The 56,791-nt window shown below is 57.0% G+C and carries 49 protein-coding genes, 2 tRNA genes and 2 pseudogenes (1 of these 53 cut by a window edge); 29 read left to right on the plus strand and 24 right to left on the minus strand.

Translation table 11 applies throughout. From position 1 onward, the window contains the following. Positions 1-441: 441 nt before the first annotated feature. From A7D21_RS35900 to A7D21_RS24790, 4 genes are all read left to right on the plus strand, one after another. On the plus strand, positions 442-606 hold the full coding sequence (locus A7D21_RS35900; RefSeq protein WP_169876195.1) for a hypothetical protein: 165 nt from the start codon (positions 442-444) through the stop codon (positions 604-606). An 89-nt stretch (positions 607-695) separates the two neighbouring features. Beyond that, positions 696-1,376, plus strand: coding sequence for a CsgG/HfaB family protein (locus A7D21_RS24780; protein WP_053253756.1), 681 nt, complete (start codon positions 696-698; stop codon positions 1,374-1,376). 29 nt (positions 1,377-1,405) lie between these two features. Then, on the plus strand, positions 1,406-1,768 hold the full coding sequence (locus A7D21_RS24785) for a DUF4810 domain-containing protein (protein ID WP_053253757.1): 363 nt from the start codon (positions 1,406-1,408) through the stop codon (positions 1,766-1,768). Beyond that, a complete protein-coding gene (locus A7D21_RS24790; protein WP_069552901.1) occupies positions 1,765-2,415 on the plus strand; it encodes a DUF799 domain-containing protein in 651 nt (216 codons plus the stop codon). The genes A7D21_RS24785 and A7D21_RS24790 overlap by 4 nt, the downstream gene beginning before the upstream one ends. Before the next feature lie 81 nt (positions 2,416-2,496). On the opposite strand, the gene A7D21_RS24795 is transcribed toward A7D21_RS24790, so the two are convergent. The 4 genes from A7D21_RS24795 to A7D21_RS24810 form a co-directional block, all read right to left on the minus strand. Continuing rightward, positions 2,497-4,362: a M10 family metallopeptidase C-terminal domain-containing protein gene (locus A7D21_RS24795; RefSeq protein ID WP_254847139.1), complete on the minus strand. Its 1,866-nt coding sequence runs from the start codon at positions 4,360-4,362 to the stop codon at positions 2,497-2,499. Positions 4,363-4,782: 420 nt separating this feature from the next. Further along, a complete protein-coding gene (locus A7D21_RS24800) occupies positions 4,783-6,990 on the minus strand; it encodes a M10 family metallopeptidase C-terminal domain-containing protein (protein ID WP_069552902.1) in 2,208 nt (735 codons plus the stop codon). Between the two features lie 92 nt (positions 6,991-7,082). Next, a complete protein-coding gene (locus tag A7D21_RS24805; protein WP_083272232.1) occupies positions 7,083-8,453 on the minus strand; it encodes a M10 family metallopeptidase C-terminal domain-containing protein in 1,371 nt (456 codons plus the stop codon). Positions 8,454-8,549: 96 nt separating this feature from the next. Continuing rightward, positions 8,550-10,493, minus strand: a complete 1,944-nt coding sequence (locus A7D21_RS24810) for a M10 family metallopeptidase C-terminal domain-containing protein (RefSeq protein ID WP_256556279.1) — start codon at positions 10,491-10,493, stop codon at positions 8,550-8,552. Between the two features lie 539 nt (positions 10,494-11,032). Here A7D21_RS24810 and A7D21_RS24815 point away from each other — a divergent pair. The 3 genes from A7D21_RS24815 to A7D21_RS24825 all read left to right on the plus strand — a co-directional run bounded on the left by A7D21_RS24815 (position 11,033) and on the right by A7D21_RS24825 (position 13,930). Then, the gene (locus A7D21_RS24815; RefSeq protein ID WP_069552904.1) at positions 11,033-12,667 is read left to right on the plus strand and encodes a VWA domain-containing protein; all 1,635 of its coding nucleotides are present in this window, start codon (positions 11,033-11,035) and stop codon (positions 12,665-12,667) included. Positions 12,668-12,755: 88 nt separating this feature from the next. Further along, positions 12,756-13,328: an RNA polymerase sigma factor gene (locus A7D21_RS24820; RefSeq protein ID WP_053253763.1), complete on the plus strand. Its 573-nt coding sequence runs from the start codon at positions 12,756-12,758 to the stop codon at positions 13,326-13,328. After that, on the plus strand, positions 13,325-13,930 hold the full coding sequence (locus tag A7D21_RS24825) for a hypothetical protein (protein WP_069552905.1): 606 nt from the start codon (positions 13,325-13,327) through the stop codon (positions 13,928-13,930). The genes A7D21_RS24820 and A7D21_RS24825 overlap by 4 nt, the downstream gene beginning before the upstream one ends. 206 nt (positions 13,931-14,136) lie before the next feature. Here A7D21_RS24825 and A7D21_RS36685 read toward each other — a convergent pair whose 3' ends face one another. Beyond that, positions 14,137-14,484 carry a KTSC domain-containing protein gene (locus tag A7D21_RS36685; protein ID WP_368483944.1) on the minus strand — a complete coding sequence of 116 codons (348 nt, stop codon included), beginning with the start codon at positions 14,482-14,484 and terminating at the stop codon, positions 14,137-14,139. Between the two features lie 1,413 nt (positions 14,485-15,897). Between A7D21_RS36685 and A7D21_RS34660 the strand changes: the two genes are divergently transcribed. From A7D21_RS34660 to A7D21_RS24845, 4 genes are all read left to right on the plus strand, one after another. Continuing rightward, complete coding sequence (locus A7D21_RS34660; RefSeq protein ID WP_218188700.1) at positions 15,898-17,103, plus strand: reverse transcriptase family protein; 1,206 nt, start codon at positions 15,898-15,900, stop codon at positions 17,101-17,103. Positions 17,104-17,128: 25 nt separating this feature from the next. Further along, on the plus strand, positions 17,129-17,854 hold the full coding sequence (locus tag A7D21_RS24835; RefSeq protein ID WP_141718262.1) for a retron Ec48 family effector membrane protein: 726 nt from the start codon (positions 17,129-17,131) through the stop codon (positions 17,852-17,854). A gap of 305 nt (positions 17,855-18,159) precedes the next feature. Beyond that, on the plus strand, positions 18,160-18,945 hold the full coding sequence (locus A7D21_RS24840) for a hypothetical protein (protein ID WP_069552907.1): 786 nt from the start codon (positions 18,160-18,162) through the stop codon (positions 18,943-18,945). Continuing rightward, positions 18,938-22,249: a DEAD/DEAH box helicase gene (locus A7D21_RS24845; protein WP_069552908.1), complete on the plus strand. Its 3,312-nt coding sequence runs from the start codon at positions 18,938-18,940 to the stop codon at positions 22,247-22,249. Before A7D21_RS24840 ends, A7D21_RS24845 begins: the two co-directional genes overlap by 8 nt. 383 nt (positions 22,250-22,632) lie before the next feature. On the opposite strand, the gene A7D21_RS24850 is transcribed toward A7D21_RS24845, so the two are convergent. The 5 genes and pseudogenes from A7D21_RS24850 to A7D21_RS24870 all read right to left on the minus strand — a co-directional run bounded on the left by A7D21_RS24850 (position 22,633) and on the right by A7D21_RS24870 (position 25,356). After that, the gene (locus tag A7D21_RS24850) at positions 22,633-22,842 is read right to left on the minus strand and encodes a hypothetical protein (RefSeq protein WP_069552909.1); all 210 of its coding nucleotides are present in this window, start codon (positions 22,840-22,842) and stop codon (positions 22,633-22,635) included. Positions 22,843-22,904: 62 nt separating this feature from the next. After that, positions 22,905-23,747, minus strand: a complete 843-nt coding sequence (locus tag A7D21_RS24855; RefSeq protein ID WP_069552910.1) for a chromosome segregation protein SMC — start codon at positions 23,745-23,747, stop codon at positions 22,905-22,907. 98 nt (positions 23,748-23,845) lie between these two features. After that, a pseudogene (locus A7D21_RS24860) lies at positions 23,846-24,654 on the minus strand (DNA/RNA helicase, superfamily II protein); the annotation flags it as partial. 207 nt (positions 24,655-24,861) lie between these two features. Further along, a tRNA-Arg gene (locus tag A7D21_RS24865) sits at positions 24,862-24,938 on the minus strand. Positions 24,939-25,098: 160 nt separating this feature from the next. Continuing rightward, a complete protein-coding gene (locus tag A7D21_RS24870) occupies positions 25,099-25,356 on the minus strand; it encodes a helix-turn-helix domain-containing protein (RefSeq protein ID WP_371859231.1) in 258 nt (85 codons plus the stop codon). A gap of 254 nt (positions 25,357-25,610) precedes the next feature. Here A7D21_RS24870 and A7D21_RS24875 point away from each other — a divergent pair, with 254 nt between their 5' ends. Further along, positions 25,611-26,090, plus strand: a complete 480-nt coding sequence (locus A7D21_RS24875; protein WP_069552911.1) for a hypothetical protein — start codon at positions 25,611-25,613, stop codon at positions 26,088-26,090. A 248-nt stretch (positions 26,091-26,338) separates the two neighbouring features. Here A7D21_RS24875 and A7D21_RS34670 read toward each other — a convergent pair whose 3' ends face one another. The 7 genes and pseudogenes from A7D21_RS34670 to A7D21_RS24910 all read right to left on the minus strand — a co-directional run bounded on the left by A7D21_RS34670 (position 26,339) and on the right by A7D21_RS24910 (position 32,341). After that, positions 26,339-27,223 carry a hypothetical protein gene (locus A7D21_RS34670; RefSeq protein ID WP_083272234.1) on the minus strand — a complete coding sequence of 295 codons (885 nt, stop codon included), beginning with the start codon at positions 27,221-27,223 and terminating at the stop codon, positions 26,339-26,341. A 116-nt stretch (positions 27,224-27,339) separates the two neighbouring features. Next, the gene (locus tag A7D21_RS24885) at positions 27,340-27,993 is read right to left on the minus strand and encodes a helix-turn-helix domain-containing protein (protein WP_069552912.1); all 654 of its coding nucleotides are present in this window, start codon (positions 27,991-27,993) and stop codon (positions 27,340-27,342) included. Positions 27,994-28,112: 119 nt separating this feature from the next. Beyond that, positions 28,113-28,730, minus strand: a pseudogene (locus A7D21_RS24890) (recombinase family protein); the annotation flags it as partial. A gap of 286 nt (positions 28,731-29,016) precedes the next feature. Further along, on the minus strand, positions 29,017-29,412 hold the full coding sequence (locus A7D21_RS24895; RefSeq protein ID WP_069552913.1) for a DUF6173 family protein: 396 nt from the start codon (positions 29,410-29,412) through the stop codon (positions 29,017-29,019). A gap of 151 nt (positions 29,413-29,563) precedes the next feature. Continuing rightward, complete coding sequence (locus tag A7D21_RS24900; protein ID WP_069552914.1) at positions 29,564-30,259, minus strand: hypothetical protein; 696 nt, start codon at positions 30,257-30,259, stop codon at positions 29,564-29,566. An 80-nt stretch (positions 30,260-30,339) separates the two neighbouring features. Continuing rightward, positions 30,340-32,157 carry a site-specific integrase gene (locus A7D21_RS24905; protein WP_069552915.1) on the minus strand — a complete coding sequence of 606 codons (1,818 nt, stop codon included), beginning with the start codon at positions 32,155-32,157 and terminating at the stop codon, positions 30,340-30,342. Between the two features lie 109 nt (positions 32,158-32,266). Then, a tRNA-Arg gene (locus A7D21_RS24910) sits at positions 32,267-32,341 on the minus strand. 373 nt (positions 32,342-32,714) lie between these two features. Here A7D21_RS24910 and gabD point away from each other — a divergent pair. From gabD to A7D21_RS24925, 3 genes are all read left to right on the plus strand, one after another. Beyond that, the gene (gabD, locus tag A7D21_RS24915; RefSeq protein ID WP_017136690.1) at positions 32,715-34,157 is read left to right on the plus strand and encodes an NADP-dependent succinate-semialdehyde dehydrogenase; all 1,443 of its coding nucleotides are present in this window, start codon (positions 32,715-32,717) and stop codon (positions 34,155-34,157) included. A 181-nt stretch (positions 34,158-34,338) separates the two neighbouring features. Next, entirely contained in the window at positions 34,339-35,616 is a 1,278-nt protein-coding gene (gene gabT / locus A7D21_RS24920; RefSeq protein ID WP_069552916.1) for a 4-aminobutyrate--2-oxoglutarate transaminase, read from the plus strand. A gap of 139 nt (positions 35,617-35,755) precedes the next feature. Continuing rightward, positions 35,756-36,964, plus strand: a complete 1,209-nt coding sequence (locus tag A7D21_RS24925) for an HDOD domain-containing protein (protein ID WP_069552917.1) — start codon at positions 35,756-35,758, stop codon at positions 36,962-36,964. Positions 36,965-36,997: 33 nt separating this feature from the next. Here the strand turns inward: A7D21_RS24925 and A7D21_RS24930 are convergent, their stop codons facing one another. After that, complete coding sequence (locus A7D21_RS24930) at positions 36,998-37,999, minus strand: sensor domain-containing diguanylate cyclase (RefSeq protein ID WP_069552918.1); 1,002 nt, start codon at positions 37,997-37,999, stop codon at positions 36,998-37,000. 187 nt (positions 38,000-38,186) lie between these two features. Further along, a complete protein-coding gene (desA, locus tag A7D21_RS24935) occupies positions 38,187-39,371 on the minus strand; it encodes a delta-9 fatty acid desaturase DesA (RefSeq protein WP_064450144.1) in 1,185 nt (394 codons plus the stop codon). A 166-nt stretch (positions 39,372-39,537) separates the two neighbouring features. Here desA and dibA point away from each other — a divergent pair, with 166 nt between their 5' ends. From dibA to A7D21_RS24965, 6 genes are all read left to right on the plus strand, one after another. Further along, on the plus strand, positions 39,538-41,451 hold the full coding sequence (gene dibA, locus A7D21_RS24940) for a phosphodiesterase DibA (RefSeq protein WP_069552919.1): 1,914 nt from the start codon (positions 39,538-39,540) through the stop codon (positions 41,449-41,451). Positions 41,452-41,752: 301 nt separating this feature from the next. Further along, a complete protein-coding gene (oscA, locus tag A7D21_RS24945) occupies positions 41,753-41,935 on the plus strand; it encodes a sulfur starvation response protein OscA (protein WP_003170956.1) in 183 nt (60 codons plus the stop codon). Positions 41,936-42,000: 65 nt separating this feature from the next. Next, entirely contained in the window at positions 42,001-43,011 is a 1,011-nt protein-coding gene (locus A7D21_RS24950) for a sulfate ABC transporter substrate-binding protein (RefSeq protein ID WP_053253771.1), read from the plus strand. Between the two features lie 198 nt (positions 43,012-43,209). Next, entirely contained in the window at positions 43,210-44,028 is an 819-nt protein-coding gene (cysT, locus tag A7D21_RS24955; RefSeq protein ID WP_053253772.1) for a sulfate ABC transporter permease subunit CysT, read from the plus strand. Positions 44,029-44,041: 13 nt separating this feature from the next. Continuing rightward, a complete protein-coding gene (gene cysW / locus A7D21_RS24960) occupies positions 44,042-44,914 on the plus strand; it encodes a sulfate ABC transporter permease subunit CysW (RefSeq protein ID WP_053253773.1) in 873 nt (290 codons plus the stop codon). Between the two features lie 3 nt (positions 44,915-44,917). Beyond that, complete coding sequence (locus A7D21_RS24965; protein ID WP_053253774.1) at positions 44,918-45,898, plus strand: sulfate/molybdate ABC transporter ATP-binding protein; 981 nt, start codon at positions 44,918-44,920, stop codon at positions 45,896-45,898. 108 nt (positions 45,899-46,006) lie between these two features. Here A7D21_RS24965 and A7D21_RS24970 read toward each other — a convergent pair whose 3' ends face one another. Then, positions 46,007-46,534, minus strand: a complete 528-nt coding sequence (locus A7D21_RS24970; RefSeq protein ID WP_069552920.1) for a DUF962 domain-containing protein — start codon at positions 46,532-46,534, stop codon at positions 46,007-46,009. Between the two features lie 83 nt (positions 46,535-46,617). On the opposite strand from A7D21_RS24970, the gene A7D21_RS24975 reads away from it, so the two are divergent. Both A7D21_RS24975 and A7D21_RS24980 read left to right on the plus strand, forming a co-directional pair. Next, a complete protein-coding gene (locus A7D21_RS24975) occupies positions 46,618-47,313 on the plus strand; it encodes a Crp/Fnr family transcriptional regulator (protein ID WP_053253776.1) in 696 nt (231 codons plus the stop codon). 29 nt (positions 47,314-47,342) lie between these two features. Then, positions 47,343-47,708, plus strand: coding sequence for a response regulator (locus tag A7D21_RS24980; RefSeq protein WP_053253777.1), 366 nt, complete (start codon positions 47,343-47,345; stop codon positions 47,706-47,708). A 444-nt stretch (positions 47,709-48,152) separates the two neighbouring features. Here A7D21_RS24980 and A7D21_RS24985 read toward each other — a convergent pair whose 3' ends face one another. Further along, entirely contained in the window at positions 48,153-49,157 is a 1,005-nt protein-coding gene (locus A7D21_RS24985; protein WP_069552921.1) for an AraC family transcriptional regulator, read from the minus strand. 101 nt (positions 49,158-49,258) lie between these two features. Here A7D21_RS24985 and A7D21_RS24990 point away from each other — a divergent pair, with 101 nt between their 5' ends. Next, positions 49,259-50,353: a fatty acid desaturase gene (locus A7D21_RS24990; protein ID WP_073637940.1), complete on the plus strand. Its 1,095-nt coding sequence runs from the start codon at positions 49,259-49,261 to the stop codon at positions 50,351-50,353. Here the strand turns inward: A7D21_RS24990 and A7D21_RS24995 are convergent. The 3 genes from A7D21_RS24995 to A7D21_RS25005 form a co-directional block, all read right to left on the minus strand. Then, positions 50,244-51,179 carry a LysR family transcriptional regulator gene (locus A7D21_RS24995; protein ID WP_069552922.1) on the minus strand — a complete coding sequence of 312 codons (936 nt, stop codon included), beginning with the start codon at positions 51,177-51,179 and terminating at the stop codon, positions 50,244-50,246. The two genes, A7D21_RS24990 and A7D21_RS24995, sit on opposite strands and share 110 nt — an antisense overlap. 96 nt (positions 51,180-51,275) lie before the next feature. Continuing rightward, a complete protein-coding gene (locus A7D21_RS25000; protein ID WP_069552923.1) occupies positions 51,276-52,445 on the minus strand; it encodes a CynX/NimT family MFS transporter in 1,170 nt (389 codons plus the stop codon). Beyond that, on the minus strand, positions 52,432-52,893 hold the full coding sequence (locus A7D21_RS25005; RefSeq protein WP_069552924.1) for a nucleoside deaminase: 462 nt from the start codon (positions 52,891-52,893) through the stop codon (positions 52,432-52,434). The genes A7D21_RS25000 and A7D21_RS25005 overlap by 14 nt, the downstream gene beginning before the upstream one ends. A 107-nt stretch (positions 52,894-53,000) precedes the next feature. Here A7D21_RS25005 and A7D21_RS25010 point away from each other — a divergent pair, with 107 nt between their 5' ends. The 5 genes from A7D21_RS25010 to A7D21_RS25030 all read left to right on the plus strand — a co-directional run. Continuing rightward, on the plus strand, positions 53,001-53,852 hold the full coding sequence (locus A7D21_RS25010) for a LysR family transcriptional regulator (RefSeq protein WP_069552925.1): 852 nt from the start codon (positions 53,001-53,003) through the stop codon (positions 53,850-53,852). Positions 53,853-54,133: 281 nt separating this feature from the next. After that, entirely contained in the window at positions 54,134-54,934 is an 801-nt protein-coding gene (locus A7D21_RS25015) for an energy transducer TonB (protein ID WP_069552926.1), read from the plus strand. Positions 54,935-54,985: 51 nt separating this feature from the next. Then, positions 54,986-55,708: a MotA/TolQ/ExbB proton channel family protein gene (locus A7D21_RS25020; RefSeq protein WP_141718263.1), complete on the plus strand. Its 723-nt coding sequence runs from the start codon at positions 54,986-54,988 to the stop codon at positions 55,706-55,708. Position 55,709: 1 nt separating this feature from the next. Then, positions 55,710-56,111, plus strand: a complete 402-nt coding sequence (locus A7D21_RS25025; protein ID WP_053253786.1) for a biopolymer transporter ExbD — start codon at positions 55,710-55,712, stop codon at positions 56,109-56,111. 247 nt (positions 56,112-56,358) lie between these two features. Next, positions 56,359-56,791, plus strand: the 5' portion of a protein-coding gene (locus A7D21_RS25030; RefSeq protein ID WP_053253787.1) for an alpha/beta hydrolase. The gene runs 149 nt beyond the window's last position; 433 of the gene's 582 nt are visible here — the first part of the coding sequence; it begins with the start codon at positions 56,359-56,361; its stop codon lies off the right edge, out of view.

Consider the following 56,791-nt stretch of genomic DNA (forward strand, 5'->3'; position numbering starts at 1 on the left):
CCTTCGCGAGCAAGCCCGCTCCCACATTTGGATCTGCGTCTGTCAGATGGCCGTACTCTGCCCGCTACATCAGCCAGTACCACAAGAACAGCCAACACCACCAAACCCCTGTGGGAGCGGGCTTGCCCGCGATAGCGGTAGACCAGTCGATACCTCACGTGACTGACCCACCGCCTTCGCGAGCAAGCCCGCTCCCACTTTTGTATCTGTGTCTGTCAGATTGGCCGCACTCCACTGTGCTCGGCCGCGGGGGGCTGCAGGTTGTTCGGCCCGTTGGCCACCGCAAAATGTTGGTGCGCCTGGCTAGAACCGCCGACGAGGCGGGCGTTGCCGTTGGGCGGTGAACGCCCACTTGGCAGCAAAACCGCTTGAGTACACCGGGCAACCCCGTAAAATGTCGCGGCATTAGCAACATGGCATTTTTCAAGGACGAATCAAGCAATGCGCATTTCTGCTTTTCTCCCAGTCACCTGCCTGATGGCGGGCTGCACTCTCCAGCCGGACCGCTCTGCGCCGGTCATCCTTGCCAAAACACCTACCTGCTGGCCCGACACGTTCGATGTTGCGGCGCTGGGCAAGATCGCGCATTTTTTCAGCAAATTCTGATCGCTGCCACAGCGTAGATGACGTACACAACAGTCCCTCCCGCTGGTTCACCTGCTGCAACCACGGACCTCTCACCCTAGGAGCACCCTGTGAAAACACTGTCCAAAATCCTGCTGTCGGGCGTTGCCGCCGCAGCGCTGCTGACCGTGGCCGGTTGCGCCACGGAGAGCAATCGCGCGATGCCGGTGGAACAAGTCGCCAGCGCCAGCGTGGCCTATTCCGGCGTACGTGTACCGATTGCCGTAGGCAAGTTCGATAACCGTTCCAGTTACATGCGCGGCATCTTCTCCGATGGCGTTGATCGCCTCGGTGGCCAGGCCAAGACCATCCTGATCACCCACTTGCAGCAGACCAACCGCTTCAGCGTGCTGGACCGCGACAACATGGGCGAAATCTCCCAGGAAGCCGCGATCAAAGGCACCGTGCAGAAGCTGAAGGGCGCTGACTATGTAGTGACCGGCGACGTGACCGAGTTCGGCCGCAAAGAGACCGGCGACCGCCAGCTGTTCGGCATTCTCGGCCGTGGCAAAACCCAGGTGGCTTACGCCAAGGTCGCGCTCAATATCGTCAACATCAGCACGTCCGAAGTGGTGTATTCCACTCAGGGCGCCGGTGAGTACGCCCTGTCCAACCGTGAAATCGTGGGCTTCGGCGGCACCGCCAGCTATGACTCCACCCTCAATGGCAAGGTCCTCGACCTGGCCATGCGCGAAGCAATCAACCGCCTCGTCGACGGCATCAATGCCGGCGCCTGGAACCCGCGCAACTGATCAGCAGCACCTCAAGGAGCAGTACAAGGATGAGCAAGGCAGTTAAGTTGGCGCTGATGCTGACAGCAATCGCAACGGTCGCCGGGTGCCAGACGGCGCCCCAACCCCTGTATCAATGGGAAAGCTACCAGGCAGAGGTTTACGAGTACTTCAAGGGTGAGCCCAAGGAAGCACAGGTGGAAGCACTGGAGCGCGATCTGCAAAAGATCAACGCCAGTGGCCGCAAGGCGCCGCCGGGTTACCACGCGCACCTGGGCATGCTGTACCTGAGCATGGGCAAGGATGACCAGATGGTGCAGGAGTTTCGCACCGAGAAGGCACTGTTCCCCGAGTCGGCTTCGTACATGGACTTTCTGCTGAAAAACGCCAAAACCGGAGTCGCTGCCAAATGAGCCTGTTAAAACTCACCGGCGCCTTGCTCGCCCTGGCGTTGCTCGGCGGCTGCGCGGCGCCCAAGACCATTGATTACACGGCGTATAAACAGGCCCGGCCGAAGTCGATCCTGGTACTGCCGCCGATCAATGAATCGCCGGAAGTGCAGGCGTCCTATAGCCTGGTTTCGCAGGTCACCTACCCGTTGGCCGAAGCGGGCTACTACGTGCTGCCGATTGCCCTGGTGGACGAAACCTTCCGCCAGAACGGCCTGACCACCGCCAACGATATCCAGGGCGTGGCACCGGCCAAGCTGCATGACATCTTTGGTGCGGATGCGGCGCTGTACATCACCGTCAGCGAGTACGGCACCAAGTACATGCTGATCTCCAGCGACACCTCCGTGACCGCCTCGGCCAAGCTGGTAGACCTGCGCACCGGCACCACCTTGTGGACCGGTTCGGCACGTGCTTCCAGCGAGGAAGGCAACAACAACAGCGGCGGCCTGGTGGGCATGCTGATCTCGGCGGCGGTCAAGCAGGTGATCAACAGCTCTACCGATGCCGCGCACCCGATTGCCGGTATCGCCAGTGTGCGTTTGCTGTCGGCCGGGCAGCGTACGGGGATTTTGTACGGTCCGCGTAACCCGAAATACGGTACGGACTGAGTTAACGGTTCAACCGGGTAGAAGGCTCTGCTGGCCCTCGGGTCAGCACAGCTTTCGCGGTGGGCTTCTCACGTTTTGTTATCAGTTCACCAGAATGTCTTTCGGCTTGATCACATGCGTACTTTTCACCAGGAAGTCCGTTGTACGGTTGCCGGTTAAGTCGATTGCGACGAAGTAGCGGTTGCTGTGTGGGTTAAAGCTCACGATGGTCTCCCCGACCTTGCCGGTAAATTGTTTGACGGAGGTGAGGCGCTTATTCGCTTCTTTCTCGATTGCACGCAGGTCAATCAGGTCGGCGCCACTGTTGAAGTTCGTCAGTAACCGGGCGTTGGCAACACCTGAGTCGCGGGCGCTGTGGAAGACAACACGCGGTTTTATCGCAGTGGGTGTCACAGGCCGCGCACCACGTGCAGGCAGCTCGTGTTTGTACAACGGGGTGATGTCTGTGGGCTTGACCCGCCCATGGGTCTTGATCAATAGGTCCGCTCTACCATTGCCGTTCAGGTCGATGGCCACCGAACCCATGCCGCTTCTTTCATCGTAGGTGAGCAGCGCCTCACCGGCTTTGCCGCTCCAGGCATTGACGACCGACACGGAAGACAGGCCGGCACTCCTCAACGCACCCGTTACATCGATCTTGTCGGTGCCGCTGGTGAAATCCATGATTTCATCCGGGTTTTGCGGCGTGGAGTCACTGGCGTGGTGGTACACAAAACTGTCGGCGCCCCTGCCACCGCGTAAACGATCAGCGCTGGCCCCGCCAGTAAGCCGGTTATCTTCATCGTTACCGATCAGCGCATCAGCACCTGAACCGCCAATGGCGTTTTCGATAGTGCAACCCCGGGCGATCGAGACGTTACCTTGCCCGTTACCCACGTCGGAGAACGACCCCGCCCTGAGGTTGATAACCTGGTTGGTGTGGTAACCCGAGGCGTCAAGCGTGTCGTTACCGGCACCGTCCCATATGCAAAAAGCAGCGCTATCGCGGTTGCTGTTCAGTGAGTAGTAATCCCGCCCGGTATTGGAGTTAAACCCGTAAATGTTGTTTTCCCGGCGGGTTTTATAATTGGCACCGTACTTGTGTTGGATCGCACTGATGTCATCCATCATGGGGGCCATCAGGTCATATCTGACACGTTTGCCACTGGTTTGAGCGTCGTAATAGCTCATGATGGTATGGGCCTTGGAGTCTTGGGCATAGATTCGTTTCGTATCGTCTGGCTTACCGTCGTAGTCACCCGGGTGCCTCAGGCCGAGGGCGTGTCCAACTTCATGGGTTATGTGGGGCCGTGCCACATAATTTTGGTTGTAGCGGGTATCCCCGCCTTGGCTGCCCATGAAGCGGCTGTAAGGGAAGGCGCCGTCGGCAACGCTGACGGCGTCGGATATTTTGAAGGTCAACTGCCCTTCCGCCGAGCCGCCGTTTTCAGTGAACGTTAGATTGGCCACGTCGCCCCAGGACTCGATGGAGCGCCGGGCTTCCTGTTTTTGATGTGCGTTGAATCCAATACCCTGCTCGTATTTGAAGTAATAGCTAATCTCGGTTTTATTGTTTTGGTTCAAGTCCTGCCATGTGGTTGTCTTCCGTGTGAGCTGCTCAATGGCCTGTTGCTTATCAAAGGACAGCCTGTTGGCTTTGCCCAGGTGCGGGTCGTCCGCGCGCAGGGTTGCGTCGTACTGGCTGCCATTGGTGTTCCCTGCGCTCGCAGCCGAGCTATCCCATTGACGACCGGCCTGAACAGTTTGTCGGGCGTGCGGGCGCACGAAACGGTGCTGGGTTGAAGGTTGGACAAACGGCCGGGAATCGGAAAGGCGAGAGGAACGCTCGGCCGGTTGGGCAGCAAGCGAATTGAGCGGATAGGAAAGTTTTCCAGGGTGTATTTTCAAAGTAATAACTCTTGCCGGATAGTTGTGTTTTCCCTTCTCGGTGACGCCCGCAGTTTCCATTTGCGTTGGATGAAGTTATCAACGGCGATTTGGATTTCCAATGTTCAGATATGTGTCTAAGTAAGTGTCTGTGCTGATCTTGAAAAGATGTTATGTGCAGTGTGTTTTCATTTCGAAATGTTAACTAGGGTTTTTATTCCAGCGATTGCTGGCTGAACAACAAACAGTATTTTTTTGCGTGGGCTGTATCGGATTTACCCAAGAAAGTTGAGCCTGAATCCTTGCTTCTAAAATGCTGTGTCTGATCGTGTACGTGAACTATTCCTTCACGAGGTTCAGACTTTATCCGGCCTCCTACCCTGATGTGCACAAGCCTGCCGAAGCGGCCCCGCTGCCGAACTGAACAGCGACGTTGTAACGGGCACCGGGCAAGCTGCCGCCGCGCTTCGCGGCGGATGCGGCTCACCCGAATACCTGCCATCACAGGCGCCGCTGTTTGCGGTGCTGCTGGATCAGCTCAGCGCGTGTCGCGGCGCCTCTTGAGGCGTGGCTATTGCCCACTTGGCCGATGATTGAACCGTAGTGCAGCGCGATGATTTCGCCGCTGTCGGCGGATATCAGCGGAGAACCGGACGTGCCCGGTATTTTGTAGGCGTCATGATAGAAGGTGCTTTGGGGACCGCTGTCGGTGCTGAGCCCCAACAGGGTGGTGGGCTTGCCGTCGGCGTTCAGGAAAGAAATACCCTGACCTTGTTGGCCGTGGTTGGGCATAAAGATTTTTTGTCCGGCTTGGGCCTGTGGGTTATCGGCCAGTTTGAGCGGCGGGAACTGCTTGGCCAGCGTGCTGATCTGCGCCTGGGGCAAGTCGACCCGCAATTCGGCGTAATCCAGGTGCGCGTCGCTGTTGATCGCGCGGCTGTCCAGCGGCACCTTGCGTTCAACGCGCATGCGGCCGCTTGGATCTTCGGTGTACCCCAGCCACAGTTCCAGCTTGCTGCCTTTGGCGAGTGCGTCATGCACGTGTTTGTTGGTCAATACGCTGGCGCCTGAGTCGATCAGCGAGCCGGTGCCCAACGTCGTGTAGTGAACCCGCTCGTAGCCCCATGAGTCGCGCACCACGGTCACCTCGCGGATGCTGCCCACCGCCTTGGCAGAGGCATACATGGGGGAGTTCTTGAGCGACTCACTGGACCAGTTCTGCAGGGAAAACGGTGCGCGCTGCGGGGCGTTGATTTTGACTGCGGGCCAAGAGACCGTGGGCAATGATGAGGTGGCTGGCGGTGCGGGTGGCAGCAGCCGGTGGGCCGTTGAACCATTGACGATCACATCGCTGGCCTTGATTGCACGGCTGCTCCTGATGAACAGGTCGGCGTTGCCGTTGCCGTTCAAGTCGATGGCCAGGCTGCTTTCCCGGGTGCTGGGGTTGTAGCCCAACACCGCTTCGCCCGCCCGGCCGCTAAACCGTGCCACAAAGCGCAGACTCTCCACACGCGCCTCACGCAATGCCCCGGATACATCGATTTTGTCCTGCCCACTGCTGAAGTCACTGAACAGGTCGGAGCGATCCCGGGTCGAGTCGCTGGCCTTGTCGTAGATAAACGTATCGGCCCCGGCCCCGCCGGTCAGCACGTCAGCGCCTGCGCCACCTTTGAGGCGATTGTTCGCAGCGTTACCCGTCAGCAGGTCATCCCCCGAGCCGCCGATCGCATTTTCGATGGTTACGCCATTGGCAATGGAGACGTTGCCTCGCATGCCGCCGACATCAGAAAAGTGTTGGGCCTTGAGGTTGATGCGCTGGTTTTGGTGGAAACCGGAGAAGTCCAGGGTGTCATGACCGCCGCCGTCCCATATGCAGAATACGGGGGCATCCGTTGAAGATCGCAGGCTGAACGCTTGGCGCCCGGCGTTGGCGTTGAAGCCGTAGGTGGTGTCGGTGTTGCGGGTGGTGTAATTGGCGCCATACAGTTTTTGCACGGCGGTGATGTCGTCCATCATTGGGGTGCAGGGGTAGTACGTGCGCTGTTGCTTGGCGAAGTCATGGCCGAGATTGCCTTCCCACCAGTAGCTCATGATGCTGTAGGCCCGGGTGTCTTCGGCATACCCTGCATCGGTGGCGTAGCTGGCACCGGCGCCATTGTAATGACCGGGATGCAGCAGGCCCAGGGTATGCCCGATTTCATGGTTCATGAGCCATTGCTCGAAATGGTCTTGGCTCAGTGCTCTTTCCTTGCCATCGGAAGCGATCCAGACCTGCGTGCCGTCCCTGTAGATGCCTGGGTAGGAGCCTGCTCCGGCAAACCGGAGGTGGGGGTCGTTGCCTAATAACATCTTCCCTTCGGCGTAGGGGGCGTTTTGCCTGAAGGTGACATTGGCCACATCTGACCAGAGCTGCATTGCGCGCCTTGCGTCACTTTTCTGGCCGGCGGTAAATTCATTGGCGCCCTTGGGCGAATTGAACGTTGCGATGGACGGGGTGAAAAACTGGTAGGAAATGTGCGTAGTGCCGTCACGGTTTATGTTCTTCCAGCGGTAGCCCAATCGGGTGATTTGTTCTGCGGCCTGATCGGTATTGTAGGATTTTTTTGGGTTGCTCAGGCTTGTAGGCGTGCTGGCCGCTTGGCTGTTCGGCGCGGCGGCCTGGGCATTCGAAAAAGCAGGCGTGATAGGGGACGGGTTGGTTCTGAGCATGGATTTTTACCTTCTGTCAGTCGTTAACGCTATCGACGAAGTCAGGCACTGCTTCAGGCGCGAACGCTCAAGCAGCGCCTTCACTTGAACGGTTATCGGGGGGTAATAAGGCCGGTAATATCGTGAGGCCTGATCAACCGGGTGCTCTTGACCAAAAAGTCCGTCTGGCCATTTCCGGTCAGGTCAATGGCCACAAAATAGCGCTGGCTGTACGGGTTGAACCTCACTACGGTGTCGCCCGCGCGCCCTGTGTAGGCGCGCACCAGTCGCTGCTGAGTAAGGGTTGCTTTGCTCAAGCCCGTGAGGTCGATCTTGTCTCTGCCACTGACAAAGTCGGTGATCAGGTCGGCGCTGGCCACAGTCGAGTCGCTCGCCTTGTCGTAGACAAAAACGTCAGCGCCGCCGCCGCCTCTCAGGGTGTCAGCGCCGCCACCGCCCGTTAGCCGGTTGTTCGCGTTGTTGCCGATTAACGTGTCGTTATGGGTGCCACCAATGGCATTTTCCAGGGTCACGCCTTTGGCGATGGAGACATTGCCTTTCATTCCGCCAACATCAGAGAACGCTTCGGCGTTCAAGTTGAGGGTTTGCTGCTTGTCAAAGCCGGAACAGTCCAGCGTATCGATGCCGCCGCCGTCCCATATGCAAAAGACTGGCGCGTCGCGTGATGACGTGAGGCTGTAATAGTCGCGATCGGTATTGGAGTTGAAGCCGTAAACGGTGTTGCCGCTACGGGTCTTGTGGTTCGAGCCGTAGAGCGCCTGCACAGCTGCAATGCCATGCAGCATCGGCGCCGTCGGGTAGTGGGTCCATTCACCGTTTTTCGAGAAGTTTTGACCGCTGCGGATCTCGGGGTTGTAACTCATCAGGCTGTAGGCTTGAGTGTCCTGCAGATAATGGCGCGCGGCGGGTTGTTGGCTGTAGTCCCCTGGGTGATCCAGGCCCAGCGTATGACCAATTTCATGTGCCATGACCTGCCGGTCGTAGCGGTCCGTGCTGGGTTGCGCATGCCCTTTGTCCAGCCATGCCTCGCCACCTTTTTTGACGTCCCGGGGATAGGGCAGGGACGCATAGGACTCGCCGTCACCTGCGTAAAGCCCCAGGGTCAGTCGGCCTTCGGTACTGGCGCTGTTTTCCGAAAAGGTGATACGGGCGACGTCGGCCCAGGCTTGCATGGACATACGCGCCAGTTTCTTTTGATGCTCACTTAATTCACTGGCGCCCTTGGGGACATGGCTGACCGCGTGCGGGTTGTCGGGAGTGAAAAACTCATAGGCAATATCCACTACGCCGTCGCGGTTGCGGTCTTGCCATTTAAACCCTCGTTCATGACTGGTACGCAGCAGTTGCCGGGCAGCTTGATCAGTGGTGTAGGACGCCAATGCGGGGGCCTTTACGACATCAGGGGGTTGATTGGCGTATATGACTGGACGTACCGGGTAAGACGATTGACTAACTGGCAACATCTACTTGAATCCTTTTTATAGGCACAGTGAAGCGTGAACGTTAAGGCTCATGGGTGAATGGGGTTCTTCAGGCGTTAATGTCTTTAACGCAGGGGTTTACCTGGCCCGTGAAAACGCGTTGGCCCGAGCGTTGGGGCGTTTAGGTACACCGATGACGTCTTCAGGTTTTATGCGTTGAGTGCTCTTGATCAGAAAGTCTGTTCGGCGATTACCCGTCAAGTCCACGCCCACGAAGTAGCGACCGCTGTACGCGTTAAACTTCACGAGGGTGTCACCAATGCGGCCGGTGTAGCGCTCGACCAGTTGAAGGTGGACGCCGGTGTTGTTAATCAAACCGGTGAGATCAATCTTGTCTTGGCCACTGACAAAATCCTGGAGCAGATCCGCATTGTGATAGGTCGAGTCGCTGGCCTTTTCGTAAGTGTATGTACTCGAACGATGGTGCCTGGGGGGCGTCAATGTGGCGCGATTACTCGGCGTGTCCGCCTGAGTATCAAGGGTTACGGCACCTGCGGACTGAACAATATCCCCTGGTTTGACTTGCCCGTGGGTTCGGATCAACAGGTCGGCTTTGCCGTCGCCCGTCAGGTCGATCGCCACGCTACCTTTGTTGCCGCTGGCGTCATGGATGAGTACCGCATCCCCCGCTTTGCCGGTCATTTCGCTGACAAAGGCCAGGCTGGCGACATTGGCGTGCTTCATGGCCCTGGACACATCGATTTTGTCGGTGCCGCTGATGAAGTCCATGAGCACATCCGGGTTATCCGGCGTGGAGTCACTGGCCCTGTTGTAAACGAAGGTGTCTGCGCCGCCGCCACCCCGCAGCCGGTCACCGCCTGCGCCGCCGGTGAGCCGATTGTCAGCCTCGTTACCGATCAGAGCGTCGTTGCCTGAACCGCCGATGGCATTTTCCAGGGTGACACCCCGGGCGATGGACACGTTGCCCTTGAGCCCGCCGACATCCGAGAACGAGCCGGCCTTGAGGTTGATGGTCTGGTTGGAACCGTAGCCAGAGACGTCCAGAGTGTCGATGCCGCCGCCGTCCCATACGCAGAACACCGCATTATCGCGGTTGGAGTTGAGGGTGTAGTAGTCCCGCTGGCTGTTGGAATTGAACCCGTAGGTGGTGTTCTCCTGGCGGATTTGACGATTGACGCCATACAGTTTTTGAATAGCGGAAATGTCATCCATCATCGGCGCCACAGGGGTGTTGCCGCCGTGGGTTTTGCCACTTTTATCCGCCCAGAAATAGCTCATGACGGTGTGGGCTTTCGAATCCTGTGCGTGGTTCCACTGGCTTGTGTGCAGGCTGCCATTGTAATTGCCGCCATGTGACAGGCCGAGGGCGTGACCTGTTTCATGCAGCAAGGTTTGACGCGTGACCCGGTTGGGGTTGTACCAGGTCGAGCCTCCATAGGGGTGGTTGCTGGGGTAATAGCCGCTGGCAACCGACTCGGTGTTCGATATGCCAAACGACATTTTCCCCTCTCTGCGAGGCCCGTTTTCTTCGAAGGCGAGATTGGACACGTCGCTCCACGCCTGCATGGCAAGCCGCGCCTGTGCTTTTTGCCGTTCATCGAACTGTCCGAAACCTGTGTTGAACGAGTAGGCAACAGAGGTTCTGCCGTCTCCATTCAGGTCATCCCACTTGGCGCCTTCCCGCGTGAGGTTGTCGCTTGCCTGGCGCGCATCGAAAGAGCGTTTATTCAAGCTGGCCACATAGGGGTCATCGGGCCGCAATGTTGGGTCTTTTCCGTCCCAGTTACGCGTGGTGAGGGGCTCGGATGGCGTGGGGGCGGTGGTAGTGATTGGATTAATGGGTGGGCGTGTAGGTGGCTGAATAACCGGACGTACGAAGGGAGGCTGAATAATCGGATGTATAAAAATACGCACGAACGGATGCTGTAAGAACGGTTGCAGAAACGGACGAAAGATCGAGTAGTTGAACGTCTGCTGAGCAACGGGCTTTAGGATCGGCGGCAAGAAATGTTCAGTCGGGTTCGGCTGTTGGAATAAAGAAGCCCTGAAGTCGAGTCTCATAGGAGTAACCCATGGTTTTTGTTGTGGGATGGATTCCTTTTCTGTTTGGGAAGTGCATGTCCGTGTGCTGTAAGTACCTTCGCATCCTATAAATAAATAGCCAACGGGTTATTTGTTTCTCGAATGTATCGGTGGGTCGTTGCAACATGATTTGCAACAGCAGGGTTGTTTGTTTTTAGTTTAAGGCTTGCGTGTGGTGTGCACGATTTTTAACGTGCTATTCGAATAGTTGAAAGTACAGTTTTCAGTCGTGTTTATTTTGTTTCTTTTAGACATACAGGAACACTTACAGTCTGAAGGCTTTTGTTAAAGCCTTTATAAGCATGCGCGGGGGGGCAGGGTGTTCAAGCGTTGTTGTTGCCAGGATTTCCCACAGGCAGGTAAGGGGTTGTGGACTCAACATTGTTAAATGCCTGACCGCTTTTTATACGCGGAGCCGACACGCGGGTTCCGCGAGAAAATATCGATCATTAACCCGAACCTGGCGTACCTCACGTCTGAAGCTATGAACGGACTATTCACTGTTGAGGTTCAGCGCCATGTCACAGGCTCCTTTATTGCTGCGTCCCATCGGCTGCAGCCTTGTCGTTACCGTGTTGGCGACGCTCGTCGGCTGCGGGCTGTCATCGTCTCGAGAGGCCGCCAAGCCTGTCGCCGAAACGCCTCCATCTCCAAGCCCTGAGGGTGCGTTGGCCAAGCGCGCTGCGGCCCCTGTATTGATGGCCTCGCAAAAGGTCATGCACGAGTCGGTGGCGTTGGCCTATCGGGACGCGCCTCGAGAGCAGTACCAGAACCTGCCCGACAACCCGGTCTACAGCGTGGCAAGCAACCCGGTGTCGACCTTCAGTGCAGACGTCGACACCGGCAGTTACGCCAACGTGAGGCGTTTCCTCAACCAAGGCCGCCTGCCGCCTGACGGTGCTGTGCGGCTGGAGGAAATGGTCAACTACTTCCCCTACACCTATGCACTGCCCACCGACGGCTCACCTTTTGGCGTAACCACTGAAGTCGCCGCGACGCCGTGGAACCCGCACACCCGATTGTTGCGCATCGGCATCAAGGCGTCTGATCGCGCGGTGGCGGATCTGGCGCCGGCCAACCTGGTGTTTCTGGTGGATGTCTCCGGCTCCATGGACCGCCGCGAAGGGTTGCCACTGGTGAAAAGCACGCTGAAACTGCTGGTGGATCAGTTGCGTGATCAAGACCGTGTGTCGCTGGTGGTTTATGCCGGTGAATCCCGTGTGGTCCTCGAGCCGACCTCCGGCCGCGAAAAAACCACGATCCGCAACGCCATCGACCAACTTGCCGCAGGCGGCTCGACGGCGGGCGCATCCGGCATCGAACTGGCCTACCAGATGGCCCGCGCAGGTTTTATCGACAAGGGCATCAACCGCATCCTGCTGGCCACCGATGGTGACTTCAATGTGGGCATCAGCGACTTCGACAGCCTTAAGCAAATGGCCGTCGACCAACGCAAAAGTGGTATATCCCTGACCACTTTGGGCTTCGGTGTGGATAACTACAACGAGCACCTGATGGAGCAATTGGCTGACGCGGGCGATGGCAACTACGCCTACATCGACAACCTGCGTGAAGCGCGCAAGGTGCTGGTGGACCAACTCAGCTCGACCCTGGCGGTGGTGGCGCGGGATGTGAAACTGCAGGTGGAATTCAATCCGTCGCAGGTCAGTGAGTACCGGCTGCTCGGCTACGAAAACCGTGCCTTGAAGCGTGAGGATTTTAACAACGACAAGGTCGACGCCGGTGAGATCGGCGCAGGGCATACGCTGACCGCGTTGTACGAAATTGTGCCGAAGGGCGAGAAGGGTTGGTTGGAGCCCTTGCGTTACGCCACGGCCCCTGCGGTCGAAAACACCTCCGCTGAGCTGGCGATGTTGCGGGTGCGCTACACACCGGCGGCGGGCGGTGCCAGCCAGTTGATTGAGCGGCCCATCGGCAACCAAACCCGCCAGGCCAGCGACGATTTGCGCTTCGCCGCCGCTGTGGCGGCCTTCGCCCAACAGCTCAAGGGGGATAGCCGCTACACTGGCAGCATGCGTTTGCAGGACACCGCCGCACTGGCCCGCTCGGCGCGCGGGGATGACCCGTTCGGGCTGCGCAACGAGTTCGTGCAACTGGTGACATTGGCGCAGAGCCTCAAACACGGATCGTAGGCCCCGCGAAGCACCAAGGTGGGAGCTGGCTTGACCGGCTCCCACCATTGAACGGTTTTAACGTCTCCAAAGGAGTTCGCCACTTAACATGGTCGTTCCAGATGATTCACCCAGCGACGAATCGCTGCTGGCCCGTTACCGAGCCGGTGACACTGCCGCGTTCGAGGCCTTGTACGCGCGGCATCGCCAAGGCCTGTACCGGTTTCTTGTATCACTGAGCAACAAGGCCGAACTGGCTGAAGAGGTTTACCAGGAAACCTGGCTCAGCCTGATTCGTAGCAGCAGCCAGCCACAGGGGCGGGCGAGTTTTCGCACGTGGCTGTTTCAGATCGCCCGCAACCGCCTGATTGATCACTGGCGCAAGCACGGCATCCACAACCCTTTGCATGACAGCTACGACGAGCAACTGCACGCCCAGGCCGACGACAGCGCCGGCCCTGAGCAGCAATTGAGCCTGAGCCGCGACCAGGCGCGCCTCGACGCAGCAGTGCAAGACTTGCCCGAAGACCAGCGCGAAGTCTTCCTGCTGCGCCTGCACGGCGACCTCGAAGTGCCGCAAATCGCCGCGCTCACCGGCGCCCCGCTGGAAACCGTAAAAAGCCGCCTGCGTTACGCCCAGCAGAAACTGCGCCGCCTGCTGGCCGAGGAGATACCCGCATGACCGACTCCCGACACCCCGATGATGCCGACGACGTGTTGCTGCAACACTTTCGTCAACACACCACCGGCGAACCGCCTGCGTCCCTCGACGCCTTCATCCTCACCGCCGCCCGCCGCGAAGCCCCGGCGCCGCCGCCGCCGAGCCTGTGGCAACGCTGGCTGCACGCCTGCCAACGCCCGCGCTGGCAAATGGCATTTGCCACCGTCGCCGGTGTGGCCCTGATGATCGGCGTAGTGATGCGCTCGCCCGTGCCACACCAGGAAGTGGCCACAACAACGTTCTCCGCGCCCCAACCAGAAGCTGCACGCCTGGCGCCGCAAGCCTTCTCGGCACCCGCACCCGCACCCGCGCCTATGGCCCGCATGGCCGCCGCCCCGCCGGTTCAGGCTGAAGTCGCCAGCTCGATGGCGGATGCACCAGCAGTGAAACTGAGCAAACGCGCACCGGTGGCGTTGCCGTCGTTGGAGGAGGGCTTGCAGGAAATTGTGAACCTGCGCCTGGCCGGAGCAACCAAAGCGGCGGATGAGAAGTTGCTGGCGCTGCATGAACGCTTCCCCGAGGAAGACCTGCCGGCGCGGTTGGAGGCGTTGCAGAAGCGTTAAATCGCCGCCCACAAAAAAGCCCCAGGTCTTTCGGCCTGGGGCGTTTTTGTGTGTGTCTGGTGCCCCGGCGTCGTTTGAACTGGGCGGTAAGATGCCCGGTTTATAAGGGTTCTTGTGGTGGTGTCTCGGTTAGGCATACACAGGGGCATACACGCCCCCTCGTGCTGGGTGTGCATCTGGCATGAAATACGTCCGTATGCCCAGGTCTAGCACTGGTACCGGTCCTTGATCATCCTATCGAAATAAGTACCTTTCGAGCCGGCCCCCATTAGGCCCTGATGGATGTTAGGTGGGACGCGGCAGTAGTCGTAAGTACGCCCTTGCTTGAACGTGATTTTCATCCTGCCTGTAGCTGGGTCATAGCCGACAGCTGTGATCGCCGTCGAGTTGACACGAACCATATCCATAGCGCTTTCCCTACCCCTGATTGATAACGTTCTCTGTTCTGATACTAGTCGGTGTTTCGTTCGGCGGTGCCATTGCGTCCGTCCAAAAGGTGGGCGGTGCTGAAAAGCTGCTGGGGACCCTGAGGTTTTTCTTCCAGCACGGGGCATGAAACCCGCGGGATCGAGTTAGTGGGAGGTGCCGGAAGTTACTGAAATTTCAATCGTTGAAATTGAAAGGATCTTGAAGAAAAAGGGCCATCGTTACAGCTTCGGTAAAGGTGGCTGTATCTGTTGCTGATAGTGAACACCTGCATGGCGTCAACCATGGTGATGGGTGTCAACCACGTCAACCTGTCAACCAACTTAAAAAATCCATCCGCTAACACGAACGCGCGGGTTCTATGCCCCGTATCTATCCGAAATGCGCTGGGTCCCCAGCGGCTTTTCGATTCATAGGGCAAATGCACTGGTGAACAGCAGTTCACCCGGTTCACCTGTTCACTAAGCTGGGCACCTTTCCGCTGACACGATCACGCGGGTTTCCTACCCCGTACCTTCAAGAATGCGTCAGGGGCCCCACTATCGAACCAAAGCCAAGAGCATGATCGACCTCACATCGCTGGAGGAGCAATACTAATGGGGCTAGGGGGATGTCCTAATAAAACCGTGTTACGGGTGTTACGCATGTTACGGTTCTATATAAGTATATGATTTTAAATGATTTATTTGGTGTTACATAGCTGTGACTGGTTTGCCGATATACGTGTTACATGGCAAATAGGTGTTACATCAATGAATGCTCTGGAGGAGCGGTTTGTGATGATTAAGGCGGGAGTAATCGGCCTAGGGCTTTCGCTTATTAGGGCCGCTACCGGCCATGTCCGGGAATTCGTGGCAGGCATGAATGGCTTCGGTTGCAGATCCCTGCCCTGAGTAATGGCGAGCGTATCTGAGTCGCACCCAATCCGCCTCAGAACCACAGCTATCGCATGTCATGTCGCACATAACTGAGCATCTGCGACAGACTGACATGACACCGCAAAGCTTTACCTTGCTGTGCTAGCGAATCGTCGCCTAAATCTTAGGAATAAATCGACAAGTCAGCGTGAGCGACGAACAGCTCTAGGCCACCAGTGGCTGCCGACACGACCGCTAGCGTCTTTCTAAAAGCGATGCATAGAACTCCTAATTGCGAACGAAAACCGACTGCGGCGAAGGGTAGAAACTGCTGAGCTGGTAATCCATTTCAGTAGGTGGCCTTTCGAAATCACAAATCTGTTGCTTACCCAAGAAAATGGTGTATTTTCAAATTGCATGGGCGTATCGCCTATTTGCCGCAATCGAGACATAACATCCGCTGGTTAGCTCAGTAATGAGCGTTCAATGCGAAAGTATTGAACTGATGAGGAGAGGGCCCCGGCAGTCTCCGACCCCCGCGTCCCGCTGGAGTGCTTCACGGTGGGCCTACCATGAGAAAGATGGTGGTTTTCAGCGGATGGTTTCGATGAACGCAACATCTTTCTCTTTACCCTATGTTATGGGTTGGTATGGCTCACATTTATATCCAATGGATTGGCTATCGTGCTTGCAAACCCACTAAAAATCTCAAAAAACTCTGTTAGTAGTCGCGAAAACTTATGCAAACTCCTGCGCGTAACGGATGAGTTTCTTGCTTCTGTTATGACATTGAGTCAAGAGGATCGATATACCAAAAAAGAGCATGTTAAAAAAGCAGGTGGGATAAGTCGTCCTATTTACAATCCTCACAGATTCTTAAGAAAGCTCCAAAAAAGAATAAATATTGCAATTTTCTCAAATCACTACGTAATTCGTTGGCCGCACTTCATATACGGTTCAGTACCAAACCAGAAAAATAATGATGCGTATGATAGTAAGGATTATGTTTCTTGCGCAGGAAGGCACTGCGGTGCAAAAAGCCTTTTAAAAGTGGATGTGTCGAGTTTTTTTGATAATATTCATCAGGATATAGTTTTCTCTATATTTAGTAATTTTCTTAAGTATGATGAAGAAGTGTCTAGAATTCTTACCCATTTGTGTTGCCACAACTCACATCTTGTCCAGGGCGGCTTAACATCAAGTTACATCGCATCTTTGTGCTTGTATGATGTTGAAGGCGATGTTGTCGAGCGGCTCAATAGGAAGGGGTTTATATATACTAGGTTGGTAGACGATATAACTGTGTCGTCAAAATCGCTAAACACCGATTTTACGTATGCGCTCAAAATTATTAGCGATATGTTGACCGCTAAAGACCTACCTATAAACGAGAGTAAGACTAGAGTATTCAGGACCTCAACGGAACCATTAACCGTTCATGGATTGAGAGTTAGTTTCAATACTCCGCGACTTCCTGCTGATGAGGTGGGCAGGATTAGAGCAGCCGTTCGCAACTTAGAGTCCCTCGCAGACCAGCCAGGTTATCGAACTACCCACGGCTACAGGCATGATTATAATCGCTGCATGGGCAGGGTAAATAAGCTCCTTCGAGTCGGCCATAATCAACACAAACCGCTTCTTGCACGACTGAATTCTATTAAGCCTTTACCTTCAAGGCGCGATGTGAATCGGGCTAAAGATATGGTTGCACGCTTGGAAAAAGACTTTGATGCGAAAAGGCATACGCACTGGTACAAGTCTAGATTTCATCGGGTTATGGAACGGTTGATAGTTTTAAATCGTGTATATGACATAACATCCAAGCAGTTAAGGTCAAAGTTGAAAAGGTTGAGGCCGGAAAGTGAGGATATAATTGATAAGCATGTATAGGTTTGTAGTGTCATACAGTAGAAAGATGAGAGGTGCTTTTTTAGGTCAGCATCCATATTTTAAATACTTAATTATTTTGCTCGCTTCGATCGGAATGATAGGATTTTGTATTTTTTTGACGGTTTTCGTTACGATTTTTTTTGCTGGTCAGCTTTACTCATTACCACTTTGTTTTTCTAATAAGTGCTTTATAAGTCTGTATGAGAACTATAGCTCGGCCTTTGCAGTTGCTAAGTCGACACTGGATCTTATTGTCCTCATTGCAACGGTCGGTGCAATTTTTGTTGCGTTGCTCAGTTACTTGTCTACATTAAAGTCTTCATATTTCACAAATCACATATCTCATCTATCGCTATTTCAGAGTTTTTTTGTTGAGGAGGTCAGAAAGAGAGACTTGCTTTCAATATCTTCGTTTGATCCTCATAAAATATACAGCCTTATTTATTCTAACTCAAGACGTGGTGATATGTCTTTGTCTGAGACTTACTTTGAGTTTATCGGTCAGGTGAATAAGGTTATTTCTGACTCTAATTTTAACTCATATAAAGCTACAAAGGGTCCGTTTATTTACAAGGATCACCAAGCAGAAATGATCAGTACCTTAAAAGGGATTGGGTTTAACCTTCAGTTTATGCCAAAGAAAGATTTCTACGAAATTGAAAGCCAGGTGCTTTCGTTACTTGACTCAATTTCAAAGTCTTTCTGCGGAGGTGATGCCAGAACTAAGCTTGAGCCCCGTATGTACAGATAGGAATAGTGAAAGCAAATTTAACTTGATACTAAAGCCCTAATCTCCTGGCCGCAGCTGGGTATCTGCTTTTTGCCGGTCGCAGCACTTCATGAGAGGCAGCAATCGGCCAAAATCAGTCATCAGATCGACCCCACCAAAGTAGGGCCTGCTCAGTTAATTGGACGCCGCATACAGCTATTCCAAATATTGGTGATGATTAATGTGGAGGGAGGCCATAAATTTGTCCACCAATGATGGCATATTGATAAGGTTGACCAACCTCGTCATGCATACCGCTTTCGCCAGATTAGCTAACAAGGACGAACATGCCGATTTCACTGGAATACTACGACCATCCAACCCTCTGTCATGGCCAAGTCTGGACAATCACCGACGAAAATCTACTCGCAGAGCAGATAGCGCGTGTTGCTATGGGCCAGTCTAGACACGTCCAAAAAATCATAGCGGGAACGAATGTTGGGCCGCCGGCATCGAGGGCGAGTGCCGCTCAGGGCGCGATAGGCTTACTTACGGTTCCTGCTGGTGAAGACCCCTGGCATAGAGATGGCTGGATCTTCCAAGTGATATCGTGGATAGCTGCCCAAAAAGCCGATCCGAACGCACTTATCCGGCCGCCTCAAATGATTCACGCCTTGAAAGGATTCGATGGGCTCCGCCTTGAGTTGAGCGGGGGTGAAGTTGTTGCTGCAACTATATTTGAAGACAAGGCTACGGATGATGCGAGAAAAACTGTCCGTGATTTGGTGTGGCCAGAGTTTAGGTTGCTCGACCAAGGAGATAAGGAGAACATTTTAGTTGCTGAAGTCGTTGCGTTATTGGAAACCAATAGAAATGTTGATCCTGATCTCGCGATCGAAAACATAATATGGAAAAACATTAGACATTATCGCGTTAGCATAACGGTTGGTAAATATCACTCTACGAGCAAGGGGCGAGTTAAACTTTTTAAAGACTACGATAAAGTAATTGACGGTAAGGTGAGCAAGCGCGGCGGGGAAGTATTTTATATAGAGCATCTGCGCCCCTGGATGTCTTCGCTAGCTGAGAAATCGATTGCTCACGTTAACAATATGGTGGCTGCTCATGTTTGATAATGATACCGTAGAATTGATTAATAGTGCTCCAGAATTGGATGGCCTCGATCTTACTGAGTTACCAAAACAGCTAACTGAGGCTTACGCATCAATAGTTTCTGCTCGTATTTGCTTACGTGAAGGAGCGGAGCGGGCGGGATTGCCTGATGAGGTTACTGAAATAGTTAAACGAATGACGCGCCTTGCTTTTTCTCACGAGGCTATAGTTTCCGCTTCAGAAAATATGGAAAACCGAGTTGCTGCAGCCTTCGTTGCCGGCTCTGCTCATCATGTAATACTTCTTGCTCAAGAGTTAATTTCACGAAGTGTTAAATTTAGCACATTAAATGCGTATGGCGTATCTGCTGAGGTTTCTGCAACTTTGTTGTTTCTGATTGCAGAAGCAAGTTCTGACGCTGCCGAAGCAGCAAAAAATATTGTGGTTAGGGTTGAGGGGTCTATTGAGGCCACTTTGCTGAAAGCAATTTACCATTTGGCGAATGGAAATCTTCTGAAAATACTTGCTATGCGTGTGCCCAGCACAGAAGACTTTCTGAGCGCTGACAGTATGGGGCAAGCGGTAGAGTCGTTGTATTACATGCTATTGCATGGGGTCCGCGCGATGGCGGCATCATTGCTCGGAACTGAGGATGAATTTGATTTGATAGACCATGACTCGAAAGTGGTCTTCGATAAAGTAAAGGAATTATGTGTCGATGAAATTGATGGTTTAATTAGTTTTGGAAACCACCCAGTACATAATGTGTTTCCAGGGCCACTTCATTTGGCATCACTTTTAGCGATGGTCGCGGACCACCTTATTCCATCGGGGATTATAAATACAGAGCCACCAAAAGGAATTGACTCAACTAAATGGGATGTTATGAAGCAAGGCATAGCGTCAATTAGGCCATACTTATGGAAGAATCATCGAAAGGCTATATCCTCAGGTTATTTAGAAATAGGTGTTTCCTCGGTTATAAGCTTTCCAACTGGGGCAGGAAAGTCTACTCTATCCGAATTAAAAATTGCTACCGCCTTGCTGCGTAATGTAAAGGTGGTTTTTTTGGCACCGACGCTTTCATTGGTCGATCAAACAACTAGGGCTCTAGCTAATACTTTTCCAAACGCAGAGGTTCAGCGAGAAATTTTAGATGAGTTGTTATTTGATTTGGAGAATGACGCACTTCCGGCTATTTCTGTTATGACGCCTGAAAGATGTCTGGCAATGTTAAGCTTTGATCCGGACATATTCTCAAGTGTAGGGTTGTTGGTGTTTGATGAGTGCCATTTGTTGCACCCAAGGGACGCAGATCATAGTCGGCGGTCTATAGATTCTATGCTTTGCCTCCTAAATTTTACATCCGTAGCCCCTAGCGCCGATTTGCTTTTATTGTCGGCAATGATGAAAAACTCGATAGAGATAGCAGGTTGGGTCTCGGAACTAACTAAAAGACCTTGCTTGCCCTTGGAGTTGACATGGAAGCCTACTCGTCAAGTAAGAGGGTGTGTGGTTTATGCTGGTGATGAAATAGCCAAACTAAAAAAACGCCTAAAAGTCGTCAGGTCTGAGGTGACGAATATAAATGCGCCTGCCTCATTGAAGCGAGAGCTGTTCGTACAACCTTTCGGTTTTTTTTGCTTGAACCAAACTTGGCACTCAGCAAGTCGTAAAGATTACGCATTAATGCCAGTTCTTAGCGAATCCGTCCAGCTATCAACAGGCACCGTTACAGAGGGAAAAAAATGGTATTTAACGCCTAATGGAAATCAGGTGTCGGCTACGATTGCAACGTCAACGGCTAGGCAAAAAATAAAGACTTTAGTCTTCACGCAAACTATACCGCTTGCGAATAGCGCGTCAAAAAAGATCTCAGATGACCTTGAGTCTCCTGGATGTATTTTGACTGATGAAGAAGTTCGCCTTTTCAAGATGGTAGTCGATGAGTTTGGAGGCGAAGAGCATATTTATATAAAAGTTTCGGATGAAGGTAGGCTGGAGTCCTCTAGTGCTTGCCATCACGGGCTTTTACTAGCTATGGAGCGACATTTGCATGAGTCGCTTTTTAAGCGAGCAGATGGGCTGAATGTTTTAGTGGCGACATCAACTCTTGCGCAGGGAATGAACCTTCCCAGTGAAGTGGTCATTATTAGTGGCGATAGCAGATTTGACCAAGAAGCTGATGCTATGCAACGTTTGGAGGCTCATGAGCTTCTCAATGCAGCAGGGCGGGCCGGTAGAGCTGGCGATAGTTCCTATGGGTTTGTATTGGTGGTGCCGAGTAAAGTTGTTAACTTTGATAATAGCACTAGTCGTATTCATAATCACTGGATGGATTTAAGATCGATATTTTCTCAAAGCGATCAATGCTTGACTATTGATGACCCTCTCACCGCAATTCTCGACCAGATACATAGTGAGGTGTTACCTCTCTCTGGTGTGGCGAGCTATTTTTTGAGCAGGTTACCGGTTGATTCTGACGAAGATCAAGAGGAGCGAAATATATCAGCTCGTGCGACTATTGAACGTTCTTTCTCGGCCTTCCGGGCTAGGAAAAAAGGCGATCAACAATGGATATCATCAAGGATAGAATCGGCAATATTGTCTAGGAACTTGAATCTAGATACCTCTCAAGTTCCCACTTGGGCTGATCGATTGGCAGCAGCATCAGGTATATCGGCAGGGATAATTCGAGAGCTTGGTGAGCCGCTTTCTAAAAATGTCAATCATTGGGCAACTACCGAAGCTTGGTATCAATGGCTTCGCGATTGGCTAAAACTCCGACCTACACTACTTCTAACTCTTATTAGAAAGGAGACTTTGGAAGGTTTTTTAGGAGGCGACTATAAGGCGCTGAAAGATGATGCCTCAAAAGGGAGATATGCTGCTGAAATAATATTTCCATTACTAGAACTCTGGATGGCAGGTAATACGTTAGCTAGCATTGAGGTCTCGACCGGTACTCCAATCAAAAAAGTCGGAAAATGCGAGTTTGTTAGGGAGTTTGTTTTGAGGATAATTCCTGAGCTTTCTTATATATTTGGCCTTCCTAATCAGATTTTTAGGGCGATTACCGTTGATAGAGCTGAAGGACTTGAATCACCTGTCGGCCTAAATTGTTTGGCCTTGTGTGTTAAGGAAGGGTTTGATAGCGTTGAGAAAGTGGCCCTGCGCGAAATAAGTAAGAAGCGCTTAGGTAGAAGGGAGTTGCATCGGAAGTATCAGAGTATTGAAGCCTATGCAGGCGTGCTTAAAGATGGTGAAAGCTTCGGTGACGTAGTGGATCGTATCACTCAAGCCTTGGCCATGGTGGATCTTTAACATTCATATGTCTGCATTTCCTCTCCTAGCTGGATATCCAAGCCAGCTTCTGGCTGACTGATGCCGGTGACGAATGGCAGCTATTGGTGGATTCTGTTGGAAAAGTAGGTTTGTCCAAAACGCTCGGATACTGACAGGTAAAAACACCTATTTTGCGTGCTGCTACGTGAAATCCGAGTCGTGAATCTTCTGCCCAAAACACAGATTTCAATCTCGGACGCGAACTTTTCTGCCGTGGAAACCGAAGCCGACTTTTTCAACCGAATCGGCCGAAAGCAGTCATAAGCCCACAGCCGCCACAGATCAGAAGCCAAAAAATCTGAAGCCTTGCTTGTAATGGGAGGATCTGCGAAGCGAAGGCTGCTTAAGCCTCCGCTTCTTCATCAACTGCTCTTTCTTTTGAGCTGGAGGTCAATGAAATCCAGCTCCGCCTTGATTGCGTCAATCGTGAGCGTCTCGACTTTACTGGCTTTGTTTGCTCTTGAATTGAGCTTTGTCGTATTGGCCATGGTGAGAATGATCCCGTTCAAATGGAGCTTTCGGGCCTTTAGATAATCAGGCGTTTGTACGCTGTTCTGTGGTGGTTTGTTCATGTCTGGACCGCTAGTAGGCCCGAAGCAACCAGTCCTCGCCGGTTGCTACGGGAAGGTTTAGGCTAGGCCGCCAATAGATCAATCAGGCTGTGTTGGTGCGAGCGAGCCGCGAGTTCTCGCCAGGTCCAGCTTCCAAAGTGCTCGCCCAGTTCAGGGATATCCAGCTTCATCAGTGCAACCGGGTCACGACTAATCAGGTTGCGTGCGGCCCACAGCTTGCCGCCGGTCTCCAGCAGTGTTTTGGCGGCCTCATTCCACTGTTCTTCCAGCACAGTTTTCGCCAGATGCGCCGCTTTATTCTCGATCTCGGTGCGTTCCTTTTGTGCCTCTGTGATATGCAGATCAATCGTCACCAGCTCCTGCTCCAGTGCGGTGATGAGCAGTTGTTGGCGGCGGTGATGCTCAGCCGCAGCCGTGAGGTTTTTTGCTGCCTTTTGAGCTTCTGCGTTAGCCGCTTTTTCGCCCTCTACATCGCCCCAGGCGACAGCCTGTGCATAAGCGGTGGCCGCGTCCGTTTCAGCTTGTCGAGCCTTTGCCATGTCTTCCTGATCACTCTGGCGGACCTGCTGCAACCGGGTCTCGATGCTGCTGCGCTTTTCGTTGAGCTCCATCTCGTCGGCTTTCCTGTTCGCCATATCGCTGAGATATCCCGCAGCCAAGCTCTCACGGTTTGCCAATCTCTCAAGGCGATGAATCTTTTGATTCAGGTTGCTGATCTCCAGATTTCGCGAGTCGATGCGTCTTTTGTGATCGTTGATTTCATCCTGCACGGCTCGTTGACGGCCCTGCTGGATAACCTCCGGGCTTTCCAGCGCCTCTTCGAAGGGAGCCAGGTCACCCTGAATGCTCTCCACTTCGAGGGTCAGTTGGTCGCGGCGGTCTTTCAATTCTTGGATAGTGTTCATCTGTATTGTCTCTGGGTACTGCGGTTAATAGGGATGGTTGTCGAATGGCTGGCAAGGCCGGTAATGAGCCGGCGCTACCTCGATCAGCAGGCTCGCCGTCAGGCGGCCTTGGCCTCGCCTTCGTCCGTTCCTGGAACTGTCTTCACCACGTAGCAGCGCTGGGGCCCTAACCCTGGCAGACGGATCAAGCTGTAGGCCTTGCCGTCACTACCCGGCTCAAGCACGCCGCGTTGCAGCAACTCCTTGTTCACCGCACTGATGTTCATGCCTTTGAAGATCTCGGTCCTCCAGGCTTCAGGCAGTACGTAATAGGTGTTGGTGGTGTGCAGAGCGTCGCCCATGCCGTGTTCCAGCGTCCTGCGGAAGCCCAACCGGTCAATCGTGCGCGGCCCGTGCTCATCGATCTTGGCGGCGGCAGAATCCCAACGTGTGAAGCGGCTTTCTCCAAATCGCTCGATGACTTGGCGTAGCCGGGCCAAGATCGCATCACCCTCGAAGTTACCGGCGCCGCCACGTTCGGCTAGCCACGCATGCAGACACACCCGAGCGGCGGTCGTGGCTGTGCCATCCGGCCAGCCGGTAACACCAAAGGCGGTAGCCAACTCTCCGGCGGCGGCTGCGAGGCCGAAGCGAAGGGCGGCACGCTGCGCCTGACCACTGGCCGAGGCTGGTAGGTTTTGGGTGATGAACTGTTCCACCGTGCGGCGCACGATCACTGTCCACCTGAGCATTGCCCCTGGCGCACACAATGCGTGCAGGAAGCGGTGAGGGGCGTGCCGTAATATTTGGCTACTCGGGCCTTGAGCGCTTCAGAAAGGGCGGCAGCGTCCTCAAAACCATTCAGCACATCGAACGTGCCGAGGCCCTTGCTGGCATCCGCCATGTGCTGTGCCAACGTCTTCTCGCCCTGCAAGTGTGGTGTCTGCTAAGGGGCGGCGTTTGATTTCAATGTGCTTCACTTCCTGTATGCCTCCAGTTATAGGAAGCTCAAGGCATACACGGCGGGAAGTTACAGGGGTAGGCAGGGATGAATAGCCAGAAACAAGAAAGCCCGCACAGGGCGGGCTTCTTGGGGTGTTTCGTAGACTGTCTGAGACAGCCCGAGACTGCTATATGGTGCACCCGGCGGGATTCGAACCCACGACCCCTGCCTTCGGAGGGCAGTACTCTATCCAGCTGAGCTACGAGTGCAACGCGGGCGCCATCATACCCATCTGATGGGGGGGCGTCCAGTTGCTAGAGGTTCCCAAAGCAATCGTGGGCAGTGTCACACCTAGATGGGGGTGGTTGATGTCCTCCTACGGTATCGGGCATAGCCAGCTGACTGCAAGCTTGTTCCGGCTTGTCCATCTCAGGAGGGTTGCTTTAGGAGGGCATCCGGCTCGACCTCAAGGGCTGAGGCAAGCCTCCAAATGTTGAAAATAGTGACGTTCTTTTCCGAGCGTTCCAGCATCCCAATGTAGGTGCGGTGAACTCCGGCGCGCTCAGCCAGTGCCTCCTGAGAAAGGCCAAGCTCTGAGCGCCTGCGTCGAACGTTTGCTGCAAACACAGCAACGAGTGGGCAGTCTTGAGGTTTGATAGTCATGCTTGCAAATGTGATTGCCTGCATACTATGGTTCGACAGACTATGATTAGCATTTCGCTAGTCGGGGCACTTCGCCCGACAAGGAGCGTCTCAGATTGTCCCTTCTTGCAGGATTGCCTTTGCCACACTGTCGGCGCAGGTGCTCAACTTCGAGCAGGCGGTCTCAACTGGTGAAATCAGGATTTTACGAGCAATGCTGTCATGCTCAATGGATTGTAGGGGTCGTTGCGGTTTGATTGGACGGATTGATGAAGTAACTATACATAACTGGGGGGCGTATGTTTTTCTTGAAGATGCTTTTGTGGGGGATGGGTGCCGTTGGCGTTTTGACTATGCTCATTGCATCCATTGTCGGGGCAATGAAAGCTAAGAGTGAGGATGGTACGTCTTCATTTTGGATGATGATATTCATGATAGTGGTCGTCTGCCCCGGCTATCTCTATATCATGCCAGAGGATGAGGACGTGGTTACACCCAAGGTCTATGCTGCTCCTAAGGTAGAAATTGATCCTGTATTAGAAGCCCGCCGAGAAAGAGCCAGGGAAATTGATCGGGAGAACAAGCGCATGGAAGAGTATGCAGAAAGTGAGCACAAGAAACTTACGGCAAGGTCTACTAAGGTTGCAGTGAACCCTTCCTCTGTTAATGGTATGGCTGAGTACCGGTACTATCTGAAGAGCGGAAAGATTGTTTCTTGCTTGCGTGGTTTTGATGGCGAGGTCTTGGCGTTCAACTGTACTAAGTACAGCTTTGACTGATGGTGGTTTAGCTATGCCCATGGCGTCAGTGTGGGCTTAAGGAGCTCCCGGAAAGCTAAGCCGTTCAGAGCAGCGGCTTAGCTATGGTTATCAATTGAACTCCTGCGGGATGAGGCATACGAAACGGCTTCGTCCAGCCTTCTACATGCGCAAACATACATCTAGCTACCCCCAATACCAAAGCTCAAGCGTCGCGCCAGCGGCCCTCAAAGAGCCTTCGAGGGGCTCTAGCCTGTCCTATAGTCGAGCTAAGAGGTCAGCCAGGTTCTCATAGACTCATAGAGTTCTCGCCCGGCCTTGGTCGCTGAGCGGCTTGCATAGTCCGGATTGGATTGCAGGCAGTGGGCGGTAAAGTCGAACTCCTTCGAGCTGTACAGAGCCCAGCCCCCCGGGGTTTTAAGCTCATTCACGACAATGGCTTTGTTGCTCCCACGCTCCCGATAGCCTTTTACCGGCTTGGCTGACTTCAAATTTTGCTTCGGGGCTAGCAACTCTTGAATTGTTTCGAGAGTCAGACCAAGCGGGAATCGACCTACACCGTGTATGTGGAAACTGTGGTTCTCTTTGCTTTCACTGTTAGCAAACTCCACGACAAAAGCGAGGTCCTTCACCCCAAGGGACTTGATGAGGGTTGAAAGGTTGTCTGTCGGACCCTTCTTGGCTGACAAGGCAGCGTCCGCGACCTCGTGGCCGAGTCGGAATGTAAACGCTTGAGCGTCAGGTAACAGCATGAATCCAAGGAAGCTGAACGCTCGTTTTGTGTCTGCGGACAACCTTCTTTTCCAATCCGGAAGGGATATGCAAGAAGCATAGTTTTGAGCCAGTTTTAGAAGGTGATCGTTGTTAGCTTGTAGCTTATCTATGTGCTCTAAATCTTTGTTCTCTGCTTGTAATTTCCCTAATACTGCTAGGTTCCTAACGTAGGACGTATAGAAAGTAGCCAAGACCCCCGCACTGGCTGGCGTGCAGCGTTGTTTCGCTGCTATCTGTTGGGGCGCGGATTTTGGAAAAGGTCCGCTCAGTCTTGAGAGGGTGGTTAGCGGCGAGCCAGCCCGGTCTGTATCAGATGGCCCGATACAGTTGGGCTTCGGAGGCGTCACCGTGTAGTTAACCAACGGCTGCTTGTCTGTCATCGGCTGGCTCGATTCACCCTTACGGAGGGCTGATTTTCATTTTTGATATGCCCTGGATGGCGCCAGGGTGTTCGATACTTCTACTGTTTTCTAAGGGTTTGACGATTGACCGGTCATCATCCGGGCAAGATTGAATCAAAGCCTTCACAGACGACATCATCGTCGTCCTGCTGCTGTAGCTGCGCTATGCGCCTGCTGTCGAGCCATCGCATTGTTTCTAGCTCATCCTCGACACCCTCAAGGTTCCCGTCGCGCTCGGCCTCTTCTAGGCGCTGCTGTGCCCGCATTTCTGCAACATCACGTTCAGTCATGATGTGAATCTTTAACTCCGGAAGCTCTTCAAAGTCGAGTGCTTGATTCAGCTTCTCTAGAGGGAGAGACCGACGAGTAACATCCTGCGTCAGCTTGAGTGCAGTGGATGCTGCTGCAAGGCTTCTGAAAGCAATAGGGTCAGCCGGATCAAGAATCTCAAGAGCGTTCGCTAGCTTGGTCCTGATCTGCTGGTTCAGCGCCAGCTCCTCAACCACCAGTGAAGCCGCTGTTTGTTGCACTGCGTCCAATGAGAATGCCGCTGTCAGCAGCTCCTCCCTGGCTTTCTCGATCAGCGCCTGAGTTCCGGCGCCAACAACGGCATTGTGCTTTTTGAGCAGGCGCTGGGTGGTGCTGACACTGATACCCATCCGCTGTGCAATCGCTGAGACAGTCCATCCCGCCTCTCGCAGTATCACCGCTTGGGCAGCTTGATCCGGCGTCGATTGTTTACCAGCCATTTTCATTCCCCTTGCACGTTGACTGCGGACTTGCTGGCGCCAGCTCGTTTCACTGCGGAAACGGAAATTGCGTGTGGTTCAGCCGTCCCCTGAGTCTTGGCTGAGGTCTCTTTCAGTGTGCGTTTGATCCGGTAGACGGTGGCTACACCGCAGTCCGCGAGTTTGGCAATCTGATCAGCAGGCATAGTTGGATGCTTTTGCATCAGTGACTGCACTCCCGCCCATTTGGCAGCGTTCCTGCCTTTGCCTGTTGGCTTCCATTCAGGGTCAGCAGCACGCTTGTTTTCGAGACCTTGTTTGATGCGCTCCACACGCTTCTCCTGATCCAGGCGTGCCATGGTCGCCATCAGATCAATCAGCATGTTATTGATCACATCCATGATCTCCCCCGTGATTCCTTTCGCTCCTTTCGCTTCAATCAGCATGTGACTGGTGGGCAGATCAACCACAACCAAACGAAGCCCCTTGGCCTTGATAGTGGCCTTGAGACTGTCCCAGTCGGCCTGTGACAGGCGGCTGAGGCGGTCTACGGACTCGACCAATAGCACGTCTCCACTCCGGGCTATATCGAGCAAGGCGAGCAGTTCAGGGCGATTGAGCTTGGTTCCACTGATGTTCTCAGCGTAGATGCCAGCGATGCTCAAACCTTTTTCTGCAGCGAACAACTCTAGAGCGACTTTTGCACGGTTGGCATCCTGCTCCTTCGTTGACGCTCGGAGATAGAGGTGGGCATTCATGGCTGGCTATCCTTTACTCTTAAATTTGATAGATCAATGATAATTGAATCATATGGCTATCAGCAATAGATATTTGATAGCCGCTGGAGAGCCGCTATCGAACTACCGTTTACGTCTACTACTTTGATAGTGACAAGAGGGCTGTTTCGCGACGTTCATTCGGTTAGTAGGAAGCTTGCTATTCGTCCATAGAACGGCAGGCGGGTATCGAACTGCCGGTCAGCACCGGCAGAATCGACCAGAAGCTGTCTTCACTGGCGCGTCATGGGGGAGTGGAGAGATCGCTCTAGCCCCTTTCAGCCACCGTCTTGTCATACTCTTCCCAACTGGCAAATCCAATGGGCCGTTTCGGCTCTTCCGGGTGAACGCGCTTCTGTCGAACCAGCAGGACATTAATCTGGCTAACGTGCTGAATGAGCTTCACTGGTGAGCCATCAGGTCTAGTGCCGTAGAACCCGATGAGGGAGGGATTCCAATAGGTCAGTTCAGTGAACGAAAAAGTGATTTCGTTACCGAAGCTAACCAGCTGCCCTCCAACCTCGTACTCATCTTCAAGCTCTCTGTGAAAATCATTAACCCACTCTACAAGTCGCCAGTAAAATTCGCTGGCATGGTTTGGGTCGGTGAAGTCGATGATCGGTGGATGACTGTATTGGGTCATCAGGTCGTAAGGTGAAGTCATTCGGTATGTCCCTATATAGAAAATGGCTAGGCGCCATGAGTGTAGTCGAGCCGCAGTGAGTCAAGGAGCCTCTTCACTGTCTTCCCGGCAGAGTCGGTCCATACGGACGCTCGACGCAGATCAGCATTTCTTTGAGCTACAAAGTTATCTATCAATGTTTCACATATGCCTTCTTTCCGCCCGATGTAATGCAGTAATGCCCGCCCCGAGGCCCATAACAAAAATTTCCGCCGCCGCAGCTGCAGTCAGGTTCGGAGTAGCCCCCATTGGAGCTGGCTTTGGCCGAGCTGGTTGAGACTTTGGGAAGTTTTATGGCTTTCACCTGGGCGACCCGACTTGCCACAAAAGGGTCCATGCTCTTTACGTTGCGAATGATCCGGCACTCAAGCACGGTCAACATTGCAGCCCCAAATTTAGCATCGCTTTTACCCAACTTCTCAAAGGTATCAACGACGTAACTGCGCTGGTCCGCGTTGGTGTTGTACGCATACACATACTTGGTACGCATAGGCTCTTTGGCTGCCTGCTGAAGCATAGATGTGAACGCCGGGGCAATAGGGTGGCCCAAAGTCCGAAGTCGGCCAAAAACCTGCGTTGAGGAGCCTTCGTGGCCTACCAAATCCTCCGATAAGTCGGCCCACAACACCTCAGAGGTCAGCTTGGTGAGCGTTGCCAACTGCTGCGTATCCAGCGATGGGAAATAGTGCTTTTCAAGGTTCGGTGCCGAACAATACTGGGTGTAGAACTGTTCAAGATCTTGGCCTTGCTCCCATGGAGAAGCACCGTCGGCGAATACATAGGCTGCCGGAAAAATGACCACAGCCAGGAATACAAACACTCGAAACATAGTATGGTCCTTTTCTGCTACGTCTTTGATCGAAAGCTGTGCACGCGCAACATCCTGATCACTGCGCTAAGCCCCACTGATCACTCCGTTTGGTTCAATCCATGCTCTTCGCGGTGACGCTGAATATCCCTCTTGAGCATGCGACCGAGCCGCCTCTCAAAATCAGCGTACGTGATGCCTGAGAGATCAACCGGAACGGTCAGTCCTTCGAGTACGGCCTTCTTCTTGCGTAGGTTGAATCCATTTCCATATCTCGCAATCTGCCCTTCCTTTCCCCTTGAGTGTCCGGTGATGTCTGGAGCTACAAGGTATGCTTCTTCACCAGACTCGCGCGCCATGTCAACGAAGGTGTGACGGAAACTATGAAAGTTCTTCCGGTCGGTCCTACCTTCTGCGTCTCGTTCACGAATGCCGCATTTGTATAGATACCCGCTTGCTTTCGTGCTCGGGCTTGGGAAACGACAGAAAAAATGTGTCGCACGGCTTCCCCACCCTTTTTTGGAGTCGTAAGTCAGTCCGTCCGAGAAAAGTTTTTCACGACCTTCCTTCGCTGCTTGGAAGACAAAATCCAAGAAGCCCATGCGGATCAGTTCGCTGTGAATTGGTACGACTCGGCGGCTCGATTGATTTTTGAGCACCTTTGGTAATGGGCGATCACGCTCATCGTCCATCATGCTGATGACCCAGATACCTTCCTTCTCGCTCACATCCTCAGTGTCAAGCTGGCACAGTTCATTGAGTCTGCCGCCGGTATGCAGGCCCAAAAGAGGTAGCCAGAACTGATAGGGATAAACCCCGCGGCTTTTCTCCGGTTCTGCACCTGCGTAGAGATAGCCGGAAAAAATGGCTTGAAGGTCTGACTTCGAGAAGGCCTTCTGCACCGATTCTGCGCCCGGTGGGTTGTGGTCCAGTTTGGGTTTGTCCGGAAGCTCCGGTGATATGACTGTTAGCCCTTTTCTGTGGGCGAATGTATGGAGCACGCGCAGCCGGGTCATGAGCTTGTCGATGGTGGTTGAGCTGATGCGCCGGTCTTCAGGTCCTTGTGCCAAAATTGACTCTTTCGGAGAGTCTGGGGGCGGCAATTCACTGCCTCGGCTCGGACGGATGTCGCAGATGCTGAGATAAATTTGCTCGAAGTCGGTCAGCGTGAGCCGATTGATGGGCTTGTTGCCGCTAAGGATGTTCAACCGGCGAGCATGCCCTTGTTCGTCCTCTTTGGTTCGTGCGCTTTTCTGCCGACCTTTGTTCAGTCTCTCCTGGTTATCCCACTGCATCTGCCAGATTTTGTACAGTGTCGGGCCGTCAGGTTCAGGTTGCTGGATGGGTTGAGTGGGGGCCGGTATTGATAGGGGCTGAGGTTGAAGCGCCAGCCTCTCTACGAGCTTCGGTAACAGCTTTCGGAACAGACGGCTAGGTAAGGCGCGGCCTTCAGTGAAAACGCGCTCAGCGAGCTCCTGAGAGCCCTCAGGTAGTGGTCGATTTGGGTGCCCGGCAAGTACCTGAGCTATGGCAGCTTTTCGTTGCCTGTCCTCCAGCTCTTCCCATTCTCGATCAGAAAGCTGGGATTTCACCTCGGTAGGTGCCTCAGACGGTTTGGCATCGCTCCAATCCGTGTGAGCGTCGGCCTTTTCGATCTGAGCCAGAAACAGCTCATAGTCCTCATCCGAGGGTTGATAGTCGTCTTTCTCTACCACTGCAAGCATCCTGTCGAAGATGGCCTCATAGCGGGCAATGTATTGCCGGGCACGGCGAAGCGCCAGCCTCTGGCTGTCGGTTTTCAGTGAACGCCGGATTTCTCTCTGAGAGCTGAATGCTGAGCGCAGGGGCTTGGGAACCACCAACCGAAAATAGTAGGTGCCGTGGCGGTTGAGAGTGAGGAAGCAGGGCTGAGCTGGCATTGGTGACACCTTTGCGATGTCCCACCTAGAAGCGCTATACAGTGCCCCACCAGCCTTGAAAACCCTCTACCTGTCAGAAAAGCATGTTCCGGCAGGCAGTTAGCTCAACTGGAATCGGTGGCGGGATTCGAACCCACGACCCCTGCCTTCGGAGGGCAGTACTCTATCCAGCTGAGCTACGGATGCTTGTGCGGGCGACATCATACCCATGTCGCCCTTGGGCGTCCATGCCGGTCTTTGGCCGTTTATAGGTAGGAATTTGCTCAACCGAGGCCCTGCACCGGGGCCTGGTGGTCAATACGTTGGAACCTGGTTGAATCACGATGATCAGAAAGATTCGGCAAATGCGCGGTTTTCGTTCTTTTTTTCGAACAGACTATTGCCCTGTACCCCCATTGATCCTAGGATTCGTTTGAGATTTCAAACGCTCTGTCTCCCGCGTGCTATTCACTCATGCTTGCGCGCTGGGGCTGATTTCCCTGACGGCAGCCCACAAGGCGCCTTTCAACAACTCTAATTCGCTCCGCGTGCGCGCGGTGCTGTTAAGGAAAGCCGACATGCAGCTCAAAGATACCCAGTTGTTCCGCCAACAAGCCTTTATCGATGGCGCTTGGGTCGATGCGGACAATGGTCAAACCATCAAGGTCAATAACCCGGCCACGGGCGAAATTCTCGGCACCGTGCCGAAGATGGGCGCTGCTGAAACCCGCCGCGCCATCGAAGCGGCTGATAAGGCCCTGCCGGCCTGGCGTGCACTGACCGCCAAAGACCGCGCCAATAAGCTGCGTCGCTGGTTCGAGCTGATCATCGAGAACCAGGATGACCTGGCTCGCCTCATGACCCTGGAACAAGGTAAGCCGTTGGCCGAAGCCAAAGGCGAAATCGTCTACGCGGCCTCGTTTATCGAGTGGTTCGCCGAAGAAGCCAAGCGCGTCTACGGTGATGTGATTCCCGGCCACCAGCCGGACAAGCGCCTGATCGTGATCAAGCAGCCGATCGGGGTTACCGCCGCCATCACGCCGTGGAACTTCCCGGCCGCGATGATCACCCGCAAAGCCGGCCCGGCCCTGGCCGCCGGTTGCACCATGGTGCTCAAGCCGGCTTCGCAAACCCCGTTTTCGGCGTTTGCCCTGGCTGAACTGGCCCAGCGTGCGGGCATTCCAAAAGGGGTGTTCAGCGTGGTTTCCGGCAGCGCCGGCGATATCGGCAGCGAGCTGACCAGCAACCCGATCGTGCGTAAATTGTCCTTCACCGGCTCGACCGAAATCGGTCGCCAGTTGATGGCCGAATGCGCCAAGGACATCAAGAAAGTCTCCCTGGAGCTGGGCGGCAACGCGCCGTTCATCGTGTTCGACGACGCGGACCTGGATAAGGCCGTCGAAGGCGCGATCATTTCCAAGTACCGCAACAACGGCCAGACCTGCGTCTGCGCCAACCGCCTGTACATCCAGGATTCGGTGTACGACGCGTTCGCAGAAAAACTCAAAGTGGCCGTGGCCAAACTCAAGATCGGCAACGGTCTGGAAGAAGGCACCACCACTGGCCCGCTGATCGACGAAAAAGCCGTGGCCAAGGTTCAGGAGCACATTGCTGATGCTCTGAGCAAAGGCGCCAAGCTGCTGGCCGGTGGCAAGGTCATGGAAGGCAACTTCTTCGAACCGACTATTCTGGTGAATGTGCCCAAAGACGCGGCTGTCGCCAAGGAAGAGACCTTCGGCCCGCTGGCGCCGCTGTTCCGCTTCAAAGACGAAGCTGAAGTGATTGCGATGTCCAACGACACTGAGTTCGGCCTGGCCTCCTACTTCTATGCCCGCGACCTGGGCCGTGTGTTCCGTGTGGCCGAAGCCCTGGAATACGGCATGGTCGGCGTCAATACCGGGTTGATCTCCAACGAAGTGGCGCCGTTCGGCGGCATCAAGGCCTCGGGCCTGGGCCGTGAAGGCTCCAAGTACGGGATCGAGGATTACCTGGAAATCAAATACCTCTGCCTGGGCATCTAAGCCGGGAAGGGATTGCAGTAAACGCAAAGGGCACGAGAGCGCTGACCCTTTGCGTGTTTCAAGACGTTATTCGTAGTGGCCGGGAAAGCTGTGGCAGTCGATCATCGCATGCTGCCGTAGTTGCCTCCCCGCCACGTATTCCTTGGACCCCGCCACCCGATGAGTGGCGAATGAGGACTTTATGAGCAAGACCAACGCATCCCTGATGAAACGCCGCGAAGCCGCTGTACCACGCGGTGTTGGCCAGATTCACCCGATCTTCGCCGAGTCGGCAAAGAACGCCACCGTGACCGACGTTGAAGGTCGCGAGTTCATCGATTTCGCCGGCGGTATTGCCGTGCTGAACACCGGCCACGTGCACCCGAAAATCATCGCCGCCGTGACCGAGCAACTGAACAAGCTGACCCACACGTGCTTCCAGGTATTGGCCTATGAGCCGTACGTGGAGCTGTGCGAAAAAATCAACGCCAAGGTGCCAGGCGACTTCGCCAAGAAAACCCTGCTGGTCACCACCGGTTCTGAAGCCGTTGAAAACGCCGTGAAAATCGCGCGTGCCGCGACCGGCCGTGCCGGCGTGATCGCCTTCACCGGCGCCTACCACGGCCGCACCATGATGACTCTGGGCCTGACCGGCAAAGTCGTGCCTTACTCGGCCGGCATGGGCCTGATGCCAGGCGGTGTGTTCCGTGCGCTGTTCCCTAACGAACTGCACGGCGTCAGTGATGACGACTCCATTGCGAGCATCGAACGCATCTTCAAAAACGATGCCGAGCCGCGTGATATCGCGGCCATCATCATCGAGCCGGTGCAGGGCGAGGGCGGTTTCTACGTCGCGCCGAAATCGTTCATGAAGCGTCTGCGTGAACTGTGTGACAAGCACGGCATCCTGCTGATCGCCGACGAAGTGCAAACCGGTGCCGGCCGTACCGGTACGTTCTTCGCCATGGAACAGATGGGCGTGGCTGCCGACCTGACCACCTTCGCCAAATCCATCGCCGGTGGCTTCCCGCTGGCCGGTGTGTGCGGCAAGGCGGAATACATGGACGCTATCGCCCCAGGTGGCCTGGGCGGCACCTATGCCGGTAGCCCGATCGCTTGCGCTGCTGCTTTGGCGGTGATGGAAGTGTTCGAAGAAGAGCACCTGCTGGACCGTTGCAAGGCGGTCGGCGAGCGCTTGGTGACGGGCCTCAAAGCCATTCAAGCCAAGTACCCGGTGATCGGTGAAGTGCGTGCCCTGGGCGCGATGATTGCGGTCGAGCTGTTCGAAGATGGCGACAGCCACAAGCCGAACGCCGCTGCTGTTGCCGCCGTGGTCGCCAAAGCGCGCGACAAGGGCCTGATCCTGCTGTCCTGCGGCACCTACGGCAACGTGTTGCGCGTGCTGGTCCCGCTGACCTCGCCGGACGAGCAATTGGACAAAGGCTTGGCGATCATCGAAGAGTGCTTCTCCGAGCTGTAAGCGGACACTGACCTGATCGACAGAAAAAACCCGCTTCGGCGGGTTTTTTTGTGCCGAGTGCAGCACATTCAGGCCTTGTTCCTTGTACGCAGGCAGCTTGATTGTCTAAGGTGCAGGCATTGCCGATGGAGCGTGCTGGATGACTGCTGTTGATTTACCGGCTGTACCCCGAGTGTTGATTGCCGAGGCGGACCCTTGGTCGCGGGATCTGCTCAAGCAAGTGTTGTTGAATGTGCGCTGCGACGCACGGCTGGACGTGTGTGCCGACGGGCAGCAAGCTGCCACGCTGCTGCAAGAAAAAGCCTACGACCTGATCCTGGCGGATTGGGAGCTGCCGGGCATCGATGGCCTGAGCCTGCTGCGCAACGTGCGCCAGAAGCGCCGCTCGCCCGCGCTGCCGTTTATTTTGCTGAGCAGTCGCAATGACAGTGCCAGCGTACGCGAAGCCTTGCCCCTGGCGCCCACGGCGTACCTGACCAAACCCCTGGACATGGACGGCCTGACCCAGCGGCTGCAAGACCTGCTGCTCAATGAAGGCGAAAGCGTGTATTGCGAAATTCCTCCGTTGGCGCCGGGCATGACCTTGCCGGTGTTCCTGGAGCGCCGACGCGACGCCTGCGACGGTGCGCCGTTGTGGGTCGACGTGAAGGCGGCGGTGCAACAGAGCCTGGGGCCGGATGGCCTGGACCTCCAGTGCCTGGAAGACCGGGTACGCATGGACCCGCAAATCACCGCCGTGCTCATCGCCGCGGCCAACAGCGCCGGGCAGCATGGCTCGCCGGTACAACACCTGCCGGCCGCGCTGCATTCGCTGGTGCCCGGGCAGAGCATGAACCTGATCCTGGGCCTGACCCTCAAGCACAACGTGGTATTGGGCGATCCGGCACTGGTGGCCTACGCCGAGCGCCACTGGCAGTTGTCCCAGGCCACTGCCGACTATGCCCGCCGCCTCGCGCGTATGCTGGATCTGGACCACGAGCGCTGTTACAGCGCCGGTATCCTGCACCGGCTGGGGGACTTGGCGCTGTTGCGCTGCCTGGAAGATTGGCGCCTGGGCGGTGGTGCGTTGGATGATGAAGTGATTGGCGAGTCGCTGTTCACCTTTGGCGCGGCCTATGGGTCGGCGTTGCGCACGCGTTGGCGCTTGCCGTTGGAGCTGCGTCAGTTGATCGCAGCAACCTATTCACTCGAAGGCGGGGTGTATTCGCGCGAAGCGCTGGTGGTGAACCTGGCGGCGCAAATGGCGCGCCTGACCGAGCATGAAGGGCTCGAAGAACTCGCCAAAGGCAAGACTGCGCGGTTGCTGAAAGTGGGCCTGTCGGAGCTGATGCGGGTGCGTAAAACCTGAGGAAAATACACCGCCCCCCGCTTCTGATCAGTGCTAGCCGGCTACCACGCGGTTTTTGCCCTGGCGCTTTGCCTCGTACATGGCGGTATCGGCCCGCGCGAACAGGTTGTCCAGGGTTGAGTCGTCTTCACGCAGGTTGGCCAAGCCCTGGCTGACGGTCACGGTAAACGCCCTGCCTTCACAGCTGAAACTCAATGCCTGGATTTCCTTGCCCAGGCGTTCAGCCACCTGCATCGCCATCTCCGGCGCACACCCCGGCAGCACGGCGGCGAACTCTTCGCCGCCAATACGCCCGAACAGGTCGCCACGGCGCAATACGCCCCGACCGCTCTCGGCGATACGCCGCAACACCTGATCGCCCTCCAGATGGCCGTAGCTGTCGTTGACGTCTTTGAAGTCATCAATGTCCAGCAACAGGAATGCCAGCGGCGCGCCTTGGGCGCAGGCGTTGTCGAAGGCTTGATTGGCGCACTCGAAAAAATGCCTGCGGTTGCTGCTCTGGGTCAGCACGTCGGTGGTGGCCAGGCGGTGCAGCTCCAAGGCCATCTGTTTCTTTTCGGTGATGTCCTCGGCCATGCCGACCACGATTGTTGGCGCACCGGGCTCGACCTGCTGGTTGATATAGCATTTGTCGCTCAGCCAACGAATGTGCCCGTCAGCCGTGATGATGCGGTACTCGCGGTCCTCCACGGCACCGTACTCCAGCACGCGAGCGAGGCTGTGTTCGGCATAGTCGAGGTCTTCAGGGTGGATGCTGTTGCGCCATTCGCGGTAATCGGCCAACAGCAAACCGGCCGACCGGCCGAACACCCGCTCGTAGGCAGGGCTCACATACAGCACGCGACGCGTTTGCCAATCAATGGCCCACAGCACGGCATTCACACTGACCAGCAGTGAGCTCAGCAATTGCTCGCGCTCGCTCAACCGTTCGACTTCACCCTGGGCGTGCATCAGCGCCAACAGGGTGGCCGCCGCGGCTGGGCGAGGAGGCTCAGCAGTGGGGGCGTCGGGTAGGTAGGGCTTTTCGTGGACCATCGGTACAACTCTCTCTGGGCGCGCCGCAGGATGGAACAGCGGTCACTACAAGGGTCACCATGATGGCGAAGTGTTCTTTGAGAGAGGGGAATTGCAGTGAAGTTCCGTGATCGTCACGGATTGGCGGTGCCCGGAAAATGACGCCAGAAAGAGGGTGTGTGGGAGGGGTGGCCCTCCCACAGTGCCGTCAGACCGCTGCAGGGCGCAGCGAATAGGTCTTCAGTTGGTGGGCAAAATCACGCAGGGACTGGATGCCACTGGCTTCGGCCTCGTGCACCCATTCCTTGATCGCCGCCAGCATATCGTGGCCATTGGAACTGGTCTTCAGCCAGATCTGCTGCAACGCCAGGCGTTTTTCGTAGATCACCGTCAATGCATGGCTGTGTTCCAGCATGCTCTGGATACGCACGTGGTGGCGGTCATCCAGCAGGCTGGTTTCACGTGACAGCAGGCGTTTGGCACGGTGGAACTGGTGGCGGACCGAATGATCGACCTTCTCCAGCTCCTGCTTGACCAGCGGGCCGATCACCAGCTTGCGGTATTGGGCCATGATCTGGAAACGGTTGTTGAGGATCGCCATGGCGGTGTCCATGTCCAGGTTGCCTTTACCCTCCACGCGGTGCGCGATAGGCGCGACGCGTTGCACCTTGGCCAGGCGCAGGAAGCTGAACACTTTAATCCACGCCCAGCCGAGGTCGAATTCCCACTTCTTGACCGACAGCTTGGCCGAGTTCGGGTAGGTGTGGTGGTTGTTGTGCAGTTCTTCGCCACCGACGATGATGCCCCATGGCACCAGGTTGGTCGCTGCGTCGCGGCATTCGAAGTTGCGATAGCCGATGGCATGCCCCAGGCCGTTGATGACACCGGCTGCCCAGAACGGAATCCACATCATCTGGATCGCCCAGATGGTGATGCCGATGGTGCCGAACAGCAGCAGGTCGATCACGCCCATGATCGCCACGCCCAGCAGCGGGTAGGGCGTGTAAATTTTGCGCTCGATCCAGTCGTCCGGGCAGTTCTTGCCGTAGATGCGCAGGGTCTCGGGGTTCTCGGCTTCGGCGCGGTACAGCTCGGCGCCTTTGCGCAGCACGGTGGACAAACCCTTGATGACCGGGCTGTGCGGGTCGTCGACGGTTTCACATTTGGCGTGGTGTTTACGGTGGATAGCGGTCCACTCGCGGGTGTTCTGTGCCGTGGTCAGCCACAGCCAGAAGCGGAAGAAGTGTTTCAGGCCGGCATTGAGCTCCAGGGAGCGATGGGCTGAATAGCGGTGCAGATAGACCGTGACCCCAACGATGGTCACATGGGTCATCAACAGAGTGACCGCCACCAGTTGCCAGGCTGACAGGTCAAGAAAACCGTTGTACCACATAGGCTGTATGGCCCTCAGATAAAGAAAAAAACAGCTCACGCATTATCACTAAGCCTACAGAGAAAACCAGCCGCCCTTTCAGATAGGAGTGACTGGATGTTTCTTATTCTATAATCCGCAGCCTTTGTAGGGCGATTTTGTTTTTTTGGTAAGGATTACTGAACCTATGCTGTTTTCATACCGAGGTGCCCTGCGTGTGGGGCTGGTATATCTGCTGGTTTCCATTGTTTGGCTCCAGCTCAGCCAGCAGCTATTGATCAACTTTCTCGATGAGCCGCACGCGTTAGTGCGCTGGCTGCAGGTGCGCGGGTACGTGTGGGTGGCCCTCAGCGCGTTGGTTATTTACCTGATTTGCGTCCGTTTTGTCCGCGCTCATCAAGTTCAGCTACCCCAGCAGGAAAACCGCGAGCGCTTGCGCCAGGCGGCCGCCGTGTTCGATTGCACGCGCGAAGGGGTGCTGGTCACCGACGCCCAAGGGCTGATCGTGCACGTCAACCGGGCGTTCATGGAAATCACCGGCTACCAACAAGAAGACGTCATGGGCGAGCGCCCCAGCCTGTTCAAGTCCGGGCGCCATTCGTCGAATTTTTATCAGCAAATGTTCCAGACCCTGGAGGACAAGGGTGAGTGGAGCGGTGAAATCTGGAACCGGCGTAAAAGCGGTGAGATTTATCCCCAGTGGCAAACCATCCGTGTGATCCACGACGACCAAGGCCAGGTCAGCCATCACGTCGCGGTGTTTTCCGATATCAGCGCCATCAAGGACTCCGAGCACGAACTGGCGCACCTCGCCCATCACGACCCGCTGACCGACCTGCCCAACCGCCTGCTGTTTACCGACCGTGCCGAACAGGCGCTGGCCTCGGCGCAAGTGCACAAGCGTGGCTGTGCCTTGTTGTTGATGGACCTGGACCACTTCAAGATCATCAACGACAGCCTCGGCCATAACGTCGGTGATCAGTTGCTCAAGGCGGTGGGCGAGCGCCTCAAAGGCCTGTTTGGCCCCGGCGTGACGCTGGCGCGCCTGGGTGGGGACGAGTTCGCCGTGCTGGCCGAAAGTTGTCCACAGGTGATTCAGGCTGCCGCGATCGCACAGCGCATGCTCGATGCGATGAAAGAACCCTTCGTGTTCGACGGCAACCAGTTGTTTATCAGCGCCAGCGTCGGCATCAGCCTGTTCCCCAGTGACGCCCTGAGCGCCCAACAGTTGCTGCGCAATGCGGATTCCGCGCTGTTTAAGGCCAAGAGCGTCGGTCGGGAAGGGTATGCGTTGTACACCGAAGAGCTGACCGCCCACGCGCAGAATCGCGTGGAAATCGCCAGCGAACTGCGCCGCGCCCTCGAACAGCAAGAGCTGCGTGTGTATTACCAGCCTGTGCATAACCTGCAAGACAGCCGCCTGCTCGGCGTCGAAGCGCTGGTGCGCTGGCAACACCCGGAGCGCGGCCTGGTGCCGCCGGGGGAATTTATCCCCATCGCCGAGCGCACCGGGCTGATTGCCGATATCGACGCCTGGGTGATGGACCAGGCCTGTCGCCAGATGTGCCAGTGGTTGGCCGAGGGCGCGCCGTTGAGCTTTGTTGCGGTGAATGTCTCCAGCCGTCTGTTCGCCCGGCGCGAGCTGTACGAACAAGTCGCCCAAGTGCTGCATGAAACAGGCCTTGATCCGGCGTTTCTGGAGCTGGAAGTCACCGAAAGCGCGGTGATGGATGACCCCGAAGTGGCCCTTGAGCAATTGCATCGCTTGCGTGAGCTGGGCTTGCGCCTGGCCATTGATGACTTCGGCACTGGCTATTCATCGTTGCTGCGCCTCAAGCGCTTGCCGGTGCAGAAGCTCAAGATCGACCAGGGTTTTGTCGCCGGGCTGCCGTGGGACGAAGACGACGCCGCCATCGTGCGCGTGGTGATCGCCCTGGCCAAAAGCATGGGCATGCAGGTGCAGGCCGAAGGCATTGAGCAAGTGGAGCAGGCGCGGTTTCTGTTGGAGCAGGCGTGCGATATGGGGCAAGGTTATTGGTTCGGGCGGCCGATGCCGGCAACTGAAATTGATTGGGCGCGTGCGCCAGCTATCAGGACTTGAAATACAGTCAAAATGTGGGAGCGGGCTTGCTCGCGAAAGCGGTCTGTCAGAAACAGGTGTATTGACTGATTCACCGCATTCGCGAGCAAGCCCGCTCCCACCTTTGGATTTCGGCATGGCTTATTTTCAGTGTCGCACGCGTAAAAAACCTCGCAACCCCACGTCCTGCCAGAAAATTCTTTCTGGTTATATAAACATTCTTAAATAGTCTTTTTAAGAATATCCGCGCTTATCTACTATCGCCCTCACGCCGCAAGCAGTGCCGCCACTGCCAGGCACTATTCATTTCAGGAGCGAGACCATGAGCGCATCTCTACGTAGCGTCGACGGCCAGGACGAAGCAGCCATTTTGCGTGAGATCCAGAGCGCCTTGCGCGACCTGCGGTTCGGCGCGGTGGAAATCACTGTGCATAACGCCCAAGTGGTGCAGATCGAACGTAAAGAAAAATTCCGTTTGCAGAACCCGGGTAACAAACCGAGCTAAGCAATAACGGCGATAGACCCGCAATTATAAGAAAAAGCCAACACCCAGAATTTCAGGAGCCTTCTATGTCGTCGATTCGCCGTTACGCCCTCGCCGCACTGGCCAGTGCCGTGTTTGCCGGTTCAGCAGTTGCCAAGGACTACGAGTTGCTTAACGTCTCGTATGACCCTACCCGTGAGCTGTACCAGGATTACAACGCTGAATTCACCAGCTTCTGGAAGAAAGAGCACCCCGGTGACAACGTCAAGATCCAGCAATCCCACGGTGGCTCCGGCAAGCAAGGCCGTGCAGTGATCGACGGCCTGCGCGCCGACGTCGTCACCCTGGCGCTGGCCGGCGACATCGACGAAATCGCCAAGCTGGGCAAGACCCTGCCGGAGAACTGGCAAACCCGCCTGCCGGACGCCAGCACGCCGTACACCTCGACCATCGTGTTCCTGGTGCGCAAGGGCAACCCTAAAGGCATCAAGGACTGGGGCGACCTGATCAAGCAAGACGTTTCGGTGATTACCCCGAACCCGAAAACCTCCGGCGGCGCCCGCTGGAACTTCCTGGCCGCCTGGGCCTATGGCCTCAAAGCCGGCGGCAGCGAAGCCAAGGCGCAGGAATACGTTCAAGCGCTGTTCAAGCATGTGCCGATCCTCGACACCGGCGCTCGCGGCTCGACCATCACCTTCGTCAACAACGGTCAGGGTGACGTGTTGCTGGCCTGGGAAAATGAGGCGTTCCTGGCGTTGAAAGAAGACGGCGGCGCCGACAAGTTCGACATCGTCGTGCCGTCCCTGTCGATCCTCGCGGAGCCGCCGGTGGCCGTGGTCGACAAGAACGCCGAGAAGAAGGGCAATACCGAGATTGCCACTGAATACCTCAAACACCTGTACAGCCCGGCTGGCCAGGAGATTGCGGCGAAGAACTTCTACCGCCCACGCGATGAGAAAGTCGCTGCCAAATACGCCCAGCAGTTCCCGAAACTGGACCTGGTGACTATCGACAAAGACTTCGGCGGCTGGAAAACTGCCCAACCGAAATTCTTCAATGACGGTGGCGTGTTCGACCAGATTTACACGGCGCAGTAAGCCAAAGTACCTGTAGGAGTCCCGCTTCTCTCTGTGAGCTGGCTTGTGTGGGAGCTGGGCTTGCCCGCGATAGCATCACCGCAGTGTGGCTGACACACCGAGGTGGCTGCATCGCGGGCAAGCCCGGCTCCCACATAAACCAGCTCCCACAGAGGAGCGCGCTCCTGCAGTGGTTTCTACCTTTAACCAAGGACTCTTATGTCGCGTCGTATTTCCCCCGTCATACCCGGCTTCGGGCTGACGCTGGGCTACACCGTGGTGTACCTCAGCCTGATCGTACTCATCCCCCTGGCGGCGATGTTTGTCCACGCCGCTCAACTCACTTGGGATCAGTTCTGGGCCATTATTTCCGCACCCCGTGTGCTGGCGGCGTTGCAACTGAGCTTCAGCACCGCGTTGTACGCCGCGCTGATCAACGGCGTAATCGGCACGCTGCTGGCCTGGGTGCTGGTGCGCTACACCTTCCCCGGCCGCAAGATCATCGATGCGATGATCGACCTGCCGTTTGCCCTGCCCACTGCCGTGGCCGGTATCGCGCTGACCGCGCTGTACACGCCGACCGGCCTGGTGGGCCAGTTCGCCGCCGACCTGGGCTTCAAGATCGCCTACAGCCCCTTGGGCATTACCCTGGCACTGACCTTCGTCACGCTGCCCTTCGTAGTGCGCACGGTGCAGCCGGTGCTGGCCGATATCCCCCGGGAAGTCGAAGAAGCCGCCGCCTGCCTGGGCGCCAAGCCATTGCAGGTGTTCCGCTACATCCTCGTGCCTGCATTGCTGCCCGCCTGGCTGACCGGCTTCGCGCTGGCCTTTGCGCGTGGCGTGGGTGAGTACGGGTCGGTGATCTTCATCGCCGGTAACATGCCGATGAAAACCGAGATCCTGCCGCTGCTGATCATGGTCAAGCTCGACCAATACGACTACCGCGGCGCCACCTCCATTGGCGTGCTGATGCTGGTGGTTTCCTTTGTCCTGCTGCTGCTGATCAACTTGTTGCAGCGGCGCATCGAACGTCCATAAGGAGGCGCGGAACATGTCCCAATCGTCTATTTCCGCCGCGTCTTCGGCCAACGCTGCCCGTCGTGGCAGCGCGGTGTCGCGACGTATCCTGATCAGCCTGGGTTGGCTGGTGTTTGCGCTGTTCCTGCTGCTGCCGTTGTTTATCGTGGTGTCCCAGGGCTTGAAGAATGGCCTCGGCGCATTCTTCACCGCGATCCTTGAACCCGACGCACTGTCGGCGCTGAAGCTCACGGTGATCGCCGTGGTGATCTCGGTGCCGCTCAACGTGGTGTTCGGCGTCAGCGCTGCGTGGTGCGTGAGCAAGTACTCGTTCCGTGGCAAGAGCATCCTGGTCACGCTGATCGACCTGCCGTTTTCGGTGTCGCCGGTGATCGCCGGCTTGGTCTATGTGCTGATGTTCGGCGCCCAGGGCTTCTTCGGCCCGTGGCTGCAGGCGCATGACATCCAGATCGTGTTCGCCTTGCCGGGCATTGTGCTGGCGACCATTTTCGTGACGGTGCCGTTCGTGGCCCGTGAGCTGATCCCGCTGATGCAGGAGCAGGGCACCCAGGAAGAAGAGGCCGCGCGCCTGCTCGGTGCCAATGGCTGGCAGATGTTCTGGCACGTGACCGTGCCGAACATCAAATGGGGCCTGATCTACGGCGTGGTGCTGTGTACCGCACGGGCGATGGGTGAGTTCGGCGCGGTGTCGGTGGTGTCCGGCCACATTCGCGGCGTCACCAACACCCTGCCGCTGCACGTCGAGATCCTCTACAACGAATACAACCATGTCGCCGCGTTTGCCGTCGCGAGCCTGTTGCTGATCCTGGCGCTCTTCATCCTGCTGCTCAAGCAGTGGAGCGAGAACCGTATCAACCGCCTGCGCAAAAGCGCCGGTGAGGAATAAGTCATGTCGATTGAAGTCCGTAATGTCAGCAAGAATTTCAACGCCTTCAAGGCCCTGAACAGCATCAATCTGGACATCCAGAGTGGCGAGCTGGTGGCGTTGCTGGGCCCGTCCGGCTGCGGCAAGACCACCTTGCTGCGCATCATCGCCGGGCTGGAAACCCCGGATGACGGCAGCATTGTGTTCCACGGTGAAGACGTGTCCGGCCACGACGTGCGGGATCGCAACGTCGGGTTTGTGTTCCAGCACTACGCGTTGTTCCGCCACATGACGGTGTTCGACAACGTCGCCTTCGGCCTGCGCATGAAGCCGAAAAACCAGCGCCCGAGCGAAACCCAGATTGCGGCCAAGGTTCACGAACTGCTGAACATGGTGCAGCTCGATTGGTTGTCTGATCGCTACCCGGAGCAACTGTCCGGCGGCCAGCGCCAGCGTATTGCCCTGGCCCGTGCGCTGGCGGTGGAGCCCAAAGTCTTGCTGCTGGACGAACCGTTCGGCGCCCTCGACGCCAAGGTCCGTAAAGAACTGCGCCGCTGGCTGGCGCGCCTGCACGAAGACATCAACCTGACGTCGGTGTTTGTGACCCACGACCAGGAAGAGGCCATGGAAGTCGCCGACCGTATCGTGGTGATGAACAAGGGCGTGATCGAGCAGATCGGCTCACCGGGCGACGTCTACGAAAACCCGGCCAGCGATTTTGTGTACCACTTCCTCGGCGACTCCAACCGCCTGCACCTGGGTGAGGACAAGCACGTGCTGTTCCGCCCGCACGAAGTGTCGCTGTCGCGCCATGAGCTGGAAGACCACCATGCGGCCGAAGTGCGCGATATTCGCCCGTTGGGTGCAACTACACGGGTGACCTTGAAGGTGGAAGGCCAGAGCGAGCTGATTGAAGCTGAGGTGGTGAAAGACCACGACAGCCTCACCGGCCTGGCCCGTGGCGAGACGCTGTTCTTCAAGCCCAAGGTCTGGCAGAAAGCCTGAGCCCACTGCAAAACCCCTGTGGGAGCGGGCTTGCTCGCGAATGCAGGGTGTCAGTCAACAGATATACCGACTGATACACCGCTTTCGCGAGCAAGCCCGCTCCCACATTTAGACCTTGCTCGGCTTTAGATCACGGCGTTCCACCGGCCCAGACCGCTGCTCAATCTGCTGCTTCAGGTCATCGCGCAACCCCAGCATGAACGCCACCTCTGCCACCACAAACAACGGCCCGACGATCAGCCCGGACACGTCATCCACAAACGCTGGTTTCTTGCCTTCGTAATAGTGGCCGACAAACTGAATCACCCAGCCCACCACAAACATGCCGATGCCGCTGCTGAGCCACACCATCGTGCTCTGCGCCGCCAGCACGTGCCCGGCCCACACCGACAAGCCCATCAGCACCGTCATCAGCACGCCCAGGGGCCATTCCAGGCGCAGGTAAAACCACGCTGAAAACAACGCCAGTATCACCGCAGGCGACAGCCAGAGTGCGCCCACTGCCCATTCCGGGCGTGACAGCAGCACGGCCACCGCCACCACAATCAGCGGGATGCCGATAAAATGGCTGGCGATATTGCGCGGGTCGCGATGGTAGGCGGCATATTGACTGAGATGGTCGACGAGGCTTTTCATTGTTGTTCCTCCTGTAGGATGGTTGATCATGCCCTGTCAGCCTGCGACTGACTGTCAGCTGGGCGACAATCTTCGGAGTTGTCATGCACACAGAGAAATGGCACGCGCAGTTGGCCACGGGCCATTGGTTCAGCCACCTGCCGGGTTCTTTTCAGCATAGCCTGCTGGCCCACGCCCGGCAGCGGCAGCTGGCGGCGGGGCAATACCTGTTCAAACGCGGCGACCCGCCGTGTGGCCTGTACGCAGTGCTCGACGGCACGCTGCGCATCAGCGCAGTGAATGAGCACGGCAAGGAGGCGGTATTGAGTCAGGTCGAACTGCCTTACTGGTTCGGCGAAATCTGCCTGTTCGACGGCCTGCCGCGTACCCACGATGCCTGCGCGGTCGGGCCGTGCACGCTGTTGCAGGTGCCGCAACGCGCGTTGTTGAACATCCTGGATGAAACCCCGCAATATTGGCGCGACCTGGCGTTGCTGATGAGCCAGAAACTGCGCCTGAGTTTCATCGGCCTCGAACACCTCAGCCTGATGCCGGCCTCGGTTCGACTGGCCCACCGTTTATTGATGATTGTTGAGGGTTACGGGGATATCCAACCCTCCAGAAGCAGTGTGCAACTGCCCCAGGAAGACCTGGCGGCGATGTTGAGTCTGTCGCGCCAGACCACCAATGCGTTGCTCAAGGAGCTGCAAACCCAGGGCATCGTGCGCCTGGGCTATGGCGAGATCGAAATCCTCGATGCCCAGCGACTGCGTGAGGCGGCGCACGCGCCAGGGTGTTAGCCTGCCAACCTGATTAATCGAGGTGTGTTATGCGTGTGCTGTTAGTGGAACATGAATCCGAAGAAGCACAGCGGATGGCCCAGGGCTTGAACGAGGCGAGCTACACCGTGGAAGTCGCGGCCAATGGCATGGCGGCGTTGCGTTTCGTGGAAAGCACCGAGTACGACCTGGTTATCCTGGATGTAATGCTGCCGGGCTTGAATGCCTGGAAGTTGCAGCAGGCGATTCGGTTGAAGGGGCAGACGCCGATGTTGTTCTTGACCACACCAGGCGGGATTGAAGACCGACTGCGTGGCCTGGAATTGCATGAGGATGATTATTTGCTCAAGCCGTTCGATGCCAAGGCGTTGGTGGCGCGGGTCAGGAAGTTATTACGCCGTGATCGTGGGCGCTGACTGATCCAGTTAATGGGGTGCCGGGGCTATCGCCATCGCAGGCAAGCCAGCTCCCACAGTTGACTGGGTTCACCCATCAAAATGTGGGAGGGGGCTTGCTCCCGAAGGGGCCCTCACAGTCACCCAAAATCGCCCTACCGCCATCGCAGGCAAGCCAGCTCCCACAGTTGACTGGGTTCACCCATCAAAATGTAGGAGGGGGCTTGCTCCCGAAGAGGCCCTCATAGTCACCCAAAATCTCCCTGCAGCCATCGCAGGCAAGCCAGCTCCCACAGTTGACTGGGTTCACCCATCAAAATGTGGGAGGGGGCTTGCTCCCGAAGGGGCCCTCACAGTCACCCAAAATCGCCCTGCCGCCATCGCAGGCAAGCCAGCGTGAACACAGTCAACCTGTGGGAGCCGGGCTTGCCCGCGATGAGGCCCTCACAACCGCTACACATTCCGCTACCGCAGCCCATCGCGAAACTGCCCCGGCGTTATCCCCGTCCAGCGCTTGAACGCCCGATTGAAACTGCTGGTGTCGGCGAACCCCAGCAAATGGCTGATCTCGGCCAACGAGCACTGCAAGTCCCGCAGGTGCAGCAGCGCCAGGTTCTCGCGGCACTCATTGAGCAACGCATCAAACCGACAGCCTTCATCCGCCAGATGCCGCTGCAAACTGCGCAGGCTCAGGTGCAGCGCCTGGGCGATCCGCTCGGCACTTGGCTCGCCCTCCGGCAATTGCGCCTCAATGGCCGCGCGCACCTTGCGCTCCCAGGTCAGCGGTTGTAACTGGGCAAGCGTGCGTTTGAGCACGGTCTCATTGTGTTCGGCCAACTCGGGGTTAGCGTCATCCAGATGGCTGTCGAAGTCCCTTGCGGCAAACTCCAGGCGGTCTTCCTCAGCGCCAAAAAACACCGGCGCGCGAAATACCGTGTGCCACGGCTTGGCGTCAGCCGGCTCCGGCCGTCGCAGGTGCACCGCCAGCGGCGCGTATTCGCGGCCCAGTCGATTACGGCAGGTGCGCACATAAATCGCCGCAAACGCATCAATCGCTTCCAGTGCCGGCGCCGGGCTGCCCGGTGGTTGCAGCAGGCGAAAGTGGTAGCGCTCGCCCTCTCGGCTAAGCTCCAGCGTCAGCGCATCACTGACCACCTGGTGATAACGCACGATGCGCTCGAACACCTCGCGCAAGCTGCCGCTGGCCACCAACGCATAACCCAGCGCATGAAAGGTCGTGGGGCTGACAAACCGCGACACCCGTAACCCGATTGCCGGATCGCCGCTGGCCTGCACCGCCAGCTCCCATAAGCGCGTGGTTGCCGACAGCGGATAACGCGCGTTGGGGTCGTCCATCTGCTGTGGGTCGAGCCCGGCCTGGGCGCACAGCGCGGCGCTGTCGAGGTCCAGGGCATCGAGCTGTTTGCGCAGGGCGCGGGTCCAGCTGGCGAGGGAAGTGGGTTCGGTCATGGCGATTGGCGCTTGCGGTCAACAGGTTGGCGTGTGGGGCTGATGCCCTGGCGGACCGCTTGGGCCAGGATGCATCTATCAATAAACCAGAGGATGGGAGCATGGACGGTACTTCTGCAAGTCCCCAACAGATGAACGCACAACAGCGTTCTGCGCATATCCGCGAAGTGGTGCTCGCCGAAGGCGCCAGACTGCGCCAGCAGCACCCCTGGCTGCGGCACCAGGACGCGCTGGGCGCCGGTATCCTGGCCTTCGCCTTGCTCGGCATGCTCGGCTCGGCAGCGCTCTACATCAGCGGTCATATGGCCTGGTGGGTGTGCCTGCTGCTCAATGCCTTCCTCGCCTCGCTGACCCACGAGCTGGAACACGACCTGATCCACAGCATGTACTTTCGCAAGCAACGCCTGCCCCACAACCTGATGATGGGCCTGGTCTGGCTGGCGCGCCCGAGCACCATCAACCCGTGGATACGCCGCCACCTGCACCTTAACCACCACAAGGTCTCCGGGACCGAAACCGATATGGAGGAGCGCGCCATCACCAATGGTGAACCGTGGGGCGTTGCGCGGCTGCTGATGGTGGGGGATAACGTGATGTCGGCGTTTATCCGCATGCTGCGGGCGAAAACCTGGGGCCACAAACTCAAGATCCTCAAGCGCTCGCTGCTGGTGTACGCGCCATTGGCTCTGCTGCATTGGGGCGCGTGGTATGTGTTCCTCGGTTTCCATGCCGCCAATGGCATTGCCAGCCTGATGGGCGTGCCGATCGCCTGGTCAGCCAACACCTTGCAGGTCATGCAGGTCATCGACATCGCCGCCGTGGTCATCATCGGCCCCAACGTGCTGCGAACCTTTTGCCTGCACTTTGTCAGCTCCAACATGCATTACTACGGCGATGTGGAGCTGGGCAATGTGATCCAGCAGACCCAAGTGCTCAACCCCTGGTGGATGTGGCCGCTGCAGGCGTTTTGCTTCAACTTCGGCAGCACCCACGGCATCCATCATTTTGTCGTGAAGGAACCGTTTTACATCCGCCAGATGACGGCCAAAGTGGCGCACAAAGTCATGGCCGACATGGGCGTGCGCTTCAATGATTTTGGCACGTTTTCGCGGGCCAACCGGCTCGGCTTTCCACCGCCAGCAGGGCTTCGATCAGCACCTTCGCCGCAGGCGACAAACGCACCCCAGCGCGGCTGATCACGCCGCAGCGGTGGTTCAAGCTCTCCAGGGTGTGAGGCAGGTTGCGCCAGTGCAGCAGCGTCAGCTCACCGTGGGTGAACGCGTCGGCGAAGGCCTCTTCTGGCCCCAGGCCGATGGCGTCTGACTGCTGCACGAGGGTGGCCAGAGAGGAAAACTGCTCCAGCTCGACAGCGGGCGCAAAGTCGATGCGCCCGCTGAGGTTGGCCAGTACCTTGCGAATGCCGGGCGCCATCAAGGGCGCGGCCAACGGGTAATCGAACAGGTCATTGGTGGAGAGGCTGTCCTTGGCCAGCAGCGGGTGCCCGGTGCGGCAGAAAAACGCCATGCGCCGCGGGGTCAGGGCCTGGGTCTGAAAGTTCGGATCGGCTTCAAAGTGACGCACATCGGCGATAAAGAATTCGATCTCTTCCCGGCTCAGGCTGCGCCCCAGTTTTTCCCAGTTATCCACCTGCAGGGCGGCGCGTACCTTGGGGTAGGTCGTGATAAAACGGGCGATGGTCACGGGCACCAGGTTGACCGCCGCCACTGCATCGCTGCCAAACCGAACCTCGCCCGCGTCGAGCTTGGTCATGCGCGTGACTTCATGGCTCAGCAGCGCCGCACCTTGCACCAGGCCCAAAGCGTGCTGCAGCACCACCTGGCCTTCGGGCGTCGGGCGCAGGTCTTTGTTGGCGCGATCCACCAATACACAGCCGAACTCCTGCTCCAGGCCCTGGATGCTGCGGCTGAAGGCCGGCTGGGTAATCCCCATGGCGTCGGCGGCGCGCACGAAACTGCGGTACTTGTTGAGCGCAATGAAGTAGCGCAGTTGGCGGAGATCCATGGCGGCCCGACGTGCGAAAGGAGAACCGCGATTTTAAGGCGCTTGCTTATTCCGTCAACGAAGCGATTTTGTTTTATCTAGACCTTAAATGCATATCTATAGAGCAGGCACCGTGCGATAGGTCGCGGGACTGAACACCCGCGTCACCAGCAGCATCGCCACTACGGTGACTGTCAGCACCACCCAGGCGCTGACAAAGTTGCCGGTCAGTTCGCGCAGCCAGCCGGTCAGCCACGGCGAAATCGCGTTGATCAAAAAGCCTACGCCTTGCACGAAAGCCGCCAGTTGCCCGGCTTGGCGCGGGTCGCGGTGGTGGTCGAGGGTCAGCAGCAGGCTCAGGGCAAAACATGCGCCCAGGCCGAAGCCGCACAAGGCCACCCACAGGTGGGGATATTCCTGCGGCGCGATGATCAGGCCGAGGTAGCCGAGGGTTTGCGCCAGCAGGCTGATGCCCAGCAACGGTCGACGGTCGATACCGCGTTGTGCCAACACCGGCATCAGCAGCGCGGCGATCACCTGGAAGATGGTCATGAAGGCCAGCAACGAACCACTTGGCAATACGCCCCAGCCCAATTGCTGATAGTACGCCGGCAGCCACGCCACCATGCTCATATAGCCGCAATTGACCAAGCCGAAGTACAGCGCCAACAGCCAGGCCCGCCGGTTGCGCAGGCCCGTGAACGCGGGCACTGGCTGCGGGTTTCTCGCCGCGCCCAACGGCAACCAGGCCCATAGCAATAACGCCCCGAGCGCCGGCAACAGCCACACACCCAACCCGGCCTGCCATTGCTCGAAATGCGTGGCCACTACCGGGCTCAGCAGCGCCGCCAACCCGCCACCGGCCATCAGCGAAGCGGAGTACACGCCCATCGCCACCGGCACGCGGTGATGAAATTCGCGCTTGATCATCGCCGGCACCAACGCCTGGATCAGCGCCACACCGGCGCCACCGAGCAATGCCGTGACCAGCAGCGCCGACGCCTGGCCCAGCAGCCAACGCGCCAGGCACGCGAGCAGAATCATCATCAAGCCCAGCGCAATGCCACGCCGTTCGCCGAGCCGTGCCTCCACGCGCACGCCGACCAGCGCCACCAGGCCCATGCACACCACCGGCAGGCTGGTGAGCAGCGCACTGCTCTGGAAACTCAGGCCAGTGGCCTGGCGGATCTCGCCGAGCAACGGGCTGATGGAACTGAGGATCGGCCGCAGGTTGAGGCCGAGCACCACCAGCAGGCCCCAGCCGGCGAAGGATTTATTCAGGGGCATGCAGGGTTTTCCATCGGTGATACAGCGCGGTCATGGCGGCGTCGGGCAGGTGTTGGATCGGCAGGCGCTGTTCGCTCAGTGGCAGGCCGACCTGCTGCCCAATCACCGCCGTCGACAGGCCGAACGGTTCGGCCATTGCGTTGCTGGCGGCAAACACCACGCGCGCTACGCCGCACAGGTACATGGCGCTCAAGCACATCGGGCAGGGTTGGCCACTGGCGTATATCACGCAGCCTTCCAGGCGCGCGCCTACGCGTTGGCTGGCCGCGCGAATCGCCAGCAGCTCGGCGTGGGCGGTGGGGTCCTGGGTCAGGTGGATCTCATTGACGGCTTCGACCAGCACCTCGCCATTGAGCGTCAGCACGGCGCCGAACGGTCGACCACCTTGGGCCACATTGGCGCTGGCCAGGGCTACGGCGCGTTGCAGGTGCTGATGATCGTCGGTCATTGCGGTCCCTCTGGGCAGAATGGAAGGTGAAGTATGGTCAGCGGCCGGGGTATTCTGAAATTAAATATAACCATGCCAACCAGTGGCAAATGGAATGGTGACGCGCCATGTTCGACCCCGTGTTGTTACGCAGTTTTGTTGCCGTGGTGGACTGCGGCAACTTCACCCGCGCTGCCGAGCGCCTGCACTTGACCCAATCCACCGTGAGCCAGCAGATCCGCCGCCTGGAAGATGGCGTGGCATGCCAGTTGCTGGACCGCGACCAGCGCCGCGTGGTGGCCACCGCTGAGGGCGAGCGCTTGCTGGCCTATGCGCGGCGCATTCTGGCACTGCATGAAGAAGCCGCTGACGTGTTGATCAGCCAGCAAAGCGACGGCGTGTTGCGCCTCGGGGTGCCGGAGGACTTTGCCGCCGAACGCCTGATGCCGTTGCTGTCAGCGTTCGTGGCGGCCTACCCGCGCGTGCGTCTGGAGGTGACCAGTGGCCTGGGCCCGGAGTTGCAACGGCAGTACCGCGCGGGCGAATTCGACGTGTTGCTGGTCAAGCAGATGGGGGACAGCGATGACTGCCTGGCCTCATGGCCGGAACCGTTGTGCTGGGTCGACAGCCGCAGCACGCCGTCCCTGGGGCGCGACCCGCTGCCGCTGGTGGCGTTTCCGGTGGGCGGTTTGTACCGCAATGAAATGCTCCACCACCTGGAAGTCGGCGGCTGGCGTTGGCGCATCGGTTATTCCAGCGCCAGCCTGGCCAGCGTGTGTTCGGCAGTGGCGGCGGGGTTGGGGATCAGCTTGTTGCCGCGAAGGGTGGTGCAGGCCGGGCATGTGGTACTCGGCGAGCACAGTGGTTTGCCCAGGGTGCAGGGCGTGCGGCTGGCGTTATATGGCCGCAGTGGGTTGGGCGCGGCCGGGCAAACGTTGCAAAGCCAATTGCTCGACTTATGCGCAAACAGCCCAGCGTAAAACGGTCGACGGCCTTTTATTGGCAAGCCCGCGCGCCACACGCGATGCCTTTCAGGAATATTTTTTATGCCCTTAAGGCATTCAAAAATGGCGCCTTCGCCACAGGCCAGGCGGGCCGTGGCTTGGGTGTTTCAGGACGGTTCATTTATTCAATTTAGATCTATCTATAACTTTAAAGATTACTTTAAGAGATAAGCGTCTGCCCCCGATGATTCAGCCCTCGACGGCCGCTTTGGCAGGCCTGTCGGTTTTTGGGTGTGAAAACCGTAGGGAGTGAATCAATGGGCAATGTCCAGACCGCCGCCAGTGCACGCGAGGCGCAATGGCGCCAGGCACCGGGTGGTGAGTTGGTCGACCTTGGCCGGCCGCACCGCGCGCCCTTGGGGCAATTGCGTTTGCAGAAAACCCCGAAGCGTTTTGCGAGTCGTCGCGAAGGGGTTCTGCTCGGGTTGCTGGTGGTGGCCCTGCACGGTGCGCTGATCTATTGGCTGAGCCAGAAGCCCACGCCGGTGCTGCCAATCGTGCCGCCGGAAATCCCACCGATGACCATCGAATTTTCCCAACCCGCGCCGCCGGTGGTTGAACCGCCACCGCCGCCGCCTGTAGTCGAGCCTCCGCCGCCGGTAGTCGATGAGTTGGCCGCCAAACCAGCGCCGCCGAAACCTGTTCCAAAACCCAAGCCGAAGCCGGTGCCGAAACCTGAACCCAAACCTGTGCCAAAAGCGGTCGAGCAACCGCCTGCGCCACCGACGCCTGCGCCTCCAGCGCCTCCAGCGCCACCGGCACCTTCACCTGCGCCGGTGACACCTGCTTCGGCCAACGCCGCGTACTTGAAGAACCCGGCGCCGGAGTACCCGTCGCTGGCCCAGCGCCGTGGTTGGGAAGGCACCGTGCTGCTGCGCGTGCATGTGTTGGCCAGCGGCAAGCCGGGTGAGGTCCAGGTCCAGAAAAGCAGCGGTCGCCAGCAACTCGACGACGCCGCACTGGCCGCCGTGAAACGTTGGAGTTTCGTGCCGGCCAAGCAGGGCGATGTGGCCCAGGACGGCTGGGTCAGCGTGCCGATCGATTTCAAGATTCACTAACTATTCGGCAGCGGTGTGTTGGACACGCCGCCACCTGCACAGAGGGAAAACATCATGGCATTAGCATCTCCACTTGAATCCATTGAAAGCGCGGTGATCTGGCTGCTGGTGGCCTTTTCGGTCGCCACCTGGGGCTTTGCCTTGCTCAAGGCTGTGCAGTTCAGTCGCCTCAGGGCGCAGGATCGAAAATTCCACAATCAGTTCTGGGCGGCGTCGAGCCTCGACTCGGCTGCCGAGCTGGCCGAAACCCAACCCGGCGCTGCGGCCCGTGTGGCCCAGGCCGGTTATGCCGCGATCCAGGTCGGCGATGCGCCGCACGCGGCTGACTTGAGCCAGGCCATCAACCATCAGGACCGTCTCGAACGAGCGCTGCGCCAGCAGATCGTGCGTGAGCGTCGCTCGCTCGAAACCGGCCTGGCCGTGGTCGCCAGTATCGGCAGCACCTCGCCGTTTATCGGTCTGTTCGGCACCGTGTGGGGGATCATGGAAGCGCTGAAGGGGATCAGCGCCGCCGGTTCCGCCAGCCTGGAAACCGTGGCCGGCCCGATTGGTGCGGCGTTGGTTGCCACCGGTGTCGGTATCGCCGTCGCCGTGCCGGCCGTGTTGGTCTACAACTACTTCCTGCGCCGCTTGAAGCTGACAGCGGCCGACCTCGATGACTTTGCCCACGATTTTTACAGCCTGGCGCAGAAGCATTCTTTCCGCGTGCTGTTGCACCCTGCGCTGACGAAAAGCGCGGCGGGTAACCCGCAAAAAGTGAAGGAGGCGTCCTGAGATGGCCTTCTCAACCCAAGACAGTGATGAGGTGCTGAGCGAGATCAACGTCACGCCGCTGGTGGACGTGATGCTCGTGCTGCTGGTGGTGTTTATCGTCACCGCGCCGCTGCTGACCAATGCGATTCCGATCAACCTGCCCAAGACCCAGGCCGTGGCCCCGGTAGAGCAGAAAGACCCGCTGGTGGTGAGCATCGACGGCGCCGGCAAACTGTTTATCAACAAGGACGCAATCCAGCCGGACCTGCTCGAATTCAACCTGCAGGCGGCCAAGGCCAAGGACCCCGATGTGCGGGTGCAACTGCAGGCGGACGATGGCGTGAACTACGGCGAAGTGGCGCGAGCCATGGCGTCTATCGAACGCGCGGGCATTACCAAGCTGTCGGTGATTACCGCTCGTTAGTGTTAAAAGCCTCGACGATTTTTGGGCCGTTTCCTTGGCAGGGTGCGGCCTTTTTTTTGCCTGGTATTTACCTGATTTCCCCTGTGCAACCCGATCCATGTGGGAGCTGGCTTTCCTGCACCCACATTTTTAAGTATCCGTGTGATTGATATTTTGGTTATTAATAAATAGCTTCTTATTCCTTAACGAATATAACCCGCGTCCCTATACTGACCAGCAACGTTAAACGCTGCAGGAGGGCACACCCATGCACAGCGAGTCGATTCGTTATCTGATCGTGCCGGGCTGGCAAGGATCGCCAGAAGAACATTGGCAAAGCCATTGGCAAAACAGCCTGCCCAACAGTGCGCGCGTGGAGCAGGCCGATTGGTTGACGCCGCGTCGCGAAGACTGGGTGGCCGCGCTGGCTGAAGCGATCGCTGCCGACAGCACGCCGGTGATTCTCATCGCCCACAGCTTGGGTTGCATCACCGTCGCCCACTGGGCGGCCACTGCGCCGGTGCATTTCCTGCGGCAGGTACGCGGTGCCTTGCTGGTGGCCCCGGCCGATGTCGAACGTCCGGCCTGTTCGCCGGCGCTACGCAACTTCGCGCCGATCCCGACCGACCTGCTGCCATTTCCCAGCCAGGTGGTCAGTTCCGATAACGACAGCGCCGTCAGTGCCCCAAGGGCGTTGGAGC

Source organism: Pseudomonas sp. AP19 (assembly GCF_001728855.1).
Classification (GTDB): Bacteria; Pseudomonadota; Gammaproteobacteria; order Pseudomonadales; family Pseudomonadaceae; genus Aquipseudomonas; species Aquipseudomonas fluorescens.

Bases quoted from the DNA above. Each gene is read 5' to 3' on its own strand.
- oscA (WP_003170956.1), top strand. From the start codon at position 41,753: ATGAGCGCATCTCTACGTAGCGTCGACGGCCAGGACGAAGCAGCCATT.
- A7D21_RS24820 (WP_053253763.1), top strand. From the start codon at position 12,756: ATGGTCGTTCCAGATGATTCACCCAGCGACGAATCGCTGCTGGCCCGT.
- gabT (WP_069552916.1), top strand. From the start codon at position 34,339: ATGAGCAAGACCAACGCATCCCTGATGAAACGCCGCGAAGCCGCTGTA.
- A7D21_RS24790 (WP_069552901.1), top strand. From the start codon at position 1,765: ATGAGCCTGTTAAAACTCACCGGCGCCTTGCTCGCCCTGGCGTTGCTC.
- dibA (WP_069552919.1), top strand. From the start codon at position 39,538: ATGCTGTTTTCATACCGAGGTGCCCTGCGTGTGGGGCTGGTATATCTG.
- A7D21_RS24965 (WP_053253774.1), top strand. From the start codon at position 44,918: ATGTCGATTGAAGTCCGTAATGTCAGCAAGAATTTCAACGCCTTCAAG.
- A7D21_RS24875 (WP_069552911.1), top strand. From the start codon at position 25,611: ATGTTTTTCTTGAAGATGCTTTTGTGGGGGATGGGTGCCGTTGGCGTT.
- A7D21_RS25005 (WP_069552924.1), bottom strand. From the start codon at position 52,893: ATGACCGACGATCATCAGCACCTGCAACGCGCCGTAGCCCTGGCCAGC.
- A7D21_RS24925 (WP_069552917.1), top strand. From the start codon at position 35,756: ATGACTGCTGTTGATTTACCGGCTGTACCCCGAGTGTTGATTGCCGAG.
- A7D21_RS24995 (WP_069552922.1), bottom strand. From the start codon at position 51,179: ATGGATCTCCGCCAACTGCGCTACTTCATTGCGCTCAACAAGTACCGC.
- A7D21_RS24810 (WP_256556279.1), bottom strand. From the start codon at position 10,493: ATGAGACTCGACTTCAGGGCTTCTTTATTCCAACAGCCGAACCCGACT.
- A7D21_RS24825 (WP_069552905.1), top strand. From the start codon at position 13,325: ATGACCGACTCCCGACACCCCGATGATGCCGACGACGTGTTGCTGCAA.
- A7D21_RS34670 (WP_083272234.1), bottom strand. From the start codon at position 27,223: ATGACAGACAAGCAGCCGTTGGTTAACTACACGGTGACGCCTCCGAAG.
- A7D21_RS24975 (WP_053253776.1), top strand. From the start codon at position 46,618: ATGCACACAGAGAAATGGCACGCGCAGTTGGCCACGGGCCATTGGTTC.
- A7D21_RS24835 (WP_141718262.1), top strand. From the start codon at position 17,129: ATGAGAGGTGCTTTTTTAGGTCAGCATCCATATTTTAAATACTTAATT.
- A7D21_RS24785 (WP_053253757.1), top strand. From the start codon at position 1,406: ATGAGCAAGGCAGTTAAGTTGGCGCTGATGCTGACAGCAATCGCAACG.
- A7D21_RS25015 (WP_069552926.1), top strand. From the start codon at position 54,134: ATGGGCAATGTCCAGACCGCCGCCAGTGCACGCGAGGCGCAATGGCGC.
- A7D21_RS24930 (WP_069552918.1), bottom strand. From the start codon at position 37,999: ATGGTCCACGAAAAGCCCTACCTACCCGACGCCCCCACTGCTGAGCCT.
- A7D21_RS25000 (WP_069552923.1), bottom strand. From the start codon at position 52,445: ATGCCCCTGAATAAATCCTTCGCCGGCTGGGGCCTGCTGGTGGTGCTC.
- A7D21_RS24895 (WP_069552913.1), bottom strand. From the start codon at position 29,412: ATGACTTCACCTTACGACCTGATGACCCAATACAGTCATCCACCGATC.
- A7D21_RS36685 (WP_368483944.1), bottom strand. From the start codon at position 14,484: ATGCCCCGTGCTGGAAGAAAAACCTCAGGGTCCCCAGCAGCTTTTCAG.
- A7D21_RS24905 (WP_069552915.1), bottom strand. From the start codon at position 32,157: ATGCCAGCTCAGCCCTGCTTCCTCACTCTCAACCGCCACGGCACCTAC.
- A7D21_RS24980 (WP_053253777.1), top strand. From the start codon at position 47,343: ATGCGTGTGCTGTTAGTGGAACATGAATCCGAAGAAGCACAGCGGATG.
- A7D21_RS24850 (WP_069552909.1), bottom strand. From the start codon at position 22,842: ATGAACAAACCACCACAGAACAGCGTACAAACGCCTGATTATCTAAAG.
- A7D21_RS25025 (WP_053253786.1), top strand. From the start codon at position 55,710: ATGGCCTTCTCAACCCAAGACAGTGATGAGGTGCTGAGCGAGATCAAC.
- desA (WP_064450144.1), bottom strand. From the start codon at position 39,371: ATGTGGTACAACGGTTTTCTTGACCTGTCAGCCTGGCAACTGGTGGCG.
- A7D21_RS24805 (WP_083272232.1), bottom strand. From the start codon at position 8,453: ATGTTGCCAGTTAGTCAATCGTCTTACCCGGTACGTCCAGTCATATAC.
- A7D21_RS24990 (WP_073637940.1), top strand. From the start codon at position 49,259: ATGGACGGTACTTCTGCAAGTCCCCAACAGATGAACGCACAACAGCGT.
- A7D21_RS24900 (WP_069552914.1), bottom strand. From the start codon at position 30,259: ATGTTTCGAGTGTTTGTATTCCTGGCTGTGGTCATTTTTCCGGCAGCC.
- A7D21_RS24845 (WP_069552908.1), top strand. From the start codon at position 18,938: ATGTTTGATAATGATACCGTAGAATTGATTAATAGTGCTCCAGAATTG.
- gabD (WP_017136690.1), top strand. From the start codon at position 32,715: ATGCAGCTCAAAGATACCCAGTTGTTCCGCCAACAAGCCTTTATCGAT.
- A7D21_RS24840 (WP_069552907.1), top strand. From the start codon at position 18,160: ATGCCGATTTCACTGGAATACTACGACCATCCAACCCTCTGTCATGGC.
- A7D21_RS24985 (WP_069552921.1), bottom strand. From the start codon at position 49,157: ATGACCGAACCCACTTCCCTCGCCAGCTGGACCCGCGCCCTGCGCAAA.
- cysW (WP_053253773.1), top strand. From the start codon at position 44,042: ATGTCCCAATCGTCTATTTCCGCCGCGTCTTCGGCCAACGCTGCCCGT.
- A7D21_RS35900 (WP_169876195.1), top strand. From the start codon at position 442: ATGCGCATTTCTGCTTTTCTCCCAGTCACCTGCCTGATGGCGGGCTGC.
- A7D21_RS24885 (WP_069552912.1), bottom strand. From the start codon at position 27,993: ATGGCTGGTAAACAATCGACGCCGGATCAAGCTGCCCAAGCGGTGATA.
- A7D21_RS25010 (WP_069552925.1), top strand. From the start codon at position 53,001: ATGTTCGACCCCGTGTTGTTACGCAGTTTTGTTGCCGTGGTGGACTGC.
- A7D21_RS24800 (WP_069552902.1), bottom strand. From the start codon at position 6,990: ATGCTCAGAACCAACCCGTCCCCTATCACGCCTGCTTTTTCGAATGCC.
- A7D21_RS24970 (WP_069552920.1), bottom strand. From the start codon at position 46,534: ATGAAAAGCCTCGTCGACCATCTCAGTCAATATGCCGCCTACCATCGC.
- cysT (WP_053253772.1), top strand. From the start codon at position 43,210: ATGTCGCGTCGTATTTCCCCCGTCATACCCGGCTTCGGGCTGACGCTG.
- A7D21_RS24950 (WP_053253771.1), top strand. From the start codon at position 42,001: ATGTCGTCGATTCGCCGTTACGCCCTCGCCGCACTGGCCAGTGCCGTG.
- A7D21_RS24855 (WP_069552910.1), bottom strand. From the start codon at position 23,747: ATGAACACTATCCAAGAATTGAAAGACCGCCGCGACCAACTGACCCTC.
- A7D21_RS24870 (WP_371859231.1), bottom strand. From the start codon at position 25,356: ATGCAGGCAATCACATTTGCAAGCATGACTATCAAACCTCAAGACTGC.
- A7D21_RS24815 (WP_069552904.1), top strand. From the start codon at position 11,033: ATGTCACAGGCTCCTTTATTGCTGCGTCCCATCGGCTGCAGCCTTGTC.
- A7D21_RS24795 (WP_254847139.1), bottom strand. From the start codon at position 4,362: ATGGAAACTGCGGGCGTCACCGAGAAGGGAAAACACAACTATCCGGCA.